Origin of the sequence: Rathayibacter sp. AY1C4, from assembly GCF_002932195.1 — a bacterium.
Classification (GTDB): domain Bacteria; phylum Actinomycetota; class Actinomycetes; order Actinomycetales; family Microbacteriaceae; genus Rathayibacter.
Map to the genome: position 1 here is coordinate 55,816 of NZ_PSWE01000008.1, position 55,211 is coordinate 111,026.

A 55,211-nucleotide genomic window follows, 5' to 3' on the forward strand; every position below is an offset into this window, starting at 1 on the left:
CGCCCGGCTGCCATCACCCTGCCTACGGACCTGGTGAGGCGCGGGTCGACCCAGCCCGGCGTGAGCCCCTGACGACGGCGGTGCCGGTCTGGGCCTCGCGATCACCCGGGCGATCCTCGCCCGGGCAGGCGGGACCGTCACCGTCTCGACGTCGTTCACCCGGCCCGCCGGGGGCCGGTCTTCACGGCGACCCTCTCGGTACCGGCCTGACGGCGACTGCCCGGCAGCGGTCATCATGGGAGGCGTGCGCCGGTGGTCGGGTCCGACACCGCAGCACGGGCAGGAGGGAGCGGGAGTGGTCCGGACCCTCGTCCTCACCGCCGTCGCGGCAGCCCTCCTCGCCGCCGCCTGGACCGCGATCGGACCCTCGCATCCGGTCTTCGCCGCGGTCGCGCAGATGGTCCTCACCAGCTGGGCGGCCCTGACCTTCGGTGCGCGCACGCGTCCGCTCGAGCAGTCCTGGTTCGACGTGGGTCGCCGCGAGCCGGCGCTGCTGCGAGCGCTCGGGGTCGGCGTCTTCGGCCGGCTGCTCGACGTCGTCGGGTGGAACCGCCTCGTCACCCGCGAGCGCGGCTTCGACGGCACGCGCGCGGGACTGACCGCTCTCGATCAGCACACCCGCCGCTCCGAGGCGGTGCACCTCGCGTGCACGGCCGTCGGAGTCGCGCTCGCCCTCGCCGCGACGGTCACGGGTGCGACGGGCGGCGCGGCCTGGCTGCTCGGGTCGACGATCGCCGTCCAGCTCTACCCCGCGCTGCTGCAGCGGCTGGTGCGGGCGCGCATACAGCGGGCGGGGCGGGCGGCGCGCGGTGCGCTTCACGACGTCGCGGACTCGGGAGACAGCGCCCCCGGCGGCGGACCGACCACGGCTCCGAAAGGGCGGTGATCACGGGGTCACCGACGCGCCGCGATCGTCACCGGGATCGGCCAGGGGATGGCGGCGCGCGAGGACATCGCGAGCCACGTCGGGCGGATCGCGCCGGTCGTCCTCCGCAGCCGTCAGCAGGAGAGCGAGGGCCGTGTCGGCGGGGACCCGCTGCGCTGCGCTGATGAAGCCGACGGCCTGCAGCACGGCGATCGTCCCCGGCGTGAGCGGGGCGCGGGACGCCGCCCAGCGACGGACCTCGGCGTCGTCCGTGTCCCCGGTCAGAGCGTCGGCCAGGGGGCGTGGAGGGAGGGCATGGGCGGGCCGGTCAGTGTCCGAAGCCGTGCTCGTGCTCGAGCTCGACGTCGAAGGTGATGTCGTCCTCGCTCGGCTGCACGGGGAACACTCCCGTGAGCGCCCTGGTGCGTTCGCGGATGCGGGCGACCTCGGCCGTGTTGTCCGGCTCGGGGAGATCGGAGGGAGTGGTCTCGGCGACCAGGGCGGCGCCGGCGTTGAGCAGGAACACCGCCTGCACGGTGCCGCCGTCGGCGCCGATGCCGGTGTACTCCACGCGGTCCGCCGTGCTGCTCGCGGCGAGGGCGACGCCGTACTCGACCAGAGCGTCCGCCGCGTCGTCTCCCACGAGGATCGTCTTGTTCGCGAAGAGGAGGTGCTTCATGCCCCCAGCGTGCGCAGCGCCGAGGCCGACGGGGGAGAGACTTGACAGCTCCTGGGGCGGTCGACAGACGCGACCGCGGCACCCGGTGACGCCCGGTCGTCCTCGGCGTCGCCGAGACGGCACCCGTGGCGTCGGCCGTCCTCTGAGCAGGTCCGCGTCACAGGGACGTGGATCGACGGACCCGTGCTGATGTCGGCCGCCGAGACACCCGGCCGAGAGCAGGGCGACGTGACAGGCGGTGTCAGCGGACCATTCGCCGACGCCCGCGCCGCTTCTCCCCTCTGAGGATCAGGGCCGCGAGGAACGCGGCGAGGAGTGCGCCGATGGTGTTCATGAACCAGTCGTTCGTGTCGCAGGAGCGGCCGATCGCCGGAACGCACGCCTGGACCACCTCGATCAGGGCGGACAGGCCGGAGACGGCGGCGGCGACGAGCAGGGGCCGGCCGACCGCGACCGCGAGCAGCAGGGCCCCGGGGAGCAGGAGCGCGATGTTCGCGAGGGTGTCGATGCCGTCGAACGGCACCGACAACTGCACGGTGCAGAAGACCCGCGGCGTCCCGTCGGGCGGATACACGGTCAGCGCGATCCCCACGACGAAGGCGAGCGCGGCGAGGACGAGAAGAGACCTTTCCGCGCCGCGCCGGTGCAGCAGCCAGGCGATCGCCGTGACCACCGCGACCGCGATCCAGAAGGCGATCGGGACGAGCGCGGCGTGGTCGACGAGGAACGTGCTGATCACGGTGCTCCGCTTCGAGGTGTCGAGGTGGCGGGAGAGGAAGAGGTCTTCCGTTGACGGACGGCCCGCTCCCTCCAGGTCGGCTTGTACCGTCGACCCGCCCGTTTTCGGTGCGAGTCAGCTTCGGAGGGGAGAGCCTGCTGCGTCGAAGCGGTAGCCGCCGAAGGCGCCGCTGAGCAGCGGGCGTGCCGTCGCGATCGCGGCCTGGACCCGGGGGAGGGCGAGGGAGGCCTGATGCGCCTCGGCGCTCTCCCACAGCTCGACGACGAAGACGGTGTCGGGCTGCTCGTCGTCGACCCCGACCTCGTAGAGCAGGCAGCCGGCGTCGACGAGGTCGTCGTTGTGCTCGGTGAGGACGGCGACGAGCTCGTCGCGTCTGCCGGGGACGGCCCCGAGGGTGCCGACGTTCACGAAGGTCATGCCGCGAGGGTACCGCCGAGGACACCGGCGGCGGGTGGCCGTCTCGCCGGTCGGAGTGCGGTCGGGACGTCACGCTGGACGGAGTCGCCGTGCTCCCGCCTGCGAACCGCAGACCGATCGCGCTCGGCCCGACGCCACGCCCGCTCGGGAGGATCGCGTCGCGAGAGAGGATCCCCGGTGGTCTCCGCGATCCCCGTCGGGTCCCACCGGCCAGGCATGGGCGTGCTCGGACCGACGGAGTGCGCCCGATCAGTCGGCGGGCCGGCTGAACAGATTGACGACGTTCCCGTCCGGGTCGCGGACGAGGGCGGAGCGGTTGCCCCACGGCATGGTGCTCGGCGGGAGCACCACGTCCTCGCTCCGGGGTGCGAGCTCGGCGAAGGCGCGGTCGACGTCGGCCACCTCGAACTCGAGCAGGACGGAGCGGTTCGACGCGGGGACGACGGCGCCGTCGAGCATCGCGACCGTCGAGGTGCGGGCGATCGCGAGGGTCGCACCCGCTCCCGTGAACTGCGCGAAGACCGGCGCCGGGCGCTCGGCCGGTCGGCCGACGACCTGCTCGTAGAAGGCGACGAGGCCGTCGAGGTCGTCGGTGACGATGCGGAGGGAGGTGAACGACACGGGGCTCCTTCAGGGCCGGGATGAGGTGATGGCACCAGGCTCGCCGGTCGTCGCGACACCGTCCTGTCGGTGTTTCCGAAGATCGTCCGGGACTCCGCGAGGTCCGCGGCGGCCGTCCCCGGAGCGGGTCAGTCGTCGACGACGGACCGCAGCCGTCCGTACTGGAGCGCGAGGTCCTCGGCTCGCAGGGTGCGCTGCGGAGGCCGCTCGTCGGTCACCTCGACCGACAGCATCCGGTCGCCGCGGAACGCCCTGACCCCCTCCCGCAGCCGGCACCACGCGATCAGGTACCAGTGCTCCTCCTTCCCGATCGAGCCGAGCGGTTCGACGTCGCGGACCGACTCCGCGCCGCTGCTGTCGCGGTAGCGCAGCCGGACGACACGATCCGCTCGGAGGGCCGTCGCGAACTCCGCCGGGACGACCGCCTCCTCCTCGCTCTCGAGGAAGTGCACCCGGGATGCGACCGCGCCGGCGCGGGCAGCCACGTCGTCCGGCAGGACCGCGAGCGTCTTCCGGGCAGCGGTCCTGGCTGCCTGCCGGAACGGACTGCGCTGCAGCGCGCTGAGGCCGATCAGCACGGCGACGGCCTCCTCCACCGTGAATCCGGCCGGCCCGAGGGTCGCGGACGCGTCGATGACGTAGCCGCCCGTGCGGCCGGGCTCCGCCCAGATCGGCAGACCCGCCTGCTGCAGCGCGGACAGGTCCCGCTCGATGGTCCGCACCGACACCTCGAACCGCTCGGCGAGACGGCGCGCGCTCCGCGGCCGGGGCGAGACCGCCCGCAGCTCCTCGACGAGCCCGTACAGACGATCGGTGCGGTTCACCCGACCATCATCCGCCCGGGCCTTCGGGGTGGCGTCCGTCGCCGGACTCACTGCGGAGAGATCTCCGCGGCAGCGGCCGCCGCGGGGCGCCTGCGGGAGGAGCCGTCCTGACGGTGGGCCGCCCCTGGGAGTCGCCCGTCTACTCCGCGAGCGCGCGCAGGTGCACCGCCGCCCAGGAGCGGAACGGCGTCCACGTCTCGGAGATCTCGTCGATCGACCGGTCGTCGCCGTAGCGCTTCGCGACTTCGTCGCTCAGCCTGCCCTCGTTACGCGGCAGGACGTCGGGGAAGTTCGCGCCGCGGATCACGACGAGCTCGGCCGAGAACGGCCCCATCCCCAGGATGCTCTGCACCTGGACGAAGGCCTCGGCCGGCTGGAGCGAGCGCAGGTGGGAGCCGGAGAGCTGTCCGTCGAGGGCGGCCTCGGCGATCGCCTGCAGGTACTCCGCCTTGCGGTCGGGCAGGTCGAGGGACGCCGCACGCAGGACGGCCGGGGACGGGAAGGCTCCGTCATCACCGAGCTGCTGCGCGAGACGCGTCCTGACCGCCGCCGCCTGCCGGATCTGCAGCCGACGCGACAGGACCGTCCAGACCGCCGCCTCGTAGGGCGAGAAGAAGCCGCACGGCCGGAACCCGGGGAGCCGAGCCTGCACGTCCGCGATGACCTCGTCGCGCGCCGCGACGTCGGGCCAGCTGCGCCCGTCGATGTCGATGGACAGCAGCCGACGGACCTGCTCGGTCGCGGCGTCCAGGTCGCCCGGGCCCTCGACCACGATGCGGGCGGACGGCCCGTCCTGGGTGACCACGACGTCCACTCGCTGCCAGTCGGCATCGCAGAGGAGGGCGGAGCGGATGCCCGCGGCCTGCGGCTGCGACGCGAGCCGGTTCGGGGTGAAGCCCTCCCAGAACCGCTGGGTGGTGGCCAACGACCAGGGCCCGAGGATCTCGTGAACGGTCTCGAGTCGAGTCACGGTCGGGCCTCGGGGCGCTGAGCGGCGGCAGGACCGTCGGTCCCGGAGGGGGTGGACGAGCCGTCGGGCGGTTCATCGGCGGGTGCCGCATCGGTCGACCGTTCTCCGAAGAGGAAGGCCTCGCCGTCGGAGTAATGGCTGTTCACGCTCAAGTGCTCGGCGAAGCGCTCGTCCCCGAACGCCGCTGTCAGGTCGTCGGCCGAGCGCCACTGCACGTACTCGATGATCCGATCGCTCCGGAGGTCGCGGAAGAAGCTCGTCGAGACGAACCCCTCGAGCGTTCTGATGTGACCGCGCGTCTCGCTCTCGTTGTACTCGGCCATCCATGCCTGCTTGCCCGCGACGGGCGCCAGTCGGATGATCTCGTGGGCCGCCGTCGGGGCAGCGCGCACCGGATCGACGGGAGTCGCGTCGTCCGGGCTCGCCGTCGCCGAGGTGGTGAACCGGTAGATCCCCTCGTCCACGACCCACGACGATTCAGTGCGGCTCAGTTCCGCCGCGAAATCCTCGGCGTCGCGGCGGCTGCGCCAGAAGAGCAGCCCTAAGAGGAGCTCGGTGCCGGGGGAGGAGGGCGGGCCGAGCACGCGGCCCTGCGCCAGCCGGATCGCTCCGCCGTACCCCGTCCTCGGACGTGCGAGCGCTGCCGGCGAGGTGGCCGGATCGGACCGTTCCGACGCCGCGCCGCTCGGCTGCGCTTCTGCGCTGACCACGACGACGAAGGGGGACGCGTCACCGTCGACGGTGGTGCTTCGTGAGGACACTGACATGGGAGGACCTCCGGGCTTCGAGGACGCCGGAGGTTTTCAGCCCCGGATCGACACCGCCGGTGAGACGGGTCGACCACTCCGATGAGAATCGGTCAGGCGATGACGGTACACCACTTCCCTCCCGCCGCCCCGATCCCGGACGCCCGATTCGCATCCCTCGGGTGAAGCGGTCGGTCCCGCTCGGCGGTGACGGGGACAGCCGCCCGACCGGCGACCGCGGCTCAGTACTGCGCCTGCTCGTGCACCTCGACCGAGCCGTAGAGGGGGGCGCGTCGGGCGTACCGCACGGCGTCGTCCCGGGTCGGGCAGTCGAGCAGGTAGTAGCCGACGAGGGCGGACCGCTCCTCCGCTCGGGAAGGGGCCGGAGTGCCGCCTTCTCTTCGCGCCACGGTCAGATCCGTCTCGACGGAGACGTCCCCGGAGGCGTCGGCGAAGCGTCCGGAGTCGACGAGGACGCCGTCCGCCTTCAGCGACGCGTCGTAGTCCGCCCAGGCCGCGTAGTCCTCGGGGGCATCTCCCCCGGCGTAGCTGCCGTCGGACCGCATCACGAGCATGACCTTCATCGCGCCTCCTGGTCCATCCGACCACCGTTCCCCCGGCGGCCGCCTCCGCGGTCGGATCGCCCCCGGGAACCGGCGCGCCGAGCCTCCGACCATTCTGGGTCGAGGCGACCGTGCAGGGAAGGGATCGCTACGGAGCGGGATCGTCCGCGTCGAGGGCCTGCTGGAGGAGCCGGAGCGCCTTCGGCCCGACTCCGTGGAGGGTTCCGAGACGGTCGAGGCCCACCCGCCTCACGTCGTCCAGATCGTGCACGCCCGCGTCCTCGAGCGCACGCGTGGCCGGGGCGCCGACGGCGGGAAGCGGTCGCGGATCCATACGTCCGACACTACGAACCGGACGACCGTGCCGACAGCCGATCATTCGGCGATCTTCTGGCGGCGGGTGATTCCGGCGGCTGTCGTCACGGCAGCAGCGGCGGCGAAGGCGACCGTCGTGCCCTCGTGGTCGTGGTCCCGGGTGGATGGAGGGCCCTCCCGGGCGAGGTCGTCCGCTCAGGCCGCGGGAGCCGGACGCGGAGGCGCCGTGCTGCCGCGTTCGACGATCTCAGGGCCGAGGAGGCGCACGACGTACGCCTCCTCGGTGTCGGTCGCGCCTTCGATCCGGCGGACGAGCTGACGCACCGCCATGCTCCCGAGCCGGTCGGGTGCGCTCTCCACGAAGGAGTAGGGGAGCGAGAAGGTGCGCGCGAACTCCTCCGAGAACCGGCCGAGCACGGAGACGTCCTCCGGGCTCCTCGTGCTCCGTGCTCCCAGAACGCTCGGAAGTGCCGCTGCGGCCGCCTCGTTGTTGACGAGCAGGCCCGTCGCCCGAGGGTGCGCGTCGAGCAGGTCTCCGAGCGCCCGGCCGACGTCCGGCTGGGTGGAGGGCGCGAACGACGTGTGCAGTCGGATGCCGTGGGCGTCGGCGGCCTCGAGAGCGGCGTCCTGCAGGCGCCAGACGTAGGCGCCGCCGCGATCGACGACGTGCTGGGGCGGGGACACGAGCACGAGCTCCCGATGCCCGAGGGCGTGGAAGTGCTCGATCATCGCGCGACCGGTCTCCTCGAAGTCGAGGTCGAAGACGTCGACGCCGGAGCAGTCCCTCGGCAGGCCGACGAGGGCGCCCGGCTGCCGGGCGTTGCGCAGGATGTCCAGCCGCGGATCGTCCACGGCGACGTTGAGCAGGACGATCCCGTCGACCATGCGGGAGTCGCTGATGCGTCGCAGGGCGCTCGTGCCGTCGGCGTCGGTGACCAGCAGGATGTCGTATCCGAGCTCGCGGGCCATGTTCGAGACGCCGAGGGTGTACTGCAGCATCGCGGGGGCGAACTCGTCCTCGAGGAACTGCGCCAGCAGGCCGATGACCCGGGTCTGCGAGGTCGCCAGCGATCGCGCGCCCGCGTTGGGCGTGAACTCCAGGCGACGAGCCGCAGCGAGCACTCGTCGGCGCACTTCGGCCGAGATCGGGCGGTTGCCCGAGAACGCGTAGGACGCGGTGCTGCGGGAGACGCCCGCTTCGCGGGCGACGTCTGCGATGGTGGCCACTGTCGTTCTCCTCGGAGGCTGTCGGACGGCGAGGACCGGTCGGACTGCTGCCGGCTCTCCGCTCAGGTGCAGGAGAGCACGCGGCGGTCGCACCTCATGCTCCTGCATCCAGGGGCCGCTGCCGGTCCGGGTGGGGGGCGCCCCAGCTGCGCCCAGCCTGCCGTGGCATGCCCCGCACACGCTCGAGGCGCCCCGTACGGAGACGGGGCGCCTCGAGGTCCGGGTCAGTTCAGGGTGAACTGGACGGTGGTGGTGTTCCCGGCGACGTCGTGGACGACCATGGTGTTGGCACCCTTGACCGCGCCGAAGACGCCCGGCTTGATGAAGTTCACGTCGGACCACGCGTTGTCGGTGAGATCCTTCACGCGACCGTTGATGACCGCCCTGTCGATCCTGCCCGCGTCGTACAGCTTGAAGCTCACCTGGTCGTAGACGCCCTTCTCACCGGTGGTGAAGGAGGGCTCGGTCTTGACCGTGGCCGTCGGCGCCGTGCTGTCCAGCGTCACCGCGAAGGTCTTCGTGGGCGCGATGTTGCCCGCGAGATCCTCCGCGTTGTACTTGACGGTGTAGTTCCCGTCGGGCAGCTGCACCGTGGCCGAGTGCGATCCGGTCCTCGCTCCACCGGCGACCGGGGACTGCGTGCTCGTGACGAGCTTGCCGTCCTTGTAGATGTTGGCCACGATGCGCTTCAGTCCGCGGTCGTCCGTCGCGTCGACCTGGACGGCCAGTGCGGAGAAGGGGCCCGCCGTGGTGGGCGACACCAGCGTGACCGCCGGCTTGGTCGTGTCGGCGACGGCGACCGGCGTGAGCGTCCAGAACCGGTCGGCGGTCTGGGCGTCGGTCGCGGTGCTGGTGGTGGCTCCGTCGGTTCCGAGCACGATGGTCCCGTTCCGGTTGTTCCCCGAGGAGTCCTGGAGCGCGGCTCCGGACGCCTCGTCGAACGCGTACTGCGCGACGGTGCCCGCCGCCGCCCGGCCGCCGGCCAGAGCGGCCACGTCGGCCGCGGACAGCGCCCGGTCGTAGACGGCGAAGTCGTCGATCGCGCCGTCGTAGGCCGGGTCCCCGTACTGCGACTTGCCCAGGTAGTTCCGGTTGGTGTTCCCGAGAGCCGACGGCTTCACCGTCATGTTCGGGTTCGTGGCGACGACCGTGCCGTTGAGGTACATCGTGCCCTGCGTGCCCGAGACGGTGACGACCACGTTCGACCACTGGTTGAGCGGGAAGTTCTGACCGCCGTAGGTCAGTCGCTGCTCGCCCCCGGCGCCGGTGTTCGTGATGGCGAACCGCGGTCCGGCGCCCCCGGCGTTGAGGGTGAGGAACATGTTGACGTTCTGGCCCGTGCCGAAGTCGAAGACGCGGGAGTAGTTCGTCAGCGACGCCGGCTTGATCCAGGTCGAGACCGACCAGTCGCCGGTGAGTCCGCTGACGATTCCGCTGGGGAGCGACCCGTACGACGCCGTCTTGCAGAAGTCCAGTGCCGTGCCGAACCTGCCCGGCTGGCGGGCTCCGCTGACCTGGCAGTTGGAGGTCGGTGCGCCGTCGGACCACTGGATGACCGCAGCGCCCGCGTCCTTGCTCAGGTTGAGGACCCCGAGCGTCTTGCCCGTCGCGTAGTTCGCGAGGCGGACCTTCCCCTTCCCGTCGGGGATGAGCTGCCAGAGCTGCTCGTCTCCGCCGTTCGCGTCGGCGATCACCGCGGCTGCTCCGTTGGACGTCGCGGCGCCGGCGATGGTCAGGGCGCGTCCGCTGGGCGTGTGGATGACGCGGTAGAGGCCCTGGCCCGCTGCCGTGATCCTCCACGCTTGTCCGGTCGAGGTCGCGGAGTCGGCCTGGACGACCGGCGTCCCGTTCGCGGTCGCGCCGCCCTGCGTGGCGAGCTGCAGACCGGAGTTCGCGTTGTCCACGGTGTAGTCGCCCGCCAGGCTGGTCGGGCTCTTCTCCGGGGTGACGATCACCTGGTAGCCGTAGGTCGGGTTCATCACGATGGGCACCGTGATCGATCCGTCGCTGGCGACCTCGTAGGTCGTGTTCGAGATGGTGACCGGGCCGTCGGTCTTCACCGTGCGGCCGTAGGAGGGGGTGAAGTCCACCTGGACGTCGACCTTCGAGCCGAGCGACAGCTCGTCGAGCCCGTTGACCTTGATGGACGTGGCTCCGGTGTTGCCGCCGGCGATGACGCGCACTTCGTCGCCCTCGTCGCTGACGGAGGCGGCGCCGTCGAGCGGGCTCTCGTTCGACGGCGGCGTGGTGGTCACCATCTGGCCGCTCATCTGGGCGTACCAGGTGTAGAGCCAGTACGCGCCGTTGGGGTCGCCGTTCCGTCCGGTGAGGAGGTCGCCCAGGGCGCCCGACTGGTTCCAGAACGGGAGCTCGGCGCGGGTGATCCCGTAGCGCTCGAGCTTCGCGATGTAGCCGACCAGCGGGCCGGACAGGCCGACCTCGGCGGGTGCCGCGTACTCGGTGATGTCGATGGGCGGCTCGGGGAGGTCGAGGTCGTCGAGGATGGCCCGGACCTTCTCGACGTCGCCCTTGATCTTCGAGGAGCGGATCAGCTCGTGCCACTCGAGGACGTCCGGGAGGGTGTCGGTCGCCTTCGCGTGCTCGTAGAACGCGCGCATGTTCGTGATGTTGTCGGAGTAGGCGGGGCCCTGGATCGGCATCTCGGGGTCGAGGGTGCGGATCAGACGGTAGGTCTCGGTCCAGAGATCGAAGAAGGAGCCGTTCGACGCCTGCCAGGTGATATCGGGCTCGTTCCAGATGGCATAGGCGACGATATTCGTCTTGCCGGACGCCTGGGTGTCCTGGACCATCTTCTCGACGGCCGGGAGCCAGGAGGCCTTGTCGTATCGATAGGGCCAGCCGGGCAGGTAGTCCACCAGGCGGACGACGACGCCCGCACCGGCCGACTTCGCGGTGTCTGCGACCGACAGGGCGTCACCGGTCGGCTGCTGGGTGCCCCCCTCGGGCTTCTGCACGAAGGTGTGCGGCTTGATGGGGAGGATCTTGTCGAGGGACGGGACGCCGGCGCTCGCCAGTCCGTACAGGGACCCGCTGGCCATGTGAGTGACGGGACGGAAGGGCTGGTCGGCCTCCACGACGAGCGTGGCTGCGGCTCCGGGTGCCGCTTCCGCGGGAGCGCCCACGGCGAGGACGCTCCCCGCTGCGACGACCGCCGCTGAGACGACTGCTGCGAGGACACGACGCCCGCGGATCCTACGGCGCTGTCGCCGGTCGGCATCCGTGGGAGGCGTCTCGCGTAGAGCGATGGATCTGTTCATCTGCTGTATCTCCATTGATCGAGCGATTGGTCGAACCTGTCCGCCCAGTGCTGCATAGATCATCGAACCGGTTCGATGTGGATTAAAGCATTAACTGGCCGAGGCCTCAATACCTCTGAGCTCTTCGAGCCTTTCGCGCCTGATGCGACATGATGCGTTCGTATCTTTCCGACACCTCTGCACCAGAAGTTGCGAAAGCTTATGAGGACCGTCGAGTGACGCAGGAAAGAGCTGTCGACGGCGTCTCGTCCTGGGCGCGTCTCACGGGGAGGACCGTGCGGGAGCGGATCCTGGCTGGGCCGCATCGTCCAAGGTCTCGGCCCGGACCGTTCACCGGGGCGGGGTCGAGGGAGAAGCCCCTCCGCCGCGACGAGCGGCAGAGCAGCGACCCTCAAGCGGTTCGGACCTCTACCGTTGCACCCGTGCCTCTCCTTCTCGCCGACCTGCTGTCGTGAGAGCGCTCGTCGCCTGGCTCGAGCACCGCCAGATCCCGCTCTACCTCGCCGCGATCGCCGCCGGCGCCGCTCTCGGACTGCTGCTGCCCGCCGCGCACCACCTCGAGGTCGCGATCGAACCGGTGCTCGCGCTGCTGCTGTTCGCCACGTTCCTCGGGGTCCCGTTCGCCGCGATCGGACGGTCTCTGCGCGACGGCCGCTTCCTCGCCGCGGTCGGGGTGCTGAACTTCGTCGTCGTGCCGCTCGTCGCCTACGGGCTGTCCCGATTCGTCGCCGACACTCCGGTGCTGCTGTTCGGGGTCCTCCTGGTGCTCCTGACGCCGTGCATCGACTACGTGATCGTGTTCGCCGGGCTCGCCGGAGGGGCGTCCGACCGACTGCTCGCCGCCGCACCGCTGCTGATGCTCGCGCAGATCCTCCTCCTCCCCGTGTATCTGCTGCTCTTCATCGGTCCTGCGGGGGTGGCGGTGGTCGACGCCGGTCCGTTCGCGCGGGCGTTCCTGCTGCTGATCGTGGTGCCCTTGTCCGCGGCCGGGCTGGTGCAGGCACTCGCGCGCCGACACGTGTCCGGCCGGATCGTCGAGTCCACGATGCTCGGGCTCATGGTGCCGCTCATGACGGCCACGCTCTTCACCGTCGTCGCCTCCCAGGCCGGCGCCGTGGGCGCCTCGGCCGGCCGGCTTCTCGTCCTCGTCCCGCTCTACGCGGGATTCCTCGTGGTCATGACCGCTCTGGGGCTGGGTGCTGGACGCGTCTTCCGACTCGACGTGACCGCGACGCGCGCCCTCGTGTTCAGCGGCGCGACCCGCAACTCGCTCGTCGTGCTGCCCCTCGCACTCGCGCTCCCGGCACCGCTGTCGCTCGCGCCCGTCGTCGTCGTCACGCAGACCCTCGTGGAACTCGTCGGCATGGTCGTCCTCGTCCGACTGCTCCCTCGGCTCGCCCGAGACCGAGCAGTGCGGGCCGGCCCGGTCTGACGCGGACTCACCAGCGCCCGAGACGACTCGGGCCTGCAGAAGGGTCGCCCGGGGAGTCGCCCGGGAGGTGCTCGCTGGTCAGTCCTTCTCCGGTCTGCCCGCAGTCCCCGCGTCAGCGGGCTCATCGGCCGGGGCGACAGGAGCTGCGGACTCGACCGCGGTGGGCTGGACCTCGGCTGATCTCGCATTCCTGGCGGCGAGGCGCTTCTTCTGGGACTTGCCGGTGCTGAACGGGCTCACCCACAGCCAGGAGAAGCGCCGCAGCGACTGGAAGATGAACAGCGACGCCCAGAGGGAGAACACCGTCAGGGCGACCGGGAAGACCGTCGCCGGAAGGGGTGGGACATTCGTCTCGCCGAGCAGGGGGACGAATGCGACGACGACCGCGATCACGAAGAGGTGCAGGAGATAGATCTGGAAGCTCTGCTGCCCCATGGTGACGAAGATCTTCAGTGCGCGGACCTTGACGAGGTACTGGGAGCCGGCGATGCCTGCGATGATCGCGACCGAACTGGCGATCAGGATGACGCCCGGAATGCGGTTGGCGTCGAAGGCGACGATCACCGCGATGATGCCGAGGTAGGCCACCGCGAGCGCGAGCGCCTGCCAGAGCTTCACGCGAGCGGCGAAGCGGTAGAACGTGCGGGGGATGAACATCGCCACGAGGAAGAAGATGAAGTTCTGGAGCACCCGGTCCCAGCCGATGTTGTCGGTGTCCAGCAGGCCGGTGGTCGTCGCCGCGACGGCCAGCAGCCCGGCCACCGAGAGCTGGATCCATCGGGGCACCTTGCGGATCAGCCAGGCGAGGATGCTGAAGATCGCGAGAGCCCAGATGAACCAGTAGCTGCTCGACGGCAGGATGGGGAGCACCAGCACGTTGAGCGGGTCCGTCGGCGAGGTCGCCTCCGACCGTGAGAACGGGACGATGAGGTAGAAGACGACCCGGATGAACGACCACAGCAGGTAGAGATACACCAGCGCGAGGACTCTGCGGCGCCACAGTTCGGCGAACGTCCACGTCAGCATCCGGGCGGCCGTGAGGCCCGCGATGAAGAAGAACACGGGCATGGGGAAGTAGAGGAGCACGGTCCGGAGCTTCGGGACGTACCCCGCGAGGTCGAAGAATCCGAGGAACAACGACGAGTGGTAGAGCACGACGAGGCTGATCGCGACGCCCTTGGCGAAGTCGATCCACTCCCGCGACTCGGGGCGCTTCACCACGGCGCCGGTCGCACTCGACCCGGTCATCCGCCGCTCCTCGCGTGGGCGCACACGGCGCGATCACTGTTCACCGATTGCTGCGGATCCATTGAGCCCCCAAGATGTCGAATTCGAACCGGATGCGAATGAGCCCCCGGTTCATTCCCCGTACGGGTCCTGAGAGTACGGGAAAGTTTCCGATCACGGACGAGCCGATGGAGTATCGAGGCGGCAAGGGAAGTCCGGACGCCTCGCCGCCGCCTGTCCGCGGAGATCGCCCGTCCGATCCCGGAGTCGCTCGGTGGATCGGGACGGGCGGCGGAGGATCGCAGACGAATGGACCGTCGAGAGACCCGCAGACGGCGCTTTCGTCCAGCCCCGGGGGTCGCGGACCCGAAGAACGAGACGAAACCGGCGTGCGGCCAGGACACCTCGACCTCTCCGGCATACTCCATGACGTGAACGACGCCACCACCGCCCCCAGTCTCGACGGCCGCGAGTTCGTGATGACCTCCTCGACCAACAGTGCGGTCGACCCGGAGTCGCCGTCGCGGTTCCACTACTCCGAGCGCGACGGAGTGGTCTGGGGCGACTACGTCGGCGACACCGTGACCTTCGGCCGGTTCGTGGGCACGCGCACCGGCGACGCCCTGCAGGTCTCGTTCGTGCACCAGCTGATCGACGGCGGGACCGTGGTCAGCGGCACCGGCGGCAGCCGCGTCGAGCTCGACGGGGAGGGCCTGCTGCGGCTCGTCGAGGAGTTCGAGATCGACGGCGACGACCACGTCAGTATCTGCGTCGAGGTCTGACGCTCAGCGCGCCGCGTCGCGGCCGTTCCCCGCGGTGGTGAACCGCGTCATGCCGAGCCGGTTCGTCGATCCGGAGCGGTCGGGGATGTCGGAGGGCAGCAGGTAGGCCTTGCGCACCACCTCGTCGAGCACGACGACCGAGACCACCGACTTCACCTCGGGCCGGGCCGCGACCACGCCGGTGACGAAGTCGTGCACGCCGCCGATGTCGAGCGAGCGGACCAGGAGCATCGCGTCGTGCTCGCCGGTCGTGATGCAGCAGTACTCCACGTCGGGCATCTGGAGGATGCCCTCGCGGAACCGGTGCCACGACTGCGGATGCACCGTCACGAACACCAGGGCGCAGACGTCGAGCCCCACCTTTCCCGGATCGACCAGGGCCGAGAATCCGGTGATGACGCCGGATGCGGTCAGCTGCTCGACCCGGTTGTAGACGCTCGCCCGCGAGACGTTCACCCGCTCGGCCAGGGCGGACATCGAGATGCGCCCGTTCTCGCGCAGGACGGCGAGGATGCGCAGATTGAGGTCGTCGAGCCCGCCCGCGCTTTGTCCAGCGACCGCACCGGCGGCCGGATCGGTGATCGACATAATCCACTCCTTCGTCGCTGCGGGCGGCAGTTCGTCCACGATAGCGGCCCTCTGGAAACGGAGTGCGTCGCGATGTGCCATCGTTTCGCAACACGTCCAGCCGAACCCTCGCCAGGAGGCCTCCATGGTTGTCCGCTCCACCCGCACCCCGCGCTCCGCCCCGACGCGAGTGGTGATCGCCGCTGCGGCGGTCTCCCTCGCCCTTCTGGTGGCGGGCTGCTCCTCGGGCCGCGTCGACACCGCCGACGGCAGCAGCGCGACGCTCACCATCAACAAGGCGTTCGATCTGAAGACCGCCGACCCGGGCCGCATGTACGAGCCGACCGGCCAGATGGTCGACAAGGCGCTCTACGAGACCCTCCTCACCTTCGAGGGCGGCGACGTCTCGCAGGTCGTCGACGGCCTCGCGAGCCTCGAGCAGTCCGACGACGCGAAGACCTTCACCCTCACCCTGAACGGCGAGCACACCTTCTCGGACGGCACCGCGATGACCGCCGACGACGTGGTGTTCTCGCTGCAGCGCGTGATCGGCCTCAAGGGCAACCCCTCGTTCCTCCTCGACGGCGTCACCGTCACGAAGAAGGACGACACGACGGTGGCGCTGACCACCGAGAACCCCACGCCCGCCCTGCCGGCGATCCTGGCGAACCCGGCGCTCGGCATCCTGAACTCGAAGGTCGTGAAGGAGAACGGCGGCACCACCGACGAGACCGACACCGCCGAGACGTTCCTCAACACCACCTCCGCCGGCTCCGGCCCGTACGTGCTCGACACGCTCGACCTCGCCTCGCAGGTCGTGCTGACCGCGAACGAGAACTACGACGGCGACGCCCCGGGCTACGGCCGCGTGGTCATCCAGAACGTCGAGGGTGCGACCCAGAAGATCAACGTCGAGGGCGGCAGCGCCGATGTGGCGCTGGACCTCTCGGGCACTCAGGCGGAGGCGCTCGGCGACTCGGTCGCGGTGACCAGCGACCCGTCGGCGAACGTGATCTTCCTGCTGCTCAACCAGAACCCGAGCGTCTCGGCGATCACGTCGAACCCCGACTTCGTGAAGGCCGTGAAGGAGGCCGTCGACTACGACGACCTCGTCTCGATCGCAGGCAACGGCACCGCCCAGGCGTCCGGCGTCATCCCGAGCATGCTGCTCGGCGCCCTGCCCGAGAGCGGCGCGCTCACCCAGGACCTCGACGCCGCGAAGGCTGACCTCGCGAAGAGCGGCTACGCCGGCGAGTCCGTGACGCTCAACTTCCCGAGCGACATCAGCCTGAACGGCATCGACTTCCCGACCATCGCGCAGCGCATCCAGTCGCAGCTGAAGGACGCCGGCATCACCGTCGAGCTCGCCCCGGCCCCCGTCGCCACCGAGCTCGACGCCTACCGCAACGGCACCGAGACCATGGGCCTCTGGTACTGGGGCCCGGACTACCCGGACCCGAGCGACTACCTCGTCTTCACCCCGGGCGACGTCGTGGGTCTCCGCTCCGGCTGGACCGACGGTGCGGCCCCCGCGATCTCGGCGCTGGCCGACGCCGCGGCCACCGGCGGCAGCGACGACGAGCGCCAGTCGCGCTTCGAGGAGCTGCAGACCGCGCTGAACGCCGACGGCCCCTTCATCCCGCTGCTCCAGCCCGGCAACAACATCGCCGCGGCGAAGGACGTCTCGGGTGTCGTCTACAACGCGGTGTGGACCATCGACATCGCGGCCCTCACCGCGCAGTAGCCCGTGTCCACCACCACGACGGCCGTCCGGACCCCGCGTCAGCGCGGGGGCCGGGCGGCCCACCCGTTCCTCCGCTACGCGCTCCGCCGCGTGCTCACCTCGCTGCTGCTGGTGGTGGGCGTGACCCTCGTCACCTTCATCCTGACCAACCTCGTGCCGGGCGACCCCGTGGCGGCCGCTCTCGGCCAGCGCGCTGCGGAGGATCCGGAGATCGTCGCGCAGTTCCGCGCCCAGTACGGTCTCGACCAGCCGCTCGTCGTGCAGTACTTCACCTATCTCGGCAACCTGCTGCACGGCGACCTCGGCGTCTCCACCACCACGCACAACCCGGTGGTCGCCGACCTGGCGAAGGCGCTGCCGGCCACCCTCGAGATCGCCTTCGGCGCCATCGTGCTCAGCGTGATCGTCGGCGTGCTGTTCGGCACCGTCGCCGCCTACCGGCGCGGCAGGGCCTCCGACCACGTTCTGCGCGTCGTGTCGCTGGCCGGCCTCAGCGTGCCGACCTTCTGGCTCGCGCTGGTCCTCTACTACGTCCTCTACTTCCAGCTCCGGATCGCGCCGGGATCCGGCCGGCTGAGCAGCGACTTCACCACGCCGCCGACGGTGACGGGCCTCTACACGGTCGACGCCCTGCTCGCCGGCCAGCTCGACACCTTCCTCGACGCGGCGTCGCACCTCTTCCTCCCCGTCCTCGTCCTGACGCTCTACACGGTGGGCCTGCTGACCCGGTTCGTGCGCACCGCGGTGCTCGAGATCCTCGACCAGGACTACGTGCGGGCCGCCCGCGCGAAGGGGCTGCCGAACCGCGCGGTCACCTTCTCCTACGTGCTGCGCGGGGCGAGCATCCCGATCCTCACCGTCGTGGGCCTCGCCTTCGGCAGCCTGCTCAGCGGCACCGTGCTCGTCGAGGCGGTCTTCGGCTGGCCCGGGATCGGCTCCTACGCCTACCAGGCCGCGTCGCACCTCGACCTGCGCGGCATCATGGGCGTCGGCCTGCTCATCGGCGTGATGTACCTGCTCGTGAACCTGATCGTCGACCTGCTGTACGGCGTGCTCGACCCGAGAGTGAGGCTGGCCTCGTGACGGATCCGCGAACCACCCGGTCCGACCCGCGCGACGGCGCTCCGGCCGGTCCGCGCGACGGCGTCGGTGCCGGAGTGCTCGACCCGGTCGCCGCCCCCGGCCTCCGCCTGCGCCGCCCCCGCCTGCGCCTGGGCCGCTGGTCGGCGCCGCTCGGACTCCTCGGCGCCGCCGTCGGCGTGCTCTGGATCCTCATCGCCGTGCTCGCCCCCGTCATCGCCCCGCACGATCCGCTCGCGCAGGACCTGCCCCTCCTCCAGGCGCCCGGCGAGGGCACGCTGATGGGGACCGACGCGCTCGGCCGGGACATGTTCTCGCGGGTGATCTGGGGTGCCCGGGTCACGATCCCGCTCGCCCTGCTGCTCGTCGTGATGTCGGTGCTGATCGGCGCGATCGTCGGATCCGTCGCCGGATTCCTCGGCCGTGCGGTCGACGAGGTCGCGATGCGCATCACCGATCTCGTGATGGCGTTCCCCACGGTCATCCTGGCGATGGTGATCGCGGCCGCGCTCGGAGCGTCGCTCCTGAACGCGGTGCTCGCGGCGCTGATCGTGTCATGGCCGTCCTACGCCCGGCTGACCCGCGGTCTCGTCCTCGGCCTCCGCTCGTCGAACTACGTCGTGTCCGGCCAGCTGCTCGGCTTCTCGCCGCTGCGCTCCCTCGTCCGCGACATCGCGCCCAACATCGTCGGCCCGGTGCTCGTCCTGGCGAGCCTCGACATCGGCACGGCCATCCTCCTGCTGTCGGGCCTGTCGTTCCTCGGGCTCGGCGCGAAGCCGCCGACCGCCGAGTGGGGCTCGATGGTGTCGGACGCCATCCAGAACTTCGATGCGTGGTGGATCGGGGTCTTCCCGGGCCTGGCCATCCTCACCGTCGTCATCGCGTTCAACTTCGTCGGCGACGCCCTGCGCGACGCCCTGGACCCGCGGTCGCAGACGATCCGCGGAGGAGGCGCCACGCTGTGAGCGACGCACTGACCATCAGCGGGCTGCGCATCCGCACCCGCAGCCACGCCGTCGTGGACGGCATCGATCTGGCGCTGCGCCGCGGCGGCATCCATGGCCTCGCCGGCGAGTCGGGCTCGGGCAAGACGATGACCGCCCTGGCGGTGCTCGGACTGCTGCCCGGATCGATGACGGCCAGCGGGAGCATCCGCCTCGCCGACGACACCGGCGACGGCACGACGGAGCTCGTCGGCGCGTCCCGGCAGGTGCTCGGCGCGGTGCGCGGACGCCGGGTCGCCATGATCTTCCAGGACCCGTCGACGAGCCTGCACCCGCAGCTCACCGTGGGCCGCCAGCTCACCGACCACCTGCGCCACCACCTCGGTCTCGGCAAGGAGGCCGCGCGGTCCAGGGCCGAGGCCCTGCTCGAGCGGGTGCGGGTGCCGGACGCCCGGGCCTCCCTCGGGCGCTATCCCCACCAGTTCTCCGGCGGTCAGCGGCAGCGCATCGCGGTCGCGGTGGCGCTCGCGTGCGAGCCCTCCGTGCTGCTGGCCGACGAGCCGACGACCGCGCTCGACGTGACCGTGCAGGCCGGAGTGCTGCAGCTGCTGCGGGAGCTGGTCGACGACGGCGGGCTGAGCATCCTGCTCGTCACCCACGATCTCGGCGTGATGAGCGCCGTGGCCGACGAGGTGACGGTGATGCGCCAGGGGCTCGTCGTGGAGTCGGCTCCGCGGGAGCGGCTGTTCACCGCGCCCGAGGACGAGTACACGCGGGCGCTACTCGCGGCTCTGCCCGGCTCGAGCTTCGAGGAGAGCCCGGAGGAGCTGGTCGCCGAGCTCGTCGAGGGGCACGAGAGGGCCGCCGCCGCGGACGATCCGGGCGCGGCCACGGCAGGCGACGTCGAGAGGGGTGCGCGATGAGCGCGGGAGTGGTTCTCGAGGCCGATGGCATCGTGGTCGAGTACGGGCGGCGACCGCCGTTGCGTGCCGTCGACGGGGTCGGCTTCCGGGTGGCGGCCGGCGAGGTCGTGGCGCTGGTCGGCGAGAGCGGCTGCGGAAAGTCGAGCCTCGCGCGCGCGGTGGTCGGCATCGAGAAGCGCCGCGGCGGCGATGTTCGCCTGAACGGCGTCGACGTGCCCGCGCTCGGACTCCGTCGGCGCAGTCCGGCGATGACCGGCGTGCAGATGGTCTTCCAGGACCCGAACTCCTCGCTCAACCCCCGTCGCCGCATCGGCGAGCAGATCGGCGACGGCGTCCGGGCGGCGCTCGCCCGGGGCGCCGAGGGCTCGGATCCGGCCGACTGGCTGCGCCGCGTCGGGCTCGACCCGGCGATGGCGAGCCGGTTCCCGCACGAGTTCTCCGGCGGCCAGAAGCAGCGCATCGCCATCGCGCGGGCCCTCGCGGCGCGGCCGCGGATGCTCGTGGCCGACGAGCCGATCTCGGCCCTCGACGCCTCGACCCAGACGAGCGTCGCCGCGCTGATGCGCTCGCTCAGCGTCGAGGCCGGCGCGGGCATGCTGTTCATCTCGCACGACCTCTCGGTGGTCCGGCGCATCGCCGACCGGGTGCTCGTGATGTACCGCGGCCGGGTCATGGAGTCGGGGGACACCGAGACGGTGTGGCAGAGCCCGCTGCACCCGTACACGCGGGCGCTGCTCGCGGCGATCCCGCTGCCGGACGGGCTGGGGCGGCTGCCGCTGGCCCCGCTCGACTCCGACCGGGCGGCCTGGCTCGAGGAGCTGCCCGACGCGCTGGAGCGGACGGGCGCGTGAGCGCGGTGGAGGAGGCCCGGGCCGAGGAGTCCGCACTCTGGAGCATGCCGAGGGCCGTGAACCGCAGCCCGCTCCCCGGGGACGGCGCGTTCATGACCGCCGGCTGGGCCGATCCGGAGCCGGTGATCGACCCCGACGACCCGGTGCTCGCCTACACCGCGGAGCGCCGGTCGCGACTGGCGCAGGCGCTGCCCGCCGAGCTGCTGATCATCCCCGCCGGCCTGCCGCGGGTGCGCTCGAACGACAGCGACCACCGCTTCCGCCCGGGCACCGACCACGTGTGGCTGACGGGCAACGGAGTCGCCGAGAGCGTGCTCGTCGTCGACACGACGGGAGGGGAGGCCGGCTCGATCCTGTACCTGCGTGCTCCCTTCGGCCGCGACGGCGACGAGTTCTGGCAGAACGACGCGCTCGGCGACCTCTGGGTCGGTCCGCGGCCGTCGCTCACCGAGACGCAGGCAGCACTGGGCATCGAGACCCGGCCGCTGGCCGACTTCACCCGCGACGTGGAGCGGGCTGCGCGGCGGGCCCGGCGCATCCGGGTCCTGCCCACCCTCGACGAGAGCGTCGACGAGCTGGTGCGGAGCATCTGCGGACCGGAGCTCGGACCGCACCTCGTGCTCAAGTCGACGCTCGACGAGCTGCGCCTGATCAAGAACGACTGGGAGATCGGACGGCTGCAGCTCGCCGTCGACGGCACGGCGCGGGGCTTCGACGACTGCCTCGAGGCGTGGCAGGTCGCCCGCGCGATGCCCCGCGGCGAGCGCTACCTCGAGGGCACCTTCGCCCGCCGCGCCCTGGTCGAGGGACAGGGGCCGGCCTACGGATCGGTTGTCGCCTCGGGAGCGCACGCCACGACCCTCCACTACACGCGGAACACCGGGCCCCTCGCCGACGGCGACCTCGTCCTGATGGACATGGGCGTCGAGCTGCCCTCGCTCTACGCCGCCGACATCACCCGCACCTTCCCGGTCAGCGGCGAGTTCACCCCGCTGCAGCGGGACGTGTACTCGATCGTGCTGCGCGCGCAGCAGGCCGGCATCGACTCCCTGCGCGCGGGAGTGCGCTTCCAGGACTACCAGGACGCGTGCGGGCGAGCCCTCACCGAGGGGCTGATCGACCTCGGCCTGATCCGCTGCTCCGTCGACGAGGCCATGGCCCCGTCCGCGTCGTACCACCGCCGGTGGAGCATCTCCCGCGCCGGGCACATGCTCGGGATGGACGTGCACGACTGCAACCACGCTCCGCACGAGACGTATCTCGGCGGAGTGCTCGCGGCCGGCCACACGCTCACCGTGGAGCCGGGCCTCTACTTCCAGCCGGGCGACCTGACGGTCCCCGCCGAGCTGCGGGGCCTGGGCATCCGGATCGAGGACGACCTCGTGGTCACGGAGACGTCGTCGATCCTGCTCTCGGCGGCGATGCCGCGCACGCCCGACGCGGTGGAGGAGTGGATGGCGAGGCTGGCGGGCTGAGAGGTCGGGCGCTCAACGCGATGGGCTGACGCGGCCTACGGGAGCTGCGGGGGCGCGATCAGTTCGAGGAATCCGCCGAGGGCACCTTCGAGGTAGATGATGCGCGTGCCGGCTCGGGCGCCAGCGGTCATCCGGTGAGGTGTCCCGACCGGTCTCCAACCGTGTCCAGCGCAGAGCTCGAGGACACGATCGAGGTCCGAGACCGTGAGCGCGATGTGCACCGTGCCGACCTGCGCGGGCGAGCCGGCGGACTCGAGCTGTCGGGGCGGGTCGTACTGCAGCAGCTCCACCCGGTGGGGGCCGAGTGTCACCGTCGCTGCGCGGATCACGGCTCCACGGACGCCGGTGGTCGCCGCCGTGAGGTCCACGTCGAGCGTGAAGGTGCGCTCGAGCACGAACCCGAGACCGGAGCACCACAGCACCAGCGCGTCGTCGAGGTCGGCCACGGTGAGACCGGAGTGAGCGACGTCGGAGACGAGCGGTGATGCCATGACATCAGTATCGAGCTCCGACACGCCTGCCTGAGGATGTGCGGCACTCCTCACCCTCCCTGGGTGAGGCCGGTGATGAGGTTGATGGCGACAGCGACGACGAAGGTGCCGAAGAAGTAGGACAGCAGGGCGTGGGCCAGGGCTACGCGGCGTGAGGGGGTGGAGGACTGGGTGATGCTGCTCGCGCTGTAGGCCATCCCGATCGAGAACGCGGTGTAGGCGAAGTCGCTGTAGGACGGGTCCTCGTCCTGGTCGAAGTCGAAGCGGTGGCGGTCGTCGAGGTAGTACATGAGCGCGTACTTGAAGGCGTAGACGGTGTTGACGAGCGCCCAGGCCGCGACGATCCCGACGACCGCCAGGATCGCGGCCGCGGATCCGACGGGGTCCTTCTGCTGGCTGCGGAGGAGCGCGACGACCACGAGGACGAGGCTGAAGAAGGTGGCGGCGATGGTGAGCGAGTCGACCAGCTTCCGGGACCGGTCCTCGTGGCGGGCGAGGTCGCGGGTGCGTTCCGGGCCGGCCGGCCACGCCGTCGACCAGGCCCAGACGAGGAACACCGCCGCGGCGATCGCCCAGCCGAGCAGAGGCGACAGATCGGGGACCGCAGTGGACCCTGAGCGCTCGGGCCGGAGATCCTTCAGACGGGCACGATCGGCCCCAGCACATTGAGCGCGACGACGGCCACCAGCTGGACGACGCCCGCGGTGACCAGTCGACCACCGAGGTGCGACGTGTCAGCGGGCCGCTCGGTCACCGAGCCGATCCGTACTGCTCCCGACGTCGTCCGGCACGTGAGTCAGGATGTCGCCCACCTGGCAGCCGAGGACCTCGCAGATGGCGTCGAGTGCTGAGGCACTCACACCATCCTCCTGCGAAGAGGGGGCGGTGTCAGCCGGAGAGGGCAGTGCCCGAGAGCGGGTCGGTCAGTCGTCGTCGCTGTCGGGCGCGGGTGCCTGATCGGTGCTGGTGCTCGAGGTGGAGTCGGACCAGACGGCTTGCGCGCCGGAGTCGCCGATGCGGATGACGTCGATGGTCGCTCCGACGGAGATGGCGATCGCTGCGACGGCGAGCACGATTCCGACGAGGGGGCGGCGGGTGGTGGCGGCTCGGTCCTCGGTTCGTCGCGTGCGGCGGAACCAGAGCCACTGGACCAGGGCGACGAGGAACAGGCCGGCAGCCCAGGGGAGCAGGTGGTCGCCGAGCTCGGTGTGCTTCTCGAGGATCGCGGACGGCTCCGTCTGTCGTTCGAGCGCTTCACCGGCCTGCGTGGTGAGCGGGACGGCGATCAGCGCGGCGAGGGCGATGATCGGGGTGAGGATCCCGAACTTGCGGCGGGCGGCCGGCCAGAGGCTGCCGAGGATGAGCATCAGTGCGGCGAGGGGGAGCAGAACCACGACGGCGTGCACGAGGAGCGGGTGGAGGGGGAGGCCGTTGATCTGCCAGTCGTTCATCGGGGGCGCCTTCGGTCGAGAGGGGGGCTGTCCTCGTGACGCTAACGCGCCCCGCCCTGCGCGCTCTGCCGTTGGACGTATTCGTGTGAGCCCTCGAACGATCACTCGCCCGTCCTCCGAGCCGACTCCCCGCTTCACCGCCGATATGCGAGGAGCCGACCGAGCGGAGTCAGGACGTGTGCCGGCTCGCCGGTGCGATCAGGCGGCGGAGCCGGTCGGTCACGAGAAGGGCACCGGCGGCGTCGATGGTGAGGACGTCGACGTCGAAGCGGTCGGTGACGGTGTCGAGCGTCCCGACGCCGCCGGCGAGGATCGCGGTCGCGAGGACGTCGGCGGTGACGATGTCCTCGGCGATCACGGACACCTGCACGAAGGGGACGTCACCGGGCTCGGCAGGTCGGCGCCAGACGTGCTCTCCGCGTTCGGCGGTCCCGGAGGTGGCGATCGCGCGGCGACCGTCGCCGAGGGGGACGATGCAGAGCAGCGCCTGCCGGTCGCCGGGATCCACGATCCCGATCGTCCAGCTGTCGGCGGGCGAGGTGAGGACGTCTCCCCCGACATCGAGGAGCCATTCGCCGTCGCCGAGCAGCCGGGCCGCGTGCGCCATGGTGGTCGCTTTGACGGTTCCGGCGAGGTCGATGACCCCGTCGGGCCGGTGCGGGGTGAAGGCGCCGTCCGTCGCCGTTCGCCAGTGCAGCGATTCGGTGTAGGCGGTCCGCATCTGCTCGGACGCGGCCGTCAGCGCGAGCTCGCCGCGGGCGATCCGGGACGCCTCCGACTCCGGCCGGTACAGGCTGAAGCGGGCGTCGGCGTCGGCGAAGACGGCTTCGACGTCGCCGACCGGGGTGTCGTCGGCGGCGCGCAGGCTGACGACGGTGCCCATCGTCGTGAACGTGTGCACGGTCAGAGTCCGGCCTGGTCGATCGCCGATTGCAGGGAGGTGAGGTACCCGTCGCTGGTGTAGGTCGCTCCGCTGACCGCCTGCACGTTCGCGGACTGGGCGGCGAGGACTTCTTGACGCAGGATCGGCGCGGCCCGGTGCGAGATCGACACGGACCGGCCGTCCTTGTCCGTGAGGTGCACGGCCGTGACGTCGGTGATCTGCCCGCCGGCGACGGTGATCGCGACCTGCACAGCGCCGAAGCGAGTCGGAACAGATGAGCCGGTCCACGTGCCGTCGGCCGAGGCGGACGGGCTCGCAGTGGCCGTCGAGCTCGTACCGGCCGACGGGTCGGTGGGCGCGCCGGCGGAGGGCGTCGTCGAGGCGGGGGCGCCGGCCGGGGTCGGCGTGGTCACCGCGGGAGCCGCTCCTTCCGTGGCTGTGGTGGCGCTCGTCCCGGTGGCGAGCGGGGAACCGGTGGCGCCGGCGGATCCCATCTGCCAGCCGCCGACGAGGACGGCGAGGGAGGCGAGGACGCTGGCGACTGCTGCTCGTGTTCTCACCAGTCGAACCTCTCCACGTGGATCTGCCGGTCGGGCAGGCCTGCCGCTCGCGCGTCGCGGACGACGAGGTCGGCCCAGGCGGTGGGACCGCAGACGAACAGGTCGGAGTCGAGCAGGCCCGGCAGCGCCGAGGCGAGCGTCACACCGCGGGCGATGGACTCGGCGGACATCCACGTCGCGAGCCCTGCGGGCCGCCGGCCGATCATCCCGAACAGTGCGCCGTGGCTGCTGCGGACCAGTGTCTGTGTCTCGTCCCAGAGGTAGGTCTGGGAGTCGTCGGTGGCGCGCAGCAGGACGGTGGCCTCGCCGGGGCGCAGGCCGCCGTGCTCGAGGAGCGCTCGAGCGGGGGTGATGCCGATGCCGGCGGCGATGATCGCGAGGCGCGGGGCGGTGCGGGCGACGTCGGTGAAGATCCCGTAAGGGCCCTCGGTCGAGACCGCGGTCCCGGAGCGCAGTCGTGCGAGCCGGTCGGTCCCGGCTCCGAGTGCGCGGACGGTGATCCGCGCGCGGGTGTCGGTCGGGACGGCGGAGAAGGAGATCGGGTGGGCGTGCCACCAGGTGCCGTGGCTCCAGAACCGCCAGATCGCGTACTGCCCGCCGATCACGCCGAGGCGGGAGAGGTCGCGGCCGGAGAGGTGGATGGAGAAGACGCCGGGGGCGATCGTCTCGACGGCCTCGACCCGGATCCGGTGCCGCAGCGTCGTGAGGACCGGTATCGCGAACCGGAACCAGGCGATCGCTCCGAACGCCAGGACGTAGAGGGCGATCCAGTAGACGCGCTGCGGGGTGCTCCCGGCGAGGACCTGGCCGGCGGAGAGCTGGTGGGGGACGGCGACGAGGACGGCCGCGTAGCTGAGGAGGTGGATCGCGTGCCACGCCTCGTAGGCGAAGCGGCGGCGCACGGCGACGAGGGAGGTGACGACGACGAGAACCAGCAGGGTGCTGCCGAGCAGCGCCAGGAGCATGTCGGCGCCGGAGTACAGGGCGAGTGTCTCGTTCCACAGCGTCAGCCCGTCGGTGAGGGCGTATCCGACGGTGAGCAGGGCACCGTGCCCGAGGATCAGAGACAGGGCGGGCTTGCCGAGGCGACGGTGCAGCGCCATCGCGGTGTCCTGGCCGAAGGTGCGGTCGATCCAGGGGATCCGGGCGGCGAGGACGAGCATGACCAGGATCAGGTCGGTGCCGACGAGGCCGGCGACGATCCCTGCGGCCGTGAGAGCTCCGGCTATATCGGTGGCCTCCGCGGGCCCGCCGGCTGCGAGGTAGAGCGCGATGGCGAGGGCGACCGAGACCCAGCTGGCGGTGACGAGCGCGTCCGCGGAACGCAGGCGCCGACGCAGGGATCGCTCGCGGTCGGCCTGCGACCGCCGCAGCGTGGTCGGCGCGTGGGGTGCGGGTGCGTTGGTCGGTTGGATCGTGGTGCTCACGGCGGCGCCCTCCGGTCGGTGTCGCATGCGCCGACCTCGGGTTTCCGGGGGCGCGCTCCTACCGTCGCGGGGGAGTCTTGGTGTCGACTATGAGGGATGCGTGCCGATTCCCCGCCGGAGTCCGATTCGTGTTCGAGGTCTCACATGTCACCGCTCGGGCAGCACGACCGTCACCCTCACTCCGGCGGGTCGACAGTTCTCGATGGTGACCGATCCGTCCGCGGTGTCAACGAGAGCTGCGACGAGGGCGAGCCCGAGCCCGCTGCCGCCGTCGCGGCTGGTGCGCGCCTCGTCGGGTCGAGAGAAGCGCTCGAACGCGTGCGGCACGAACTCCTCCGGGATGCCGTGCCCAGTGTCCCGGACGCTCAGCTCGAGGGTGGAATCGTGCTGCTCGAGGAGGAGGGTGATGCGTCCGGCAGGAGGTGTTGCGGCGATCGCATTCGCGCCGAGATTGTCGAGGATCCGCGAGAACGCGCTCACCGAGAGCGGGTAGGGCGCGTCGGCGCGCTCGATCGCGGTATCGAGCTCGATGTCGGGGCCGGTGCCGCCGGTGATCGTCCTCAGCCGGTCGACGGAGTCCATCAGCTCGGTCTCCAGCTCGCTCGCCGTCGCGCGCGCGGTGACGGGCGGGGCGGCGTCCAGCCGGGAGAGCTCCAGGAGGTTCGTCGCCAGGCGGGACAGGCGGGCGAGGGACCCCTCGGCGGCGCGGATCTCTTCTTTGAGGGCGTCCGCGTCGCCGAAGTGCCGGTGCGCGAGTTCGAGCTGGGTGATGACGACTGCCAGCGGCGTGCGGATCTCGTGGCTTGCCGCGGACACCATCTGCCGCTCCCGATCGGCGGTGTCCCGCGTCCGGGCGATGAACGCGTTCAACGTCTCCGCCAGATCCGACAGCTCATCAGTCGCCGGGCCTACGGGAAGCTCGCCGCCGTGCCGGTCGCCGAGCGACGCGGCGGTGCGGCGCATCCGCTCGACCGGACGCAGGGCGGCGCCGGTGAGCAGCCATGCGGCGAGGGCGGACAGGATCACGAGGGCCGCGGCGCTGACGAGCAGCGTCCGGTCCAGGGCCGCGACGGTCAGGTCGCTGCCGGCGCCGCTGCGAGCCGCCCACAGCTCCCACGTGCCCGCACTCGTGTCCAGGGTCCGGGAGACGATCGTGAACCGGACGTCCTCGTCGGTCATCACCGTCGAGGTGCCGTCGCTGCCGGTGCTGCGCTCCAGAACCTCGTGGACGTCGTGCGGCATCGTATCGACGGGGACCGCTCCGCCGGGAGCGCGCGCGAAGATCAGGATCCCCTCGGCCGGAGGGTCGGGGGTCTCGGTCGGGTCCGATCCCAGATCGGCGAGATACGGGGCGAGGTCGCCCTCGGCGAGGGTCACCTCGGACGCGACGACGATGCTGCGGAACTGCCCGTGCAGCACGAGGGTGATCACGCCGACCCCGATCAGCGCGACGAGGAGGCTGCCGAGGGTGATCCGGGAGCGGATCGACAGGGAGCGCAGCAGCCTCACTCGGCGCGCTCCAGCCGGTATCCGGCGCCGCGGACGGTCGTGATCCGGAGGCCTGTGTCGGCGAGGGCGAGCTTCTTGCGGAGGTAGCTGACGTACTGATCCACGAGGGTCGGCTCGAACGTCTCCGTAGACCCCCACACTTCGGCGAGGATCTCCGTCCGGGTCAGTACCTCATCGAGATGCACGGCGAAGAAGCGCAGCAGCGTGAGCTCCTTGACACTCAGCGCGAAGGGACGCTCTCGGACCGTCGCGCGCACGGACAGGGCATCCAGGCGCAGCGCTCCGATCTGGACCACTGGCTGCGGGCCGCTGGCTCGGCGCCGGATCTGTGCGCGGATCCGGGCGCTCAGCTCGCCGAAGTGGAACGGCTTGGTGACGTAGTCGTCGGCGCCCGAGTCCAGCCCGAAGATCCGGTCCTCGACGGCGTCCCGCGCCGTGATCAGCACGACCGGGACGGTGCTGCCCGACTCCCGCATCCGTCGGCAGACCTCGAACCCGGTCATCCCTGGCAGCATCACGTCGACGACGGCGACATCGACGTCTCCCGCGGTGAAGGCGATCAGCGCGTCGACGCCGTTGTCGACGAGCTGCACGTCGTAGCCGTCCTCCCGCAGTCCCCGCTCGACGAGGGCACCCATCTGCGGGTCGTCTTCGACGACGAGGATCCGGGACATCAGACTGCGCCGGACGTGCCGAGCAGCAGGCCGATCAGGAACGTCGCCGCGAGGGCCAGAGCGCCGCCGACGACGATGCGGATCATCGGGCGCAGAGCCGGGCTGCCGCCGACCCGTGCGCTGATGTATCCGGTCGCGGCGAGGGCGATCAGCACCACGGCGAAGGTCACCGGAACCCTCCAGTCCGGCGGAGGGAGCAGGATCGCCAGCAGCGGCAGCACGGCTCCCAGGAGGAACGCCAGCGCCGAGGCGCCGGCGGCGGCGAGCGGGCTGGCGACCGCTTCCTCGTTCAATCCGAGCTCCGCTTCCAGATGTGCGGTCAGAGCGTCGTTCTCGGTCAGCTCGCGGGCGACCTGATGCGCTGTCTCCGGGGTCAGGCCACGCGCTCGATAGAGCCAGGCGAGTTCTTCGAGCTCCCCGTCGGGATCCTCGGCCAGCTCGACCCGCTCCTTCGCGATCAGTGCGCGCTGGCTGTCGCTCTGGCTGCTCACCGACACGTACTCGCCGAGCGCCATCGAGATCGCACCGCCGACGACCCCTGCGACGCCCGCCGTCAGGATCGGTGCCGTGGCGGTCGTCGCTCCGGCGACACCCACGACGAGAGCGGCGACCGAGACGATGCCGTCGTTCGCGCCGAGCACGCCCGCTCGCAACCAGTTCAGCCGCCCTGAAATCGCGCTGTCGTGCGGTTCCGCGCGGGGCGAGGAGGGCTGAGGCGTGAATGGGGTCGACATGAGGGCCATGCAAGCACCCACCCCTCGGTAGCGCTAGCCAGGCGAGCCTGCCCGATCCCGTCAGTGCTGCACCGGCTGGGAAGAGACGAAGGGGAGAGGCAGAGCCCAGCGCCGGCCGGGAGTTAACCCATGCAGTCAGGGTGACACGGACCCCCGTCATTCGCACTCGGACAGAGTCATCGATGGTGCAGAGCCCCAGTCGAAGCGGCGATCTGCACACCTCGGTGGGCGAGGAGATGCGGACGGTGCCGGCGGGCTGACCGCTGTCAGCCGGTCTGCTGCGGGCCAGCAGGAAGCCCAACGGCTCCTAGGCTGACCCGATGAGTTCCCCGGCACCGACCCGCCCATTCGTGGGTGTAGCGCGCATCGCCGTCGGTGCAGCCGCGGTCGCGGTGATCCTCCACACCTACGCGCTGAGTATCGTGGCCGGCGAGTCGAATCCGTTCGACTACTTCGGCTACTTCACGAATCAGACCAGCCTCCTCGCGAGCGCGGTGCTGATCGTCGCCGGATCGGTCGCGCTCGCCCGCCGTCCGACTCCGGTGTGGCTGAGCTACGTCCGCGGCGCGGCGACGGCCTACCTGATCGTCGTCGCCGTGATCTACAACACCCTCGTCCCCGGTACCGGCACGGCCCCGCCCTGGGTCAGCGCCGTCCTGCACGTGGCGCTCCCCGCCCTCGTCCTCCTCGACTGGATCGTCGTCGCCGACCGCGGACCGCTCTCCTGGCGACGGCTGTGGGTGGTCCTGCCCTACCCGATCGTCTGGGTCGTCGTCGTGCTCGTCCGCGGAGCGACCGACGGGTGGGTGCCGTACGGTTTCCTGCTCCCCGAGAACGGAATGCCGTCGCTCGTCCTGCACGTCGCCGGGCTGACCTGCGCGGTGCTCCTTGCGGGCGCGCTCGTCTGGGCACTGAGCCGACGCCGCAGATCGGCCGGTTGATGTCCTGTTCTCCGTCGCCGTGAATCATGAGGCGTGCTGATTCCCGACGTCGGGCGCGTCACCTCTCGTGCGCCGCGGCTCGGCCGCAGCGTGCTCTGATCACGCGCGACACGAGATCGATGACCAGCAACCCCGACATCAGTTCAGTCTCGCGAACCCGAGCGCCTTGTGCGCGTCCCGTATGGGGATGATCCAGCGGGCGTCCGGCAGGGCGTCTCCATGCCGGACGACGAGCGGCCCGCTCGCAGGGGGGGGCTTAGCGACGCGCGGATAGTGTGCACTGCGTGGTTGACGTCGCTCGGAAGGGACCCCTGAGTCCGGTGATCGCCGCGATCGCCGTCCTCGGGATGATCGTCGCGCCCGTCGTGCTGACCTACCTCTCCATCAGCGAGAGAGGAATCGGCATGGGATTGATGCCCACCGACGAGGAGGCCGCAGCAGGGAAAGCCTTCCTCCTCGCGGCTGGCATCGTCGCCCTCACCAGCGCTATCAGCGTCTGGGTCCTCACCGTCATTCGCGCGACAAGCGGGGCCCATGCTCACCACGGGTGGGAAATCGTCTGGTGCATCCTGGCGTTGCCGACCGCACTCGTCGGCTTCGCCCTCGCGGCCATCGCCTCCCACATGCCTCAAGGCCGTCCCTCGACTCCCGAGCGATGATCACGGCGGCGCGATGCCAGGCCGACCGTCGCGCGCGGATGATGATCTGGCGCGCGTCCGGTAGGGGATAGGTCACAGAGGCACTGTCGAATTGACAAAGTTCGTTAATGACGCCTGAGACGAAACGGTGCTCTGAGGGCATTCACTACTGAGGGGGTGATGTCGGGTGGTCGGTGCTGCTGAGGCGACGCTGGTGGATCGACTTCGCGGCGGTGACCCGTCGGCGCTGGACGTTCTCTTCCGGATGCACGGCCGCGCGGTCTACCGCGCCGCGGGAAGCTTCCTCGCGGACGCCGGCCAGGCGGAGGACGTCGTTCAGGAGAGCTTCTTCCTGCTCTGGAAGCGCCGCACGAGCGTGCGCATCGTGGGGGAGTCGGTGCTGCCCTGGCTGCTGGTCACGGTACGCAACCTCAGCTTCTCGACCAATCGCCGCGAGCAGCGCCGACGCCACCTGCCCCTCTCCGACGACACCGCCTCTCGCGGCGTCGACGCGGAGACGAGCGACCGGCTGCTCGACGTGCGGCGTCTGGTCGAGCAGATGAGCGCGACGGACCGGGCGATCTGGACGGCGTGCATCGAGGACGACCTCAGCTACAGCGATGCCGCTCGCTCCCTCGGCCTGTCCCACGGGACTGTCCGCAACCGCCTCTCGCGGGTGCGGACATCACTGGCGAGAACCCTGACGGAACGGACAGAAGACCATGGACGATCCTGACCTGAGCGACGAGCAGCTCGAGCGCATCAGCGCACGCCTCGCGCACCGCATCCGCCGCCGCCGACGTCTCGGCCAGGCCGCGGCGGTGACCCTCGCCGGCATCGCGGGCGCGATTCTCAGCGTCGCTGTCCTCACGGCGGTGACGACGGAGCGCGGCACTCCGGTCGCAGCGCCCGTCACCTGCTGGGAACAGGACGGGCAGGGCGTCGCCCTGTCGGGCGAGATTCAGACGCCCGCGAAGCAGTCCACTGCGTCGCTCGCAGCGGCGTGTGCTGCGCTCGCTGGGACCGACGCAGACGGGACGGACGCCGCCTTGTTCTCCCTCGCAGGAACGCAGGTGTGCCAAAAGGGCGGCCGGATCGAGATATTCACGGGACTGACCACCGCGGTCGACTGCACCAACCCGCCCGCGACGCAGACCGGAGTGGACCAGTGACCGTCAGGCGGGCGAGAGTCCTCCCCCTCATAATCCTCTGCCTCTCCGCGGCGCTCCTCGCCAGTGGATGCGCGACGAGCGCCAGCAGCCCCGGGTCGCCGTCGACGGCGCAGCTGCCGGGTGAACTGCTCAGCGCCGAAGACGCGACCAAGCCCGTCTACGAGACCACCGCTGTCATCGGCGATCAAGGATCAGGCGGATGGCTGCTCGATCACCCCGTCAGTCTTCGCATCATCGGCATCGACGGCCGGTCGAAGCTCAGCGTCGACGGGCCGTGCAACACGCTGACCTACGACCTCCAGTCCGCGGGTCTGCAGACATCCCTGTGGGTCGTCAGCGGGGGCCCCGCGACGACCTACGTCGGCTGCCTCGCCGCCGCTGGCGAACGAGAGCAGTGGCTGATGGACGTCCTGGGCACCAAGGACGTCAGCCTCACCCAGACCTCCACGACGATGCGCATCCGCTCCGGCCCCGTCACCATCGACGCCACCGCCAGCATGAGCCCCATCTCCACCGAGACGCCTGCCCAACCAACGGAGACGACGGAGGCCCTGACACCCACCGTCCCGACACAGGGCCCGCCGGGCACCCCCATCGCCGCCGCCGCCTCTGAGGGGCCGATCATCGACGTCCAGCAGCTGACAAATCCGGCGCTCGACCTGGCCAACGGCACCGGAAGACTCCTCTCGACGCTCAGTGCGGAGGAGAAGAAGCAGTACCCGATCTACGCGGTCGGAACCACGTACGAGGAGCTCGCCGCGTATGACCCCGCTCTCGCGGACCACTACTGGGTCGCACAGGACGAGCCGGTCTGGGCGCTGACCGTGCACGCGCCCGCGGAGAGAACAGACGTGCCCTATGGCTTCGACCTCCATCGGGTGGACGTCTTCACCGCCGTCTACGACGGGATCAGCGGAGAGCTCCTGACGTCACAGGGCGATGTCGACCTCGCGTCTCTCGGTGCGCCCGGCGAGCTGATCACCGCCGGATAGATCCTTAGTTACCGTCCGTATGGGAATCCCCAAACGGGACGCCAGAGGCGATGCGGATGAGGCGAAGCGCGCGATTGCTTGGTGGCGCGCTCGCTACGCTCACGTGATGGTCGGCCTCTCGCAGTGGCGCCGGCGAGCTGACGCTCGCCGTTCGCGCCGCGCCCGGTTCCGGGTTCTGCTCGCTGAGATTTGTGCTGAGTGCTCGCACCCCTGGGTGGAGCACCTCGCGGACGCCGGCCTGGTCGGCAGCCCCGTGTGCTCGGAGTGCGTCTACGAGCTCGAGCATGGGTTCAGTAGCGGACCGATTTGTCACCGACCGGTTCCGATCGATGTGTTGAGTCGCGCTGATGCCGCTGCGGCGGCGGCAGGGCAGGGCCGCAGTGATCAATTGGTCGGAGGAGGCCGGATTCGGGTCGCAAAAGAAGACCGTGACGCCTCATGTCAGCGTCCGGCGAGAGTGGTCAGCAGGTCCTGGATGCTCGTCTTCTCGACAACCGGGTCGGGGCTGCCGGCGCGGACGGAGGAGAGAACGGGGTCGATCTGCTGGTCGACGTAGGTCCACGTCTGGCAGTTCGCGGCGCTCAGTGCGGGCTCCGCGTCGTCCCAGGCGGTCTCGAGGTCGGTGGCGCGGGCTTTCGCGCCGGCCTGATCGCCGCTGGTGACGAGGGCGAGGGTGTCGGCGGTGATCGTCTGGAAGTTCTGCACGTCGGCGGAGGGGAAGTCGGTCTGAACGGATGCCTTCGCGTCAGCTGCGGACAGCGTTCCCGACGCATCGCAGGCCGGGGCTGCGCCTTCCGGTGCCGGACTGGTGTGCGGCTGGCTGTTGGTGAAGGCGAGCAGCCCGACGACAGCGACGGCGAGGACCGCGAAGGCGACGAGTGAACGGCGTTCGCGGGCGACTGGCGTGGTGTAGTGCTCGGATGCGCCCTTGTCGACATCGGCCTTGCTGAGGGAGAGGTAGACGACGGTGGCGAGGATCGCGAGCAGGAAGATGATGCTGGTGACGAAGGTGCCGAGCCCGAGGCCCTGCTCGTCGGGGGAGAGGCCGAGCCAGTCGCCGATGTTGGCGCCGAGGGGGCGAGTGAGGATGTAGGCGATCCAGAACGCGAGGACGGGGTTCGCTCCGTAGCGCCAGAGGCCCGTGACGATGGCGATCAGGGCGAGGGGCAGGAGGATCGAGACGCCAGGGCCCCAGCCGGTGAGCTCGAGAGTCCAGTCGCCGAGGGCGGTGCCGAGCGCGAAGGTGACCAGGACGGTGACCCAATAGAACGCCTCCCGCGGGGTGGTGTCGATGCTGTGGATCGAGAGGGTGCGCTCCTTCGAATACCAGACGCCGAACACGATCACGAGCAGCAGCGAGAAGACGAGGGAGCTGGCCCAGAGAGGCACTCCGAGCTGGTCGGTGAGGATGTCGGTGAGCAGGGTGCCGGTGACGCTCATCACCACGACAGTCAGCCAGTACGCGGCGGGCACGTAGCGTCGCAGCCGCATCTGCACGGCGAGCACGACCGCGGTGACGATGATGAAGATCACAGCCGTCGCGATGAGGCCGACGCCGAGGACCATGTTGATCCAGTCGGCGAAGCTCTCACCGACCGTGGTGCAGAGGATCTTGATTATCCAGAACCAGATCGTGACCTCGGGGACCTTGCTGAGCAGCCGCCGGCCGCGGGACGGTGCTGCCGTCGTTGAGATGTCCATGCCCGCAGAGTCCCAGCCGGGACGTGGGCGGCGGCTCGGGATGCGCCGTGCTGCGTTGTGTTTGCTCACAACGACCCGAAGCTCCGCGGTTCGACCAGGTCGGTACCGAGCCGATGGGCTCAGGTTCTGTGCTTTCACAACGGATGCGGGGGAATCCTCCGCACCCGGAGCCCGCGCATTCGTAGCGTGGACTCCTCCGGCGTGCTGCGCGCCGAGCGAGGAGGACGGCACTGATGCCGAACAGCGGACCCCCGGCCGATGGTGCGATCGCCTATCGGGCGGCGCGACGCTGGCCGCTGATCTCGGCGGGCCTCGCGGTGCTGCTCACGGGACTTCTGGCCGCGCTGATCTTCTACCGGGAGCACGACAAGCCGTTCGGGTTCGACACCGCGTGGATGAACGAGATCATCGAGCACCGGTCGACGTTCTGGTTGGTGCCGTCGCTGGTGATGAACAGCCTCGGCGGCGGGATCGTCGGCACGATCGTGATTCCGCTCGTCGTGTTCGTGGGGCTGCTGGTCTGGCGGGGTCGGTGGGCGGCGACGTACTTCGCGATCGCCGCGCCGCTGAGCGGGCTGCTGGTGCAGATCCTCAAGAACGCTGTCGGTCGTCCGCGGCCGCTGGAGATCCTCGTGAACGCCGACTTCGGCTCGTTCCCCTCCGGCCACAGCGCGAACGCCACCACGACCGCGATGGTCCTCGCGATCGTCTTCCCGCTGTGGTGGGTCCGCATCGCCGGAGCCCTTTACACGGTGGCGATGATGCTCAGCCGCACCTACCTCGGTGCGCACTGGATCTCCGACACCGTCGGCGGGCTGCTCCTGGGCGCCGGGGTGGCGTTGATCGTCTGGGCGCCGCTCGCGGTCAGGCTGCACACCGAACGTGCTGCATCACCGTCGTTCCGTTGGCGGCGCTTCTCCGGGCACCGTCCGACCAGATGACGGCGGAAGGCAGCGGGCAGCGCTGCCGGTGAGCGGGTCGCTGTGCGCTTGTTCAACGGACCCGGCGAAGCCCCCAGCCCCGGGTGCCGCAGACTGCCCGACCATGGCGGCATGACGCATCTCACCGATCAGCGCCGCCCTCCGCTCCCTCGGATCCGCTCCCGCCTCCTCGCCGGCCGCTACGCCGCCTCGACGGTGCCCGAGGCGACGGCGCTGTTCTGGGTCCTCAAGGTGCTGACGACGGGGATGGGCGAGACGGCGTCGGACTTCCTCGCGACCGCGTTCGACCCGGTGATCGTTGTCGGAGTGACCGGGCTCGCGTTCCTCGCCGCGCTGGCGCTGCAGTTCGCAGCCCGCCGGTACGTCCCCTGGGTGTACTGGCTGGCGGTGCTGATGGTGAGTGTCTTCGGCACGATGGCCGCCGACGTGCTGCACGTGGTCGCCGGTGTCCCGTACCTCGTCTCCACCCTCGGGTTCGCGGTGGCTCTCGCGGCGGTCTTCCCCGTGTGGTGGCGGGTGGAGCGGACGCTGTCGATCCACTCGATCACGACGCCGCGCCGGGCCGCGTTCTACTGGCTCGCCGTCTCGGGGACGTTCGCACTCGGCACCGCAGCGGGCGACCTGACCGCGTCGACCCTCGGCTTCGGCTACCTGCCCTCCGCCGTCCTGTTCGCGGCGATCATCGCGATCCCCGCTCTCGTACACCGGTTCACGGGGCGGAACGCGGTCCTCGCGTTCTGGGCCGCCTACGTCGTCACGCGACCGCTCGGCGCCTCGGTCTGCGACTGGCTCGCGGATCCCGTCGCCCAGAAGGGCCTGGGCCTGGGCACCGGCCCGGTAACGCTCGCGGCCCTCGCGGTGTTCCTGCTGCTGGTCGCGGTGATCGCGCTCCGCCGACCGCGCGCGGCCGTCACGGCGACCCCCTGAGCGCTGGGCTCAGGCGTCGCGTCCGGCGCGGTTCTTCTGCCGCCAGTAGGTGAGCGCGATCCCGGCGAGGCTGATCACGACGATGCCGACGAGGACGATGTCGATGTACTTCCCCACGAAGTCCGCGACGCCGGGGATCTGCCCGAGGAAGAAGCCGAGGAGGATCACGCCGGTGGACCAGACGGCGGCGCCGAGTGCGTTGAAGCCGACGAAGTGGCCGTAGTGCATCTTCCCGACGCCCGCGGCGACGGGGGCGAAGGTGCGCACGACCGGCACGAAGCGGGCGATGGTGACCGCCCAGCCGCCGAACCGGTCGAAGAACGACTGGGTGCGGGCGACGCTCGAGCGGCTGAAGAGCCCGCTGTCCTTGCGCTCGAAGATCCGCGGCCCGCTCGCGCGGCCGATGACGAACCCGAGCTGGTCGCCGAGGAACGCGGCGGCGGCGACCATCAGGATCACCAGCGGCACCGGCAGGGAGATCACGCCGGTCGCGACGAAGACACCGGTGAAGAAGAGGAGGGTGTCACCGGGGAGGAAGAACCCGATCAGCAGGCCCGTCTCGACGAAGGCGATCAGGCAGACCAGGGCGATCGCCCAGGGTCCGGCGCCGTCGAGGAGGGATTGGGGGTCGATCATCGGTTCTCCTTAAGAGAGGTCGGGTGGGGCTGCGTCGCGGGGATGCGGACGTCGACACCGAGGCCGTGGGGGGCGAGGTTGCGGAGTCGGAGCTCGCCGCCGGCGGCGCGGCTGAGACCGGCGACGATCGCGAGCCCGAGGCCGGCGCCGCCGTCGCGGGAGCGGGCGGCATCCGGGCGGGTGAAACGGTCAGTCGCGACCGCGAGGAACGCGTCAGGAACGCCCGGGCCGTCGTCGTCGACGGAGAGGACGATCTCTTCGGCGCGCTCGACGAGGGTCGCGCTGACGCTGCCGCCGTCGGGCGTCGCAGTGACGGCGTTCGCGAGCAGGTTGTCCAGGATCCGGCCGAAATCGGTCGGGGAGATCGGGTACCGGGCGGCGACGATCGAGGCGGGGGCGACGAAGTCGATCGCGAGGTCCCGCTCGCGGGCGAGCATCCGGGCGCGGTCGACGCTGTCGGCTACCTCCTCCCGCAGAGCCGCCGAGGAGGCGTCGCCGGTAGCGATGCCCGCGTCGATCCTCGACAGGATCAGCAGCCCGTCCGTCAGGGACTGCAGGCGGTCGATCGAGCGGCGCGCGTCGACGACATCGGCGTAGAGAGCCGCCGGATCGTCGCGGACCCGCTCAGCGAGCTCGAGCCGGGTGCGCAGCGCGGCGAGCGGGGTGCGCAGCTCGTGGCTCGCGTCGGCGACGAGCCGCCGCTCCCGGTCCGCCGACTCCCGCAGGTCCGCGATCAGCGCGTTCAGGGTCGAGGCGAGGTCGGAGAGCTCGTCGCGGGCGGGCCCGACCGGGAGCAGCTCGGTGGAGCGTCCCTGGCGCAGCCGGTCGGCGATCGCGCGCATCCTGCCGACGGGGCGCAGCGCGAGGCCGACCAGGACCCAGGACGTCACAGCGAACGCGACGAACAGGATCGCGAGGGCGATCAGGAGCGTCGTGCTGACGCCGCCGACGACGGCCTCGGCGGTGTCGCGGCTCTCCTCGATCAGCGCCTGCGACGCTCCCGAGCGGACCAGCTCGATCGTGGAGGCATCGAGGATGTGATCGAGCTGCTCGCGCACGACGACCGCGACGATCCCGAAGAACAGCATCGCGACCAGCAGGCTCGACACCGTGATCCGCACCCGGATCGACAGGGACCGCCAGCTCACGGCGTCACCCCGAGGCGATAGCCCGCACCCCGTCGGGTGAGGATCTCGACCGACGCCCCGCCCGCGGCCAGCTTGCGGCGGAGGTAGCTGATGTACTGCTCCGCGATGTTGTGGTCCACGAACTCCGCCGACCCCCACACCTCGAGCAGGATCTCCTCCCGCGGCACGAAGTCCCCGGCGCGCGCCGCGAGCGCGCGGAGGACGCCGAACTCCTTGGGGCTCAGAGGCAGGACGGCGCCGTCGACCGTCGCGGCGTGCGCGTAGGGGTCGACGCGCAGATTTCCCAGCACGACCGGTGCCCGGTTCGTGAGGTGCTCTCTGCGGATCATCGCTCGGAGGCGGGCGGAGAGCTCCTCGAAGTGGAACGGTTTCGCGAGGTAGTCGTCGGCGCCCGCGTCGAGGCCGAACACGCGGTCCTGCAGGGCGTCGCGGGCGGTGAGCATGATCACCGGGAGCGTGGCACCGCTCGCGCGCAGGTGCCGGCAGATCTCGAAGCCACTCATCCCCGGGAGCATCACGTCGAGGATCGCCGCGGAGTAGTCCGCTTCGCGCGCCGAATTGAGCGCGTCGACCCCGTTCGAGAACAGGTCGACGTCGTAGCCGTCGCCGGTGAGGCCCCGCTTGATGAGCTCGCCCATCTCGACGTCGTCTTCGACGACCATCACCGCGTCACGCATCCAGGCCTCCTACGGTCATGCTCGCACCCGTGGCGCGGCGGAACCGGCCTACTCCGCGGAGAGATGCGGCTTCTCAGCGGTACGCACTGCATACAAAGGCAGCACGTGCGGCCCGATGGAGCAGCACGCCCCTGGTGCGCAGACGATCTCGGACGCGGGCACCGACATGGACGCCGACCTGCAGTCGGCGCGGTGTTGTGCGCTGCGCGCATTTTTTGCCTGGAAGCCTTCGGCAGCGTACGGGCCTCCGGCGTCCACGCAAGCCGCTGCGCGGCCGGCTCCTCCGAGGTTCTCGACACGCGGTCGCTGCGCTCCCTCACATCGCGCCGACAACCTCTCCTCCTCCGCCCTCCGGGTTGCGCTCCCACCTCCGACCCTGCTCGGCACTACGTGCCTTCCAGGCAAAAAAACGCTGGGAGAGAAGGAAGAACAACCGAGCCAGACCACCCCCGCTGGCTTGACAAACCTGATTGAGAATCTTCACCTCTCCGCGGTTCCAACCTATTTCGCTCCACCGGCTGCGTGCCACCGATCCCGGACGCGCCCTACGGGCTTATTTCGCCCGTGATCGGTGTCACTCCGCCGGCTCCACTCAAACGGTTTTCCCCGCCGGAGAGGCAAAGAAAAACGATCAGCCAGGAGCAGGAGCAACACACATGGACACCCTCGAAGCGATCCTCCGTGACCAGATGGTCACCTACCTCGTCAGCAAGAACATCCTCTGCCCGCGCACCGGGGCCGTTCTCGACTCGCGCACCTGTGTCGTCTTCAACGACGCGGACGGGGATCCCGCGGTCGTCATCTCGCCCGAGGGCTGGCAGCAGATCGCGAAGGAGCCCGCCACCCTCGACCGCCTCGCGGAGCGCGGGATCACCGTCGACATCAACACCGCGCTGGCCGCAACCCGCTGAGAGGAACAGACCATGTACCGCACCGACACCGACACCGGCCTCGCGACCCCCGATCAGGTCGCCCTCATCATCACCGACCAGCGCGCTCACTGGGACCAGAACGCCGACGACAGTCGTCATCGCGACGGGCGCTCTTCTCGCGGTCGGGCTGCGGCTGATCCTCACCTCAGGGCAGCTCCCTCCTCTGTTCTGACGAGCGGGCCGCGCTGACTTGTTGTCATGCTTACAAGTCGGACCTCGCCCACCGTCCCGCCTCCGCCCGCGCATCCCGTCAGGGCGAGCAGCAGTGCTCCTGCCAGTGCGATCCCTGCGGTCGTCCGCCTCATCGTGTCCCCCGATCACTCCGCCGCGGCACGTCGCCGGGCGCGTCACCTCGACGCCAACAGCAGCCGCCCGCCCGGACGGAGTCGTCCTGGCGGGCGGGCAGCCCCCGTCCCGGTCACGCGCGCGGGATGACCACCGAGACGCTCGCGCGCGAGGCGCCCGAGACGGCCGTGACCGTGCCGGTGCCGGCGGCGATCGAGCTCTTGCCCGTGCGGAACACCTTGGTCACCGTGGCGCCCGGGGCGACCGCGGCCGAGGACGCCGTGCCGTAGGGCGTCACGACGGTCAGATCGGCGGCCGCGCGGCCGGTGTTCGTCGCCGTCACCGTGACGACGACCTTCCCGAGGATCAGCCGCGAGGTCGCCTTCGCGGTGACGGAGGCGCCGGGCGCAACGCTCGCTCCGGCCAGCGCCGTCGTCACGCCGTCGACGCGCGCGGTGATCGAGACGGTGCCGGCGGTGGAGCCGGTGCGGATCCGGGGGAGCGCGGCGACGCCGTCGGCGCCCGACAGCACCGCGGCGGTCGTCGCTCCGCTCTCGAAGGCCGCCGGCCCGGTGATCGCGAAGCCCACCGAGCGGCCCGCGAGGGCGCGACCGGAGGAGTCGCGCACCAGCACGGACTGCGCGAGGTCGCGCGTCGTCGCGGTCGGCACGCTCTGCAGCGTCCCGCGCGCCTCCGCCGAGGCCGCGAGGGCGATGCCGTTCACCTCGATCTCGGCCACGCCCGTGGACCCGCCGTACTCGCCGGCTCCCCACGCCGTGAACACGAGCCGCAGCGCCGTCGTGGTCACCGGAGCGAACGTCGCGCGGTTCAGCACGTCGCGCTCGCGGGCGGGAGCCGCTCCGCTCACGGGAGTCCAGACGTCGCCGACCAGGTGCTCGACCCGCCACGACCGCGCGGGGATCAGCCCGCGTCCGTCGGTGTCGGCCGCGTCGCTCGCGAACAGCACCGAGGCGCGGTCGACGGTCACGGCGCTCGGCCAGCGCAGCTCGACGTGCTGCTCTCCGACCCGGGGCCAGGAGCCCCAGATCGTCGAGGCGGCGCCGTCGGCGACCGCTCCGACCGAGGTCCACGGCGAGGTGTACGAAGCGCTCGTCGACGAGGCGAGCGGAGCGATGTCGCCGACGTAGTCGGTGCACGGCACGGTCACGGTGACCGTCGCGGTCCGGGTGAGCTCGTCGATCCGGTCGACCCGCACGGACATGCCGGAGTTGAGCACTGCGCTCTCTCCGGCGAGCACGAACTCGTTCGCCTCGCTCGCGTCGCCCGGACGCTCGAGCAGGTCGCCGGCGTACGGCTGGCCCGGGTTCGAGCGCAGGATCTGCACGCCCGAGACGTCGCGGCGCACCTGGAAGGGACTCGTGTACGCGCCGCCGTCGGACGTCGTGTCGGCGCGGTCGTTGTACTGCGCCCAGTAGCGGATGCCCGTGTCCTGCGGGTCGTTCCAGGTGAGCGCACGCCGGCCGGCGGGTCCGGCTCCGAGGGTGTCGAGCGTCGTGGTGCGGGGTGCGCCGCAGACCGGCTGGCGGGTGTTCGGCAGCGTGCCCAGGCGCGCCAGCGACGGGGACGACAGCGGCAGGAACGACCAGGCGCCGCCCATCACGTCGGTCCGGTTGCCGTACTCCTCGCGGCGGCAGTCCGCGGGCAGCGGGGTGGAGGCGTAGTCGCGGGTCGTGGCGCAGTTCACGCTGTAGGCGTGCGGCAGCGAGAGGTTGTGGCCGAGCTCGTGCGCGAGGAAGTACGCGTCCGGTCCGGGCTGGAACGCGCGTCCGCCGTCATCGGGATCGCCGGACTGCTCGCCGTTGGCCCAGTTCGGGCACGGGTCACCCTCAGGCACCATGGCGACCAGGTGCTTGCCCGGTCCGCGCTGCCAGCCGGTCCTCTGCGCGATCCAGTCCTGCAGTCCGCCCGTGTTCGTGCAGCCGATCGGCTGGTCGACGACCTGCCAGTCGACGACCTGGTCGAGCTCGAAGCGGATCGCCCCGCTGGTCTCGCGGGAGTAGAACCGGTCGACGAGGTCGAGGGCGCGGACGGCGTCGGCGGTCGTGTACCCGCCCGGGACGGTGCCCTGCGGAGCGACGAGCGCGATCGTCACGCGGTGCGTCTGCACCTGGGCGCGCGCCGGGATCTCGACGTCGACGAAGTCGGCGTCGAGGGCGAGGGCGGCCTGCTGCGTCGTCGCGTCCGCCTCCGGCTCGATCACGGTGGGCTCGGCGTCCGGAGCCGCGACGGGGCGGTCCGGAGCGGGAGCGGGAGCGGCGGGAGCGGGGGCCACCGGAGCGGCCGCCGCTGGAGCCGCGGCGGGCCCTCCGGCGACGAGCCCGGAGGCCAGCAGCAGTCCGGTGAGCGCTCCAGGGAGCAGGGCGTGTCGTCGTCGCATGGTCGTCCTCTGGGTCGGTCCTCGCTGAGTGCCCCGAGCGGCAGCAGGCGGGGGCACGAGCTCCCGCCGACCTCCTCGCCGCTGAGGAGTCGGCTGACGTTACCGTGAACATCCGTGCAGGAACGGGCAGATGTCCCTCCGCGGCGGCCCCTTTCCGGGTGGGGACCAGAAATGACGAAGGCCGGGAGCGGGACCCCGGCCTTCAGCGACGATCAGATCTCGGTGTGCCCCAGATCCGCCGCGTCCAGCAGTCGGATCTCGGTCTCACATGCAGGGGTCGCAGGTGGGGGAGGGCCGGCCTTCCAGCCGGCCCGCGAGGGGCGATCCCCTCACACTCCCCGGCATCCCCGTTCCGGGGGCGCGAGCTGCACTCGCGCAGCGGCGACGGAGCGCCGCCCAGAGGTTCGGCCGGCGGTGCCGGCCGCTGATGTCGCCCGTTGGGCTCACGCTTCTTTGCCGTGAAGCCTTCGGCGGCTCCCTCCGCTTCGCTGCGGTCGTAGCTACCTACGGGCTCCGTTCAAGTGGCTGCGCCACCGGCTCCTCCGAAACTTCGGCACGCGGTCGCTGCGCTCCCTTATTTCGCGCCGAAACTCCCTCCACCGCCGCCCTCCGGGTTGCACTGCGCCCTTCGGTTGCTCAGGCGGAGAACCGCCTTCCTTACCGTTATTTCCGTGGATCCGGGGCAGTTGTAGGCTCCGGAACGCGCCAGGGATCCCGGGTATGGCTGACCGCCTTCAGCCGACTGATGGCACGCCGTGATTAGCCGCCCGGGATCCCGCAACGGCAGGACCGCTAATGGAGAAACGCGACCAGATCGCCCCGTAAGGACATGCCGGCAAGGTCGTTCATGGCGCACCGCGCCCCTCAACGGAAGGACCCTGCGTGCCCCAACTCTGGGCCGGTATCGACGCCGGCAAGACCGAACATCACTGTGTCGTCATTGATGGCAACGGAACGAAGCTGCTGTCGCAGCGGTTTAAGAACCGAGAATCGGCGATCCTGACCTTGATGGGTGACGTCGCGTCTCTGCCGGGTGGGACGGACGTCGCGTGGGCGACGGATCTGAACCACGGCGGGACAGGGCTGCTGCAGTCGCTCCTCAGCTCCCATGCTCAGCCCCTGTTCTACATTTCGGGACGCGTGATCCACCACGCGTCGGGCGCCTACAGGGGCGAGGCGAAGACCGACGCGAAGGACGCGGTCATCATCGCCGACCAGGCGCGGACCCGGCGAGACGTGACGCTCATGCGCCAGGCCGACGAGGTCACGGCGGATCTGCGCCTGCTGTCGGCCCGGCGGGAGGACCTGGTGCACGATCGCACCCGCGCCGTGAACCGGCTGCGCGCGATCCTGGTCCACTACTTTCCGTCGCTGGAGTCAGCGTTCAACTTCGCAACGACCAGGGGGCCACTGGTGCTGCTCACTCGGTACGCGACGCCCGCAGCGATCCGGCGAATGGGAGAGAGCCGTCTCGCGTCGTGGCTGAGGGGGCAGGGGTGCTGGAAGTCTGCGGTCGTCGCGAAAACAGCGATCGAGGCCGCTCGTGAACAGACCTCCGTTGTCGTGGGGGAAGCTGCCGCAGCTCGGCTGATCAGCCGGTCCGCGCATGACCTTCTCCGCATCCGGGACGAGCTCGCCGAGTTGGAGGCAGAGATTGAAGCAGCGCTCGAGGGAAGCACTTCGGCGGAATTGCTGGTGTCGATCCCGGGATTCGGGCGCAGGATCGCCGCGGACTTCCTTGCCGCGACCGGTGCTGATCTCGCCGCGTTCGAGAGTCCCGATCGGCTGGCCAGCTTCGCCGGCCTCGCGCCGGTACCTCGCGACTCAGGGAAGATCTCCGGCAACCACCACCGGCCCAGGCGCTACGACCGGCGCCTGCTGAACGCCTGCTTCCAGGCGGCCTTCATCGCTTTCAGAACTTGCCCCGTCTCGCGCTCGTTCTACGAACGGAAGCGACGTGAAGGCAAGTCTCATAAGCAGGCGCTGATCGCTCTCGCTCGACGCCGCATCAACGTGATCTGGGCGATCTTCCGGGACCAGACCAGGTACTCAATCACATCGACAGACCCTGCCGGATCCGCGTCCGGGGCCGTTGCGGATGTGTCAGCGGTCCGTACTTTCGATGCCGGTGCTTGAAACGCGGAGTCGATCAGACCCGTGCGTGGGAAGGTTGCCAGGTTCAGGACGGCCGCCCGTACACGGCCGATGAATGCGCTGGCCACACTGCGCGTGGTCCATTGGCCAAAGTGGCGTCTCTGTTCTTGGAGGCGGCGCGGGAAGCTAGCTGGTGCGTGAAGCTGACGTGTACCCCGGGTCAGAGGTACAGGATTGCGCCGTCGGCAACGTTTTGTGCACCATCGGTGCCTCCCCAGACGAGGACCGCGCCCTCTCCGACGACTACCGCCTGACCGAGGCGGGTGCCACGTGGCGGTTCTGGAATCCGGCTCCAGGTGCGCTCCGACAGATTGAGGAGCGAGTCATCGAGGAGTGCCAGGTTGCTGCTGACTGCTCCGCGTGCAGACGTCCACAGACCGTGCTGAGCATGGTCCGGCCTGCCCGCCGGTAGCGTCTTCCATTCTCCAGTCGAGGCATTCCAGATTCCGCCGAGGTCGTAGAAGCGGCCCCAGTTCCCCACCTCACCACCGTCCGCGCTTCCCCGCTCGGGGAAGATGACGTCATTCCCGACAGCGAGTGGGCTGCCGCCGATGATCGGACTGCCTGGCAGCAGCGTCCATGTCGTCAGGTCTGCGTTGAGCTCGGCCATCCGGGTCAGCGAGGGAGCTTCCGCGCCTGGGTTGTCGATCAGTTGCTGACCAGAGAGCAGGAGGCGATCGCCGAGCCAGACCGCGCTCCGATTGAAGCTGTCGCCGAGCGGATCCGGCGGTAACGGGGTCCACGCTCCGGTCGTGGGTGAGAAGAAGGCATCCTCGGTAGGACCGAACTCGTTCGTCCCGGCGATCGCGAGGATCTGCGTATCGGTGGCGATGATGCTGCTGCCGGTGGTCGGTGGGTCCGGCAAGGGCTGCCACTCTTCTGCGCCGAGGTCGTAGCGGAGGAACACGTCGTCGCCCGTTGTGAGATCCGCTGCGCCAAGGAGGTAGAGGCTGTCATCGATTGCCGCGGTGCTGAAGAAGCTCACCGGAACCGGCGCCTCCGCGATCCGCTGCCAGGTTCTCGTGTCCGGATCGTAGACAGCCCCATCGCTCCGGTAGCCGGTAAGGGACGGCACGCAGCTCGCAGTCGGAGGACATGCCAGGTCGGTGGATCCACCGATCAGAACGAAGCGTGTGCCGACTACCTGGGCGCTGACGCCCTGGCGGGCGGATAGCGGCGACTCTGGCAACTCCACCCATTCGTCGGCCACTCTGTCGGAGTCGGTTTCGCCGGTGGTTGCTGGTCCTTCGTTTGCCCGTGGCGTGGCCGCGCATGAGGTGAGGAGGAGCAGGCTCAAGAGAGCCGCTGCGACATTCCTGGGCTGCACTGAGACTCCCCTTCGTCCACATTCCTCACAGCGTGTCCGCCGCGGTGCTGGAGGTCTCACGCGACGTGATATCCGAACCGTACACGGGAGCCGGGCTTTCCCTTCCTGGCGCGAATGAGCACGAGCTTGCCGTCATGACAGGGTTCACGCTCGAGGACGTCCGGTCATTGCTTCGAGGTGCTTGAACGGCGGCCTGGACCGTCCCGTACGGGATCGTCCTCCGGCCGATGGAACCCCTGCGTGGCGACACTGCGGACGAGCGGACGCCGACCTGCAGTCGGCGCGGTGTTGGGCGCTGCGCGCATTTTTTGCCTGGAAGCCTTCGGCAGCGTACGGGCCTGCGGCGTCCACGCAAGCCGCTGCGCGGCCGGCTCCTCCGAGGTTCTCGGCACGCGGTCGCTGCGCTCCCTCCCATCGCGCCGACAACCTCTCCTCCGCCGCCCTCCGGGTTGCGCTCCCGCCTTCGACCCTGCTCGGCACTACGTGCCTTCCAGGTAAAAAACGCTGGGAGAGAAGGAAGAACGACCAAGCCAGACAGCCCCCGCTGGCTTGACAAATCTGATTGAGAATCACGGCAAAAGAACGATGAGGAAGAGGAAGAACATGCAGCAGATCACCACCGTCAGCACCTTCGTCCCGGCCGCGAACGAGGAGGGGATGCAGAGCCAGTTGCGCCGGATCGCCGAGCGCGACGTCGACCTCTCAGGTCTGGCACGCAACGGGTGGGCGCTGGCACACACCGCCACGATCCCCGGCCCCGAGGGCGTCATGTTCGTGGACACCCTCACCCGCACCGAATCCTGACCCGCACCACCACCGAGGAGCAAACGCCATGTCCGACACCATCACCACCAGCCCCGCGGCCGAGGAGCCGACCCTCTGGGGCGCGGTGGCCGAGTTCGCGTCCGTGTTCTCCCACGGAGAAACCGCCGACGAGCTGGCCGTACGACTCAGCTGCGCCGAGGTCGACGCGCTGGCCGGACTCCTGCGAGCATTCGGACGAGATGAGGCCGCGGACCTGTGGATCGCGGAGCACGCGAGCGACGACGACGAAGGCGACGCCCACACCCCGGAAGGAACCCACCGATGAGCGAGCAGCAGCAGACCACGCCCGACCCGGCGGCGACCTACCAGGCGGCCGTCGCGGCCTTCGCGGCCACGCTCTCCGACCCGGCCGTCACGGAAGCGATCGCTCCGACGCTGCCGTGCTGGCGCGCGACGGGCATCATCGACCTCCTCACCCAGGCCGGACACACCGACGCCGCCGAGAAGTGGGCCGAGCTGCACGCCTGGTCCCCGGTCAACGACGAGCACGACCCGCACCGCGGCGACCGGTGGGACGACTGATGCTCACCGTCTACTCGAAGCCGTCATGCGTGCAGTGCACCATGACCTACCGGGTGCTCGAGAAGAAGGGCATCGAGTACACCACCGTCGACATCACCACCAACCCCGCAGCGCTCGCGTACGTCACGGAGGAGCTGGGCTACTCCGCCGCCCCCGTGGTTGTCGCGAGCGACCAGGACCACTGGTCGGGCTTTCGCCCCGACCTCATCGAGAAGCACGCCGCATGACCGGCCCGAACGTCACTGGCGACGACTACCGGGCCGGGTACCTCGCCGGACAGGCCGACCGGCAAGGCGAAGTCGACTGGCTGGAGAACGAGGCCGACCGGCTGTACCGCCTCGCCTACGGCGACGAGCGCCGCGTTCCCGCCCTCACCGTCACGCGCGCCGAGCTCGAACAGCGCAGAGCGCTGTCCGAGCCGCCCGTGGAAGTCACCCGCCGCGACGCTCTGGCGTCCTGGGGCATCGAGACACCCCCCACCGACACACCCGCGGCCGCGGCCGCGAACGAGAACCCGTCGACGTCGACGGGACCCACCAACCGCACGAGCAGGAGTCTCAATGAGGACGTCAAGGCGGCCTAGTCCCGCTTCGAGCCGTTGACGCGGGAAGTCGACGGTCAGAAGGGGTCCTGCTAGTTCTCAAGGCTCGCGGAGAGAGTGGACGTCGTTCCGGGTGGGCGGTAATCGCCGGCGAGGTGGATGAGATTTCGGGTGCGCGTCCAGCCGTGCTCGCGGGTCTCGGCGTTGCTGTGGGTCTCCACGAACAGCTCGAAGTCTCGCTCGCCCTTTGTGTCGTGCACCCAGGCGAGAACTTCCTCGACCGAGCTGGCATCCGTGATCCGCTGCGGGTCATGCGTCACCGCCAGCTCGTCGTCGGTGCCGGTCCAGAAGCAGACCCAGTAGATCAGCGGCTCCTCGCGCTGTGCATCAAAGAACGATTCGTTCCATTCGGCTCGCATCGGCCCTCCCCTTGTCGAGCTTGACGATAGCGCTGCCCACGCTACGGCGTCCGAAGAGGCATCGCCCTCCAGCCCGCGGTGGCACCGCCATCGGCGGCTCACTGCGGCTGCGAACGTTCAGAGTCCCTCTGCATAGCGCTCCTTCCGAAGTCGAGCTCGCCTACGCAACGCGACTCGGAGGTGCTTGGGTGAAGGTGCGGTTGTCGCGCAGCAGGGCCCAGAGCACGCTGACGCGTCGTCGGGATAGGGCGAGGAGTGCCTGCGTGTGCTTGTACCCTTCGCCGCGTTTCTTGAGGTAGAAGTCGCGGTTGGGTCCTTCGCGGATGACCGAAGTTTGCGCTGAGAGGTAGAGCGAGCGGCGCAGCTGTCGGTTGTACCGCTTGGGACGGTGCATGTTCCCGGTTCGACGTCCGGAGTCTCGCGGAACGGGTATCAGCCCAGCTGCTGCGGCGAGGTGGCCGTCGTCGGCGTAGTTGTCGAGTGGCCCGGCTGCTGCGAGGAACTCGGCCCCGAGGATCGGACCCATCCCGGGCATCGACTCGACGATCTCGGCCTGCGGGTGCGCGCGGAATATCGTGGTGATCTGGTTCTTCAGCGCTCGGAGGCGAGTGTCGAGGGCGAGGATCTGCGTTGCAAGGTCGGCGATGATCTGCGCCGCGATTCTCTCGTTGCCGATCTGCGTCTGCTGCCCGCTCGCGGCCTCGAGAGCAGCCTCCGCGACCGAGGGAGCACCCTGCACGCCTCGGCGGCTCAGCCACTTCGTCAGGCGCGCCTGCCCCATCCGGCGAAGCGCGATTGGAGTCTGATAGCCGGTGAGGAGGACGAGCGCGCCCTTGTGTTTGGCGTAGTCGAATGCTCGGTCGAGGCGGGGGAAGATGCCAGTCAGCACGTCACGGAGCCGGTTGAGCATGCGGACGCGGTCGGCGACAAGATCGCCGCGGTGGGCGATCAGGAGCTTGAGGTCGGCGATGATCTCGACCGGCATCCTGATCGGGGTCAGGTCGTGGCGGTGCCGTGCTGTTTCGGCGATCACGTAGGCGTCCCGGGCGTCCGTCTTCGCTTCGCCCCGGTACGCGCCGGCCATCCGGTTCACGATCCGTCCGGGGACGTACAACGCGGACTGGCCGTGGCTTGCGAGCAGGGCGAGGAGCAGCGCAGATGTCGTGCCGACGATGTCGACTGCCCAGGTGAAGTTCTCGCCGAGGGCGAGCACTTCGGCGATCGAATCGAGGATCTCGCCTTCGTCGTTGCTCACTTTCTTCGTCCAGAGCATGGCGCCCTGGTCGTCGATCGCTGTCACCCAGTGATGCGCCTTGCCTGCATCGATGCCCACCCAGACGTGAGCTCGTTGATCGTTCAACTCGTCCTCCTCGGTTCTGATCTACCTCGTGTAGGCCCGAGGAGCACCCAACCGTCATCTCCGTAAACAGCGACCGAAACGCACATCTCAATTAGCGGCCAGGGGCACCCCAGGGGACCGGACGGCCACTCCTGCTGAGCCACACGATCGGCGACGACAGATAAGCCACATTCGGCCCCCTCGGGCCACCACCAAACTTACGGAGACGACAGATGAGCACCAGGACCATCACCGGCAACCTCGCCGCCGACCCCGAGGCCGTGCAGGCGGGCCGCGTGCAGATCGTGAAGCTGCGCGTCATCGAGAACACCGGCGAATACCGCGCGGGGGAGTGGACCCCGCACGACGCCCCGACCACGCACTACGTCGAAGCGAAGTTCGAACTCGGCGAGCACGTGCTCGCCTCCCTCCACAAGGGAGACGCCGTGATCGTCGTCGGCTACGAGCGCACCGTCGCCTGGGGCGAAGGCGAGAACCGCCGCACCGGCCGCGTCCTCGAAGCCGACGCCATCGGCCCCAACCTCACCCGCGCGACCGCCGTCGTCACCACAACCACCCAGCGCGCACCCCACCGAAACGCCGCCCCCGCGGCTGAGTAGGACTCGGCCCTCCGAGATACTCCGCCATCCGCCGCAGAGTTCGCCGTTCTACGGCCGATACTCGCGGTTCTCCGTAGAGGACGGAGGCGGTCCGGGGTTGGGCTGCTGGAAGCTGCCCACGCCCAGAGCAGCGAGTCCCGCGGACACCGCCGCGCCCAGAAGACGGAAGACGATCACGAACGCCTTTCCGACGAACTTCAATACGTTTGCCATCACGAGACCATCGCTTTCCAGAACTGATCGCAACGCTAGTGGTTCCGAGCGAATCCCGGTGGGTTCTACTCCGAGCCGTTCGCGATCCGGACCGCGTAGAGGATGACGTGATCCTCCGAGATCGCTGTGCCCACTTCCGCGATCGCCGCGGCGCTCGTCGCCGCGTTGCTGCGCACCACCGTTGATGCCGATTCCGCGCGCGTCCGGTGTGCCAGTTCCCACATGCCTCCATCGTCGCATCCGACGCTGACACGACCCGCTCGAGCGCGGGGGCCGGCGGCGCCGGCCCGTGAGGGGCGACCCCCTCACGCTCCCCGGTGTCCCGTTCCGGGGCGCGAGCTGCACTCGCGCAACGGCGACGGAGCGCCGCCTTTGGGAGGCCGCGATGCGGCCCGTTCCACCCGTTTTCTTCACCTCTCCGCGGTTTCAACCTATTTCGCTCCACCGGCTCCGTGCCACCGCTAGCGGACGCGCCCTGCGGGCTTATTTCGCCCGCTATCGGCGTCACTGCGCCACCTCCACTCAAACGGTTTTCCCCGCCGGAGAGGCAAAGAAAAACGATCAGCCAGAGGGAGCACTCACACCATGCAGACCACCACCGACTTGCAGACCACCGCGAAGACCTACCTCACGCTCGCGAACACCCGCGCGGTCGACGTCCGCGTCGTGGGCACCGACCCCACGACGATGCCCTCGGTGCACGTCACCCGCCGCAAGTCCGGGGTCTGGGAGGCGTGGCACTCCGACCAGCTGCACGGCATCACCAGCGGCTCATTCCGCCACTGCGTCGCCCACGCCCGCCGCGCAGCGATCCGCCGCGTCGCCCCGTTCCTGAACCGCTGAGAGGACCACACCATGACCCGCACCGTCACAGGCCGCGCCACGGCCGAACAGCTCGCGCTCATCCTCGCGATCAGCCGCGACGAGGACCCGGAGAACACCACCGCGACCGACGCGGAGATCCTCGCGCACACCCGCAACACGCTCGGACTGCCGGGGGAGTGCGGACCCGGCGCGATGCCTGTCTACGACGACGGCACCGCCGAGGCCGCCGCGCTGATCGCGTTCCTGACGCCCGCCGAGTAGTGCGGGGGAGGGGCCGGCCTCCTGGGCCGGCCCGTGAGGGGCGACCCCCTCACACTCCCCCGGGGAGCATGGCTTTAGTGGAAGTTGATCGTGGAGGGCGCAGGTGCCTTCCACGACTCTTCCTGATACGAGTGCGGGTCGTGAGCCTCGCGGGGCGGCTCCCCGAACGGATCCTTCGGCAGCGCCGTCGGCGCTGTGGTGAACTTCGCGCGGAGCGATGCGGCGATGGAGCGAATGCGGTAGATCACGGCGTTCATGTCGTTCTCCCGTTCGGGGTGATCAAGCGTCACCTGCCCGAAGCCTACCGACGTCGTTTCTCCGGCGGGGCGCGAGCTCCGCACGCGCAGCGGCGACGGAGCACCGCCGGCGGGAGCCGCTACGCGGCGCGTTTCCAGGTTTTCTTCACCTCTCCGCGGTTTCAACCTATCTCGCTCCGCCGGCTACGTGCCGTCTCTCTCGGACGCGGTCGCACGCTCCCTTATTTCGCCCGAGAGAGCCGTCACTCCGCCGACTCCACTCAATTGGTTTTCACTCGCCGGAGAGGCAAAGAAAAACGATCAGGAAGACGACAAAAGCCCTGTAGTTGGACTAGAACCACGGGACTCGTCACCTTCATAGTCGCACACCGATTGAGGAGAAACCATCGTGACTATCACCACCGGAACCGGGACCGTTCAGCACATCGACCCGACCACCCTCGTGATCGAGGCGAACGTGCGCCCCAGCGCCCCGCTGACGAAGGACTTCATCGCGTCGATCCGCGAGAACGGCGTCATCACCCCGGTCCTCGCCCGTCGCGACGAGCGCGGCAACGTCATCGTCCGCGCCGGACAGCGCCGCACCCTCGCCGCCCGCGAGGCCGGAGTGCCCACGATCCCGGTCTACGTCGTGGAGGGCGACGAGACAACCGCGGATCGGATCGTGCAGCAGATCATCGAGAACGACCAGCGCGCCGAACTGAGCGTCGCGGACCGCACCGCGGCGTGGGCGCAGCTCGCGTTCGAGGGCGTGTCCGCCGCAGCGATCGCCAAGCGCACCGCACCAAGACCGACGCGGTGAAGAAGGGGCTTGCGGTCGCGGAGTCCGCGACCGTCACGTCCGTTCTGCACGAGCACGAGCTGACCCTGGACCAGGCGGCGGTGCTGTTGGAGTTCGAGGACGACGCCGACGCCCGCGCGACCCTGATCGAGGTCGCCACCCACGACCCGGCCCAGTTCGAGCACACCGCGCAGACCCTCCGCGACGAGGCCGCGCACCAGGGGCTCCTCGCGGCGACCGCCGCCGAGTACACCGGCAACGTCTTCCAGATCCTCACCCGCTCCGACGCCTACGGCGACCAGGCGACGTGGACGCCGGTGCGGCAGCTGCGCGGCGAGGACGGGAAGAGCGTCACCCCGGAGCAGGTCGCCGCCGCTCCCGGCCGCGGAGTGCTCATCGACACCAGCTGGCGCGGCGAGGTCGAGGTCACGCTCCTGGTTCAGGACCCGACCGCCGCCGGATTCACCTACGCCTACGGCGCCCCCGAGCAGCCGCAGTCCGAGGAGGAGGCCGAGGAGGAGCGGGCCGAGAAGTCCGCTGAGCGCAAGGTGCTCATCGCCAACAACAAGGCGTGGAGCGCGGCCGAGAAGGTGCGCCGCGAGTGGATCGCGACGTTCCTCGCCCGCAAGACCCTCCCCAAGGACGCGGATCGCGTCATCGCTCTCGGTCTCACCGCTCACCGGTTCGCGGTGTCCTCCGGGATGACGGGCGGCAGCGACCTCGCGCACACGCTGCTGCGCATCGAGCCCCCTCCGGCTACCGCGCCGACGCCCTCGCAGCGCTGGTCGAGGGGAACCCCGCGAAGGCCCGCCTGGTCGCGCTGGCCGTCGTCCTCGGAGGTCAGGAGGCACACACGAGCAAGGAGTCCTGGCGCCGCGGCGACGAGCGCACGGCCGAGCACTTCCGCCAGCTCGCGGCCTGGGGATACGCGCTCTCCCCGGTCGAGCAGGTCGTCACCGGCGACAGCACCCCCGCCGACGCCGCAGGGCTCAGCTAGCCCAACCCGGCGGGGACCGGCTCGAGCCGGTCCCCGCCCCCTCCTCTTCTCCCACTGCTGCACAGGAAGGCCCCACCATGACCACCACGACCACCGCACCCCGCCCCGCCCACCGCTTCGACCCGTACCAGGAGGACCCGACGCTGCGAGCGGCCGAGGTCGCCGTCGACGCCGCGGCCGCGACCGGCGACGCCGACGCGACCGCCGCCGCAGCGCGAGCGCTGATCGTCGCCGCGGCCGCCTACGGCTGGCCCACCGCGACCGCCCTCGTCTTCACATACGAGACGACCGGTCCCATCGCCCACGTCTGGGGACTGTGGAAAGTCCTCGACGCCGACCGGCAGGTGCTGCGCGAATGGGACGAGGAGCCCGGCGACATGACCGACGAGTCCGAGGAGGAACTGATCGCCCTTGACCTCATCAGCAACCGCCGCGCGACCCTCGACTACACCGACTTCGGAAAGCCCATCGGCTCCACGACCCTGATCCTCCACACGCTCACCCTCTGAGCGCGTGCGCGGGCCGACCCTAAGCGGGCCGGCCCGCACGAGGGGGAGAACCCCCTCGACCCCCCGTCGAGAGCCCGCGTCCTGCCTGTGCTCTCACCGGTGGCTAGGCTACGGACGCGAAAACCGCAGTGATGGCAGAGGGGCACCCTTCGTGACGACCGGACCGAAAGTGTCGATCGGAGCCGGATTCGCTGGGCTCCTGGTCTTGTTCTTCGAGCTCTACGGCCAGGTCAGA

The 55,211-nt window shown here is 70.2% G+C and carries 65 protein-coding genes (2 of these 65 only partly in view); 31 read left to right on the plus strand and 34 right to left on the minus strand.

The annotated features are described in order from the left end of the window. Both C5C99_RS05785 and C5C99_RS05790 read left to right on the plus strand, forming a co-directional pair. On the plus strand, window positions 1-72 hold the end of the coding sequence (locus tag C5C99_RS05785; RefSeq protein WP_104223277.1) for a LacI family DNA-binding transcriptional regulator. The gene continues 960 nt to the left of window position 1, outside the view; only the last 72 of its 1,032 coding nucleotides appear in the window; its start codon lies off the left edge, out of view; the stop codon is at window positions 70-72. 223 nt (window positions 73-295) lie between these two features. Further along, on the plus strand, window positions 296-886 hold the full coding sequence (locus C5C99_RS05790) for a hypothetical protein (protein ID WP_104339763.1): 591 nt from the start codon (window positions 296-298) through the stop codon (window positions 884-886). Here the strand turns inward: C5C99_RS05790 and C5C99_RS05795 are convergent, their stop codons facing one another. From C5C99_RS05795 to C5C99_RS05855, 12 genes are all read right to left on the minus strand, one after another. Then, window positions 887-1,072 (minus strand): hypothetical protein, encoded by a 186-nt coding sequence (locus tag C5C99_RS05795; RefSeq protein WP_104226536.1) that lies wholly within the window; start codon window positions 1,070-1,072, stop codon window positions 887-889. A gap of 121 nt (window positions 1,073-1,193) precedes the next feature. After that, on the minus strand, window positions 1,194-1,544 hold the full coding sequence (locus tag C5C99_RS05800; protein ID WP_104262253.1) for a hypothetical protein: 351 nt from the start codon (window positions 1,542-1,544) through the stop codon (window positions 1,194-1,196). Between the two features lie 241 nt (window positions 1,545-1,785). Beyond that, window positions 1,786-2,283 carry a VanZ family protein gene (locus C5C99_RS05805; protein WP_181074552.1) on the minus strand — a complete coding sequence of 166 codons (498 nt, stop codon included), beginning with the start codon at window positions 2,281-2,283 and terminating at the stop codon, window positions 1,786-1,788. Between the two features lie 114 nt (window positions 2,284-2,397). After that, a complete protein-coding gene (locus C5C99_RS05810) occupies window positions 2,398-2,700 on the minus strand; it encodes a putative quinol monooxygenase (protein ID WP_104339764.1) in 303 nt (100 codons plus the stop codon). 249 nt (window positions 2,701-2,949) lie between these two features. Then, complete coding sequence (locus C5C99_RS05815) at window positions 2,950-3,321, minus strand: VOC family protein (protein ID WP_104339765.1); 372 nt, start codon at window positions 3,319-3,321, stop codon at window positions 2,950-2,952. Window positions 3,322-3,449: 128 nt separating this feature from the next. Then, window positions 3,450-4,145, minus strand: coding sequence for a YafY family protein (locus tag C5C99_RS05820; protein ID WP_104262256.1), 696 nt, complete (start codon window positions 4,143-4,145; stop codon window positions 3,450-3,452). 139 nt (window positions 4,146-4,284) lie between these two features. Then, a complete protein-coding gene (locus C5C99_RS05825) occupies window positions 4,285-5,115 on the minus strand; it encodes a DNA-3-methyladenine glycosylase (protein WP_104324382.1) in 831 nt (276 codons plus the stop codon). Then, window positions 5,112-5,876 (minus strand): hypothetical protein, encoded by a 765-nt coding sequence (locus C5C99_RS17060; RefSeq protein WP_181074553.1) that lies wholly within the window; start codon window positions 5,874-5,876, stop codon window positions 5,112-5,114. The genes C5C99_RS05825 and C5C99_RS17060 overlap by 4 nt, the downstream gene beginning before the upstream one ends. 227 nt (window positions 5,877-6,103) lie before the next feature. Then, the gene (locus tag C5C99_RS05840; RefSeq protein ID WP_181074554.1) at window positions 6,104-6,445 is read right to left on the minus strand and encodes a YciI family protein; all 342 of its coding nucleotides are present in this window, start codon (window positions 6,443-6,445) and stop codon (window positions 6,104-6,106) included. Window positions 6,446-6,572: 127 nt separating this feature from the next. Beyond that, window positions 6,573-6,758, minus strand: coding sequence for a DNA-binding protein (locus C5C99_RS05845; RefSeq protein ID WP_104339768.1), 186 nt, complete (start codon window positions 6,756-6,758; stop codon window positions 6,573-6,575). 176 nt (window positions 6,759-6,934) lie between these two features. Next, on the minus strand, window positions 6,935-7,966 hold the full coding sequence (locus C5C99_RS05850; RefSeq protein ID WP_104226529.1) for a LacI family DNA-binding transcriptional regulator: 1,032 nt from the start codon (window positions 7,964-7,966) through the stop codon (window positions 6,935-6,937). 224 nt (window positions 7,967-8,190) lie between these two features. Beyond that, window positions 8,191-11,025: a LamG-like jellyroll fold domain-containing protein gene (locus tag C5C99_RS05855; RefSeq protein ID WP_219813607.1), complete on the minus strand. Its 2,835-nt coding sequence runs from the start codon at window positions 11,023-11,025 to the stop codon at window positions 8,191-8,193. 670 nt (window positions 11,026-11,695) lie between these two features. Here C5C99_RS05855 and C5C99_RS05860 point away from each other — a divergent pair. Next, window positions 11,696-12,676 (plus strand): arsenic resistance protein, encoded by a 981-nt coding sequence (locus C5C99_RS05860; protein ID WP_104339770.1) that lies wholly within the window; start codon window positions 11,696-11,698, stop codon window positions 12,674-12,676. Between the two features lie 78 nt (window positions 12,677-12,754). On the opposite strand, the gene C5C99_RS05865 is transcribed toward C5C99_RS05860, so the two are convergent. Continuing rightward, window positions 12,755-13,924 (minus strand): acyltransferase, encoded by a 1,170-nt coding sequence (locus C5C99_RS05865; protein WP_104260246.1) that lies wholly within the window; start codon window positions 13,922-13,924, stop codon window positions 12,755-12,757. Window positions 13,925-14,334: 410 nt separating this feature from the next. Between C5C99_RS05865 and C5C99_RS05870 the strand changes: the two genes are divergently transcribed. Then, a complete protein-coding gene (locus C5C99_RS05870; RefSeq protein ID WP_258060307.1) occupies window positions 14,335-14,685 on the plus strand; it encodes a hypothetical protein in 351 nt (116 codons plus the stop codon). 3 nt (window positions 14,686-14,688) lie between these two features. Here C5C99_RS05870 and C5C99_RS05875 read toward each other — a convergent pair whose 3' ends face one another. Beyond that, window positions 14,689-15,273: an Lrp/AsnC family transcriptional regulator gene (locus C5C99_RS05875; RefSeq protein ID WP_104223259.1), complete on the minus strand. Its 585-nt coding sequence runs from the start codon at window positions 15,271-15,273 to the stop codon at window positions 14,689-14,691. A gap of 124 nt (window positions 15,274-15,397) precedes the next feature. Between C5C99_RS05875 and C5C99_RS05880 the strand changes: the two genes are divergently transcribed. From C5C99_RS05880 to C5C99_RS05905, 6 genes are read left to right on the plus strand one after another with little or no spacing between them, the layout of a single operon-like run. Continuing rightward, entirely contained in the window at window positions 15,398-16,996 is a 1,599-nt protein-coding gene (locus tag C5C99_RS05880) for an ABC transporter substrate-binding protein (RefSeq protein WP_104339771.1), read from the plus strand. Between the two features lie 3 nt (window positions 16,997-16,999). Further along, the gene (locus C5C99_RS05885; protein WP_104226525.1) at window positions 17,000-18,079 is read left to right on the plus strand and encodes an ABC transporter permease; all 1,080 of its coding nucleotides are present in this window, start codon (window positions 17,000-17,002) and stop codon (window positions 18,077-18,079) included. Next, window positions 18,076-19,041, plus strand: a complete 966-nt coding sequence (locus C5C99_RS05890; RefSeq protein ID WP_258063643.1) for an ABC transporter permease — start codon at window positions 18,076-18,078, stop codon at window positions 19,039-19,041. Before C5C99_RS05885 ends, C5C99_RS05890 begins: the two co-directional genes overlap by 4 nt. Beyond that, entirely contained in the window at window positions 19,038-19,943 is a 906-nt protein-coding gene (locus C5C99_RS05895) for an ABC transporter ATP-binding protein (RefSeq protein ID WP_104339772.1), read from the plus strand. Before C5C99_RS05890 ends, C5C99_RS05895 begins: the two co-directional genes overlap by 4 nt. Next, window positions 19,940-20,794 carry an ATP-binding cassette domain-containing protein gene (locus C5C99_RS05900; RefSeq protein ID WP_104339773.1) on the plus strand — a complete coding sequence of 285 codons (855 nt, stop codon included), beginning with the start codon at window positions 19,940-19,942 and terminating at the stop codon, window positions 20,792-20,794. Before C5C99_RS05895 ends, C5C99_RS05900 begins: the two co-directional genes overlap by 4 nt. Continuing rightward, complete coding sequence (locus C5C99_RS05905) at window positions 20,791-22,269, plus strand: aminopeptidase P family protein (RefSeq protein WP_219813608.1); 1,479 nt, start codon at window positions 20,791-20,793, stop codon at window positions 22,267-22,269. Before C5C99_RS05900 ends, C5C99_RS05905 begins: the two co-directional genes overlap by 4 nt. 35 nt (window positions 22,270-22,304) lie before the next feature. Here the strand turns inward: C5C99_RS05905 and C5C99_RS05910 are convergent, their stop codons facing one another. The 10 genes from C5C99_RS05910 to C5C99_RS05955 all read right to left on the minus strand — a co-directional run bounded on the left by C5C99_RS05910 (window position 22,305) and on the right by C5C99_RS05955 (window position 29,998). Next, the gene (locus C5C99_RS05910; protein ID WP_104226522.1) at window positions 22,305-22,760 is read right to left on the minus strand and encodes a VOC family protein; all 456 of its coding nucleotides are present in this window, start codon (window positions 22,758-22,760) and stop codon (window positions 22,305-22,307) included. 50 nt (window positions 22,761-22,810) lie between these two features. Continuing rightward, a complete protein-coding gene (locus C5C99_RS05915) occupies window positions 22,811-23,401 on the minus strand; it encodes a DUF1345 domain-containing protein (protein ID WP_104226521.1) in 591 nt (196 codons plus the stop codon). A 93-nt stretch (window positions 23,402-23,494) separates the two neighbouring features. After that, window positions 23,495-23,620, minus strand: a complete 126-nt coding sequence (locus tag C5C99_RS17665) for a helix-turn-helix transcriptional regulator (RefSeq protein WP_181065426.1) — start codon at window positions 23,618-23,620, stop codon at window positions 23,495-23,497. Window positions 23,621-23,683: 63 nt separating this feature from the next. After that, entirely contained in the window at window positions 23,684-24,211 is a 528-nt protein-coding gene (locus C5C99_RS05925) for a DUF2231 domain-containing protein (RefSeq protein WP_104226519.1), read from the minus strand. 169 nt (window positions 24,212-24,380) lie between these two features. Next, window positions 24,381-25,112, minus strand: coding sequence for an FAD:protein FMN transferase (locus C5C99_RS05930; RefSeq protein WP_258059425.1), 732 nt, complete (start codon window positions 25,110-25,112; stop codon window positions 24,381-24,383). Window positions 25,113-25,114: 2 nt separating this feature from the next. Beyond that, a complete protein-coding gene (locus C5C99_RS05935; protein WP_258059424.1) occupies window positions 25,115-25,654 on the minus strand; it encodes an FMN-binding protein in 540 nt (179 codons plus the stop codon). Beyond that, a complete protein-coding gene (locus tag C5C99_RS05940) occupies window positions 25,651-27,081 on the minus strand; it encodes a ferredoxin reductase family protein (protein WP_258063644.1) in 1,431 nt (476 codons plus the stop codon). The genes C5C99_RS05935 and C5C99_RS05940 overlap by 4 nt, the downstream gene beginning before the upstream one ends. Before the next feature lie 147 nt (window positions 27,082-27,228). Beyond that, window positions 27,229-28,590: a cell wall metabolism sensor histidine kinase WalK gene (locus C5C99_RS05945; RefSeq protein ID WP_104339775.1), complete on the minus strand. Its 1,362-nt coding sequence runs from the start codon at window positions 28,588-28,590 to the stop codon at window positions 27,229-27,231. Next, window positions 28,587-29,264: a response regulator transcription factor gene (locus tag C5C99_RS05950; protein ID WP_104226516.1), complete on the minus strand. Its 678-nt coding sequence runs from the start codon at window positions 29,262-29,264 to the stop codon at window positions 28,587-28,589. The genes C5C99_RS05945 and C5C99_RS05950 overlap by 4 nt, the downstream gene beginning before the upstream one ends. Continuing rightward, window positions 29,264-29,998: a VIT1/CCC1 transporter family protein gene (locus tag C5C99_RS05955; protein ID WP_258063407.1), complete on the minus strand. Its 735-nt coding sequence runs from the start codon at window positions 29,996-29,998 to the stop codon at window positions 29,264-29,266. The genes C5C99_RS05950 and C5C99_RS05955 overlap by 1 nt, the downstream gene beginning before the upstream one ends. A 350-nt stretch (window positions 29,999-30,348) precedes the next feature. Between C5C99_RS05955 and C5C99_RS05960 the strand changes: the two genes are divergently transcribed. The 5 genes from C5C99_RS05960 (at window position 30,349) to C5C99_RS05980 (ending at window position 33,741) form a co-directional block, all read left to right on the plus strand. Continuing rightward, window positions 30,349-30,939, plus strand: coding sequence for a Pr6Pr family membrane protein (locus tag C5C99_RS05960; RefSeq protein WP_258063645.1), 591 nt, complete (start codon window positions 30,349-30,351; stop codon window positions 30,937-30,939). A gap of 320 nt (window positions 30,940-31,259) precedes the next feature. Next, on the plus strand, window positions 31,260-31,598 hold the full coding sequence (locus C5C99_RS05965) for a hypothetical protein (RefSeq protein ID WP_104297602.1): 339 nt from the start codon (window positions 31,260-31,262) through the stop codon (window positions 31,596-31,598). Between the two features lie 193 nt (window positions 31,599-31,791). Further along, window positions 31,792-32,313, plus strand: a complete 522-nt coding sequence (locus C5C99_RS05970) for an RNA polymerase sigma factor (RefSeq protein WP_146082413.1) — start codon at window positions 31,792-31,794, stop codon at window positions 32,311-32,313. Beyond that, entirely contained in the window at window positions 32,300-32,749 is a 450-nt protein-coding gene (locus C5C99_RS05975; protein ID WP_104260259.1) for a hypothetical protein, read from the plus strand. The genes C5C99_RS05970 and C5C99_RS05975 overlap by 14 nt, the downstream gene beginning before the upstream one ends. Continuing rightward, on the plus strand, window positions 32,746-33,741 hold the full coding sequence (locus C5C99_RS05980) for a hypothetical protein (protein ID WP_104339776.1): 996 nt from the start codon (window positions 32,746-32,748) through the stop codon (window positions 33,739-33,741). The genes C5C99_RS05975 and C5C99_RS05980 overlap by 4 nt, the downstream gene beginning before the upstream one ends. Before the next feature lie 441 nt (window positions 33,742-34,182). Here the strand turns inward: C5C99_RS05980 and C5C99_RS05985 are convergent, their stop codons facing one another. Next, the gene (locus tag C5C99_RS05985; protein WP_104339777.1) at window positions 34,183-35,442 is read right to left on the minus strand and encodes a hypothetical protein; all 1,260 of its coding nucleotides are present in this window, start codon (window positions 35,440-35,442) and stop codon (window positions 34,183-34,185) included. Window positions 35,443-35,675: 233 nt separating this feature from the next. Here C5C99_RS05985 and C5C99_RS05990 point away from each other — a divergent pair, with 233 nt between their 5' ends. Then, a complete protein-coding gene (locus C5C99_RS05990; RefSeq protein ID WP_258063646.1) occupies window positions 35,676-36,383 on the plus strand; it encodes a phosphatase PAP2 family protein in 708 nt (235 codons plus the stop codon). Between the two features lie 111 nt (window positions 36,384-36,494). Then, complete coding sequence (locus tag C5C99_RS05995; RefSeq protein ID WP_104339778.1) at window positions 36,495-37,310, plus strand: hypothetical protein; 816 nt, start codon at window positions 36,495-36,497, stop codon at window positions 37,308-37,310. Window positions 37,311-37,319: 9 nt separating this feature from the next. Here C5C99_RS05995 and C5C99_RS06000 read toward each other — a convergent pair whose 3' ends face one another. The 3 genes from C5C99_RS06000 to C5C99_RS06010 are packed head-to-tail and all read right to left on the minus strand — an operon-like array spanning window position 37,320 to window position 39,771. Then, the gene (locus C5C99_RS06000) at window positions 37,320-37,946 is read right to left on the minus strand and encodes a DedA family protein (protein WP_104250829.1); all 627 of its coding nucleotides are present in this window, start codon (window positions 37,944-37,946) and stop codon (window positions 37,320-37,322) included. After that, complete coding sequence (locus C5C99_RS06005) at window positions 37,943-39,094, minus strand: HAMP domain-containing sensor histidine kinase (RefSeq protein ID WP_258063647.1); 1,152 nt, start codon at window positions 39,092-39,094, stop codon at window positions 37,943-37,945. The genes C5C99_RS06000 and C5C99_RS06005 overlap by 4 nt, the downstream gene beginning before the upstream one ends. After that, complete coding sequence (locus C5C99_RS06010) at window positions 39,091-39,771, minus strand: response regulator transcription factor (protein ID WP_104223238.1); 681 nt, start codon at window positions 39,769-39,771, stop codon at window positions 39,091-39,093. Before C5C99_RS06010 ends, C5C99_RS06005 begins: the two co-directional genes overlap by 4 nt. Window positions 39,772-40,427: 656 nt before the next feature. On the opposite strand from C5C99_RS06010, the gene C5C99_RS06015 reads away from it, so the two are divergent. Both C5C99_RS06015 and C5C99_RS06020 read left to right on the plus strand, forming a co-directional pair. Continuing rightward, window positions 40,428-40,682 carry a hypothetical protein gene (locus C5C99_RS06015; RefSeq protein ID WP_104308045.1) on the plus strand — a complete coding sequence of 85 codons (255 nt, stop codon included), beginning with the start codon at window positions 40,428-40,430 and terminating at the stop codon, window positions 40,680-40,682. 12 nt (window positions 40,683-40,694) lie between these two features. After that, entirely contained in the window at window positions 40,695-40,892 is a 198-nt protein-coding gene (locus tag C5C99_RS06020) for a hypothetical protein (RefSeq protein ID WP_104273022.1), read from the plus strand. Window positions 40,893-41,121: 229 nt separating this feature from the next. Here the strand turns inward: C5C99_RS06020 and C5C99_RS17065 are convergent, their stop codons facing one another. After that, entirely contained in the window at window positions 41,122-43,386 is a 2,265-nt protein-coding gene (locus C5C99_RS17065) for an Ig-like domain-containing protein (RefSeq protein WP_181074556.1), read from the minus strand. Window positions 43,387-44,268: 882 nt separating this feature from the next. Here C5C99_RS17065 and C5C99_RS06030 point away from each other — a divergent pair. Further along, on the plus strand, window positions 44,269-45,522 hold the full coding sequence (locus C5C99_RS06030; protein WP_104339779.1) for an IS110 family transposase: 1,254 nt from the start codon (window positions 44,269-44,271) through the stop codon (window positions 45,520-45,522). Between the two features lie 178 nt (window positions 45,523-45,700). Here the strand turns inward: C5C99_RS06030 and C5C99_RS06035 are convergent, their stop codons facing one another. Next, on the minus strand, window positions 45,701-46,750 hold the full coding sequence (locus C5C99_RS06035; protein ID WP_104339780.1) for a hypothetical protein: 1,050 nt from the start codon (window positions 46,748-46,750) through the stop codon (window positions 45,701-45,703). A gap of 720 nt (window positions 46,751-47,470) precedes the next feature. Between C5C99_RS06035 and C5C99_RS06040 the strand changes: the two genes are divergently transcribed. Genes C5C99_RS06040 through C5C99_RS06060 form a run of 5 tightly spaced genes read left to right on the plus strand, consistent with a single transcriptional unit; the run spans window position 47,471 to window position 48,797 of the window. Beyond that, window positions 47,471-47,671, plus strand: coding sequence for a hypothetical protein (locus C5C99_RS06040; RefSeq protein WP_104261639.1), 201 nt, complete (start codon window positions 47,471-47,473; stop codon window positions 47,669-47,671). Window positions 47,672-47,699: 28 nt separating this feature from the next. Then, window positions 47,700-47,957 (plus strand): hypothetical protein, encoded by a 258-nt coding sequence (locus C5C99_RS06045; RefSeq protein WP_219813609.1) that lies wholly within the window; start codon window positions 47,700-47,702, stop codon window positions 47,955-47,957. Continuing rightward, on the plus strand, window positions 47,954-48,214 hold the full coding sequence (locus C5C99_RS06050; protein WP_104256091.1) for a hypothetical protein: 261 nt from the start codon (window positions 47,954-47,956) through the stop codon (window positions 48,212-48,214). Before C5C99_RS06045 ends, C5C99_RS06050 begins: the two co-directional genes overlap by 4 nt. Beyond that, window positions 48,211-48,441: a glutaredoxin-like protein NrdH gene (gene nrdH, locus C5C99_RS06055; RefSeq protein ID WP_056045893.1), complete on the plus strand. Its 231-nt coding sequence runs from the start codon at window positions 48,211-48,213 to the stop codon at window positions 48,439-48,441. Before C5C99_RS06050 ends, nrdH begins: the two co-directional genes overlap by 4 nt. Then, window positions 48,438-48,797 (plus strand): hypothetical protein, encoded by a 360-nt coding sequence (locus C5C99_RS06060; RefSeq protein WP_104339781.1) that lies wholly within the window; start codon window positions 48,438-48,440, stop codon window positions 48,795-48,797. The genes nrdH and C5C99_RS06060 overlap by 4 nt, the downstream gene beginning before the upstream one ends. A 50-nt stretch (window positions 48,798-48,847) precedes the next feature. Here the strand turns inward: C5C99_RS06060 and C5C99_RS06065 are convergent, their stop codons facing one another. Then, on the minus strand, window positions 48,848-49,174 hold the full coding sequence (locus C5C99_RS06065) for a hypothetical protein (RefSeq protein WP_104320009.1): 327 nt from the start codon (window positions 49,172-49,174) through the stop codon (window positions 48,848-48,850). A 160-nt stretch (window positions 49,175-49,334) separates the two neighbouring features. Further along, on the minus strand, window positions 49,335-50,534 hold the full coding sequence (locus tag C5C99_RS06070) for an IS110 family transposase (protein WP_104320010.1): 1,200 nt from the start codon (window positions 50,532-50,534) through the stop codon (window positions 49,335-49,337). 212 nt (window positions 50,535-50,746) lie between these two features. Between C5C99_RS06070 and C5C99_RS06075 the strand changes: the two genes are divergently transcribed. From C5C99_RS06075 to C5C99_RS06085, 3 genes are all read left to right on the plus strand, one after another. After that, window positions 50,747-51,133 (plus strand): single-stranded DNA-binding protein, encoded by a 387-nt coding sequence (locus C5C99_RS06075; RefSeq protein ID WP_104339782.1) that lies wholly within the window; start codon window positions 50,747-50,749, stop codon window positions 51,131-51,133. 798 nt (window positions 51,134-51,931) lie between these two features. Further along, window positions 51,932-52,189 carry a hypothetical protein gene (locus C5C99_RS06080; RefSeq protein ID WP_104339783.1) on the plus strand — a complete coding sequence of 86 codons (258 nt, stop codon included), beginning with the start codon at window positions 51,932-51,934 and terminating at the stop codon, window positions 52,187-52,189. 12 nt (window positions 52,190-52,201) lie between these two features. Then, window positions 52,202-52,432, plus strand: a complete 231-nt coding sequence (locus C5C99_RS06085) for a hypothetical protein (protein ID WP_104319919.1) — start codon at window positions 52,202-52,204, stop codon at window positions 52,430-52,432. A 74-nt stretch (window positions 52,433-52,506) separates the two neighbouring features. On the opposite strand, the gene C5C99_RS06090 is transcribed toward C5C99_RS06085, so the two are convergent. Further along, window positions 52,507-52,722, minus strand: coding sequence for a hypothetical protein (locus C5C99_RS06090; RefSeq protein WP_146076862.1), 216 nt, complete (start codon window positions 52,720-52,722; stop codon window positions 52,507-52,509). 355 nt (window positions 52,723-53,077) lie between these two features. On the opposite strand from C5C99_RS06090, the gene C5C99_RS06095 reads away from it, so the two are divergent. Beyond that, a complete protein-coding gene (locus C5C99_RS06095) occupies window positions 53,078-53,491 on the plus strand; it encodes a ParB/RepB/Spo0J family partition protein (protein WP_181074557.1) in 414 nt (137 codons plus the stop codon). A gap of 268 nt (window positions 53,492-53,759) precedes the next feature. Here the strand turns inward: C5C99_RS06095 and C5C99_RS17070 are convergent, their stop codons facing one another. Next, a complete protein-coding gene (locus C5C99_RS17070; protein ID WP_181074558.1) occupies window positions 53,760-53,900 on the minus strand; it encodes a hypothetical protein in 141 nt (46 codons plus the stop codon). A gap of 644 nt (window positions 53,901-54,544) precedes the next feature. Between C5C99_RS17070 and C5C99_RS06105 the strand changes: the two genes are divergently transcribed. Continuing rightward, entirely contained in the window at window positions 54,545-54,976 is a 432-nt protein-coding gene (locus C5C99_RS06105; RefSeq protein WP_104273954.1) for a hypothetical protein, read from the plus strand. A gap of 151 nt (window positions 54,977-55,127) precedes the next feature. Continuing rightward, window positions 55,128-55,211: the 5' portion of a hypothetical protein gene (locus C5C99_RS06110; RefSeq protein WP_146085473.1), read on the plus strand. It continues 255 nt past the right edge of the window; 84 of the gene's 339 nt are visible here — the first part of the coding sequence; its start codon is at window positions 55,128-55,130; the stop codon falls past the right edge of the window.

Coding starts and splice junctions, on each gene's coding strand:
- C5C99_RS05800 (WP_104262253.1), bottom strand. CDS start 1,544: ATGAAGCACCTCCTCTTCGCGAACAAGACGATCCTCGTGGGAGACGAC.
- C5C99_RS05810 (WP_104339764.1), bottom strand. CDS start 2,700: ATGACCTTCGTGAACGTCGGCACCCTCGGGGCCGTCCCCGGCAGACGC.
- C5C99_RS05840 (WP_181074554.1), bottom strand. CDS start 6,445: ATGAAGGTCATGCTCGTGATGCGGTCCGACGGCAGCTACGCCGGGGGA.
- C5C99_RS05845 (WP_104339768.1), bottom strand. CDS start 6,758: ATGGATCCGCGACCGCTTCCCGCCGTCGGCGCCCCGGCCACGCGTGCG.
- C5C99_RS05855 (WP_219813607.1), bottom strand. CDS start 11,025: ATGGCCAGCGGGTCCCTGTACGGACTGGCGAGCGCCGGCGTCCCGTCC.
- C5C99_RS05865 (WP_104260246.1), bottom strand. CDS start 13,924: ATGACCGGGTCGAGTGCGACCGGCGCCGTGGTGAAGCGCCCCGAGTCG.
- C5C99_RS05875 (WP_104223259.1), bottom strand. CDS start 15,273: ATGTCGATCACCGATCCGGCCGCCGGTGCGGTCGCTGGACAAAGCGCG.
- C5C99_RS05880 (WP_104339771.1), top strand. CDS start 15,398: ATGGTTGTCCGCTCCACCCGCACCCCGCGCTCCGCCCCGACGCGAGTG.
- C5C99_RS05900 (WP_104339773.1), top strand. CDS start 19,940: ATGAGCGCGGGAGTGGTTCTCGAGGCCGATGGCATCGTGGTCGAGTAC.
- C5C99_RS05910 (WP_104226522.1), bottom strand. CDS start 22,760: ATGGCATCACCGCTCGTCTCCGACGTCGCTCACTCCGGTCTCACCGTG.
- C5C99_RS05925 (WP_104226519.1), bottom strand. CDS start 24,211: ATGAACGACTGGCAGATCAACGGCCTCCCCCTCCACCCGCTCCTCGTG.
- C5C99_RS05950 (WP_104226516.1), bottom strand. CDS start 29,264: ATGTCCCGGATCCTCGTCGTCGAAGACGACCCGCAGATGGGTGCCCTC.
- C5C99_RS05955 (WP_258063407.1), bottom strand. CDS start 29,998: ATGTCGACCCCATTCACGCCTCAGCCCTCCTCGCCCCGCGCGGAACCG.
- C5C99_RS05975 (WP_104260259.1), top strand. CDS start 32,300: ATGGACGATCCTGACCTGAGCGACGAGCAGCTCGAGCGCATCAGCGCA.
- C5C99_RS05985 (WP_104339777.1), bottom strand. CDS start 35,442: ATGGACATCTCAACGACGGCAGCACCGTCCCGCGGCCGGCGGCTGCTC.
- C5C99_RS05990 (WP_258063646.1), top strand. CDS start 35,676: ATGCCGAACAGCGGACCCCCGGCCGATGGTGCGATCGCCTATCGGGCG.
- C5C99_RS05995 (WP_104339778.1), top strand. CDS start 36,495: ATGACGCATCTCACCGATCAGCGCCGCCCTCCGCTCCCTCGGATCCGC.
- C5C99_RS06000 (WP_104250829.1), bottom strand. CDS start 37,946: ATGATCGACCCCCAATCCCTCCTCGACGGCGCCGGACCCTGGGCGATC.
- C5C99_RS06010 (WP_104223238.1), bottom strand. CDS start 39,771: ATGCGTGACGCGGTGATGGTCGTCGAAGACGACGTCGAGATGGGCGAG.
- C5C99_RS06015 (WP_104308045.1), top strand. CDS start 40,428: ATGGACACCCTCGAAGCGATCCTCCGTGACCAGATGGTCACCTACCTC.
- C5C99_RS06020 (WP_104273022.1), top strand. CDS start 40,695: ATGTACCGCACCGACACCGACACCGGCCTCGCGACCCCCGATCAGGTC.
- C5C99_RS17065 (WP_181074556.1), bottom strand. CDS start 43,386: ATGCGACGACGACACGCCCTGCTCCCTGGAGCGCTCACCGGACTGCTG.
- C5C99_RS06040 (WP_104261639.1), top strand. CDS start 47,471: ATGCAGCAGATCACCACCGTCAGCACCTTCGTCCCGGCCGCGAACGAG.
- C5C99_RS06045 (WP_219813609.1), top strand. CDS start 47,700: ATGTCCGACACCATCACCACCAGCCCCGCGGCCGAGGAGCCGACCCTC.
- C5C99_RS06050 (WP_104256091.1), top strand. CDS start 47,954: ATGAGCGAGCAGCAGCAGACCACGCCCGACCCGGCGGCGACCTACCAG.
- C5C99_RS06060 (WP_104339781.1), top strand. CDS start 48,438: ATGACCGGCCCGAACGTCACTGGCGACGACTACCGGGCCGGGTACCTC.
- C5C99_RS06065 (WP_104320009.1), bottom strand. CDS start 49,174: ATGCGAGCCGAATGGAACGAATCGTTCTTTGATGCACAGCGCGAGGAG.
- C5C99_RS06075 (WP_104339782.1), top strand. CDS start 50,747: ATGAGCACCAGGACCATCACCGGCAACCTCGCCGCCGACCCCGAGGCC.
- C5C99_RS06080 (WP_104339783.1), top strand. CDS start 51,932: ATGCAGACCACCACCGACTTGCAGACCACCGCGAAGACCTACCTCACG.
- C5C99_RS06085 (WP_104319919.1), top strand. CDS start 52,202: ATGACCCGCACCGTCACAGGCCGCGCCACGGCCGAACAGCTCGCGCTC.
- C5C99_RS06105 (WP_104273954.1), top strand. CDS start 54,545: ATGACCACCACGACCACCGCACCCCGCCCCGCCCACCGCTTCGACCCG.